The 57671-nt window shown below is 39.0% G+C and carries 42 protein-coding genes, 1 pseudogene, 2 riboswitches and 1 other annotated feature (1 of these 46 running past the window's edge); of the genes and pseudogenes, 31 read left to right on the top strand and 12 right to left on the bottom strand.

The features are described 5' to 3' along the window. The 6 genes from IEO70_RS05320 to IEO70_RS05300 form a co-directional block, all read left to right on the top strand. A protein-coding gene (locus tag IEO70_RS05320; protein WP_190997320.1) for a GIY-YIG nuclease family protein crosses the window boundary here: on the top strand, window positions 1-118 show its end. 809 nt of this gene lie to the left of the window's left edge; only the last 118 of its 927 coding nucleotides appear in the window; its start codon lies beyond the left edge, outside the window; it ends in the stop codon at window positions 116-118. A gap of 81 nt (window positions 119-199) precedes the next feature. Then, entirely contained in the window at window positions 200-1138 is a 939-nt protein-coding gene (locus IEO70_RS05315) for an ADP-ribosylglycohydrolase family protein (RefSeq protein ID WP_190997319.1), read from the top strand. 48 nt (window positions 1139-1186) lie between these two features. Then, window positions 1187-1408, top strand: a binding site (T-box leader). Between the two features lie 143 nt (window positions 1409-1551). Next, window positions 1552-2988, top strand: coding sequence for a proline--tRNA ligase (gene proS / locus IEO70_RS05310; protein WP_190997318.1), 1437 nt, complete (start codon window positions 1552-1554; stop codon window positions 2986-2988). Window positions 2989-3302: 314 nt separating this feature from the next. Then, window positions 3303-3536 carry a hypothetical protein gene (locus IEO70_RS20335; protein ID WP_328820874.1) on the top strand — a complete coding sequence of 78 codons (234 nt, stop codon included), beginning with the start codon at window positions 3303-3305 and terminating at the stop codon, window positions 3534-3536. Further along, a complete protein-coding gene (locus tag IEO70_RS05305) occupies window positions 3533-4309 on the top strand; it encodes a hypothetical protein (protein WP_328820873.1) in 777 nt (258 codons plus the stop codon). The genes IEO70_RS20335 and IEO70_RS05305 overlap by 4 nt, the downstream gene beginning before the upstream one ends. 122 nt (window positions 4310-4431) lie before the next feature. Beyond that, window positions 4432-4794: an AraC family ligand binding domain-containing protein gene (locus IEO70_RS05300; RefSeq protein ID WP_190997317.1), complete on the top strand. Its 363-nt coding sequence runs from the start codon at window positions 4432-4434 to the stop codon at window positions 4792-4794. A 51-nt stretch (window positions 4795-4845) separates the two neighbouring features. Here IEO70_RS05300 and IEO70_RS05295 read toward each other — a convergent pair whose 3' ends face one another. Next, window positions 4846-5628 carry a putative ABC transporter permease gene (locus IEO70_RS05295; RefSeq protein WP_190997316.1) on the bottom strand — a complete coding sequence of 261 codons (783 nt, stop codon included), beginning with the start codon at window positions 5626-5628 and terminating at the stop codon, window positions 4846-4848. A 186-nt stretch (window positions 5629-5814) separates the two neighbouring features. Here IEO70_RS05295 and IEO70_RS05290 point away from each other — a divergent pair, with 186 nt between their 5' ends. Further along, complete coding sequence (locus IEO70_RS05290; RefSeq protein WP_190997315.1) at window positions 5815-10116, top strand: 2-hydroxyacyl-CoA dehydratase; 4302 nt, start codon at window positions 5815-5817, stop codon at window positions 10114-10116. 54 nt (window positions 10117-10170) lie between these two features. Here the strand turns inward: IEO70_RS05290 and ribH are convergent, their stop codons facing one another. The 4 genes from ribH to ribD are packed head-to-tail and all read right to left on the bottom strand — an operon-like array spanning window position 10171 to window position 13625. Then, complete coding sequence (gene ribH, locus IEO70_RS05285; RefSeq protein ID WP_190997314.1) at window positions 10171-10638, bottom strand: 6,7-dimethyl-8-ribityllumazine synthase; 468 nt, start codon at window positions 10636-10638, stop codon at window positions 10171-10173. A gap of 20 nt (window positions 10639-10658) precedes the next feature. After that, a complete protein-coding gene (locus IEO70_RS05280; RefSeq protein ID WP_190997313.1) occupies window positions 10659-11870 on the bottom strand; it encodes a bifunctional 3,4-dihydroxy-2-butanone-4-phosphate synthase/GTP cyclohydrolase II in 1212 nt (403 codons plus the stop codon). Window positions 11871-11897: 27 nt separating this feature from the next. Further along, window positions 11898-12539 (bottom strand): riboflavin synthase, encoded by a 642-nt coding sequence (ribE, locus tag IEO70_RS05275; RefSeq protein ID WP_190997312.1) that lies wholly within the window; start codon window positions 12537-12539, stop codon window positions 11898-11900. Between the two features lie 3 nt (window positions 12540-12542). Continuing rightward, window positions 12543-13625, bottom strand: a complete 1083-nt coding sequence (gene ribD / locus IEO70_RS05270; protein ID WP_190997311.1) for a bifunctional diaminohydroxyphosphoribosylaminopyrimidine deaminase/5-amino-6-(5-phosphoribosylamino)uracil reductase RibD — start codon at window positions 13623-13625, stop codon at window positions 12543-12545. Between the two features lie 154 nt (window positions 13626-13779). Beyond that, a riboswitch (FMN riboswitch) is annotated at window positions 13780-13908 on the bottom strand. Window positions 13909-14036: 128 nt separating this feature from the next. Further along, window positions 14037-14166: riboswitch (FMN riboswitch) on the bottom strand. Between the two features lie 156 nt (window positions 14167-14322). Here ribD and IEO70_RS05265 point away from each other — a divergent pair. From IEO70_RS05265 to IEO70_RS05250, 4 genes are all read left to right on the top strand, one after another. After that, window positions 14323-14475: a hypothetical protein gene (locus tag IEO70_RS05265; RefSeq protein WP_190997310.1), complete on the top strand. Its 153-nt coding sequence runs from the start codon at window positions 14323-14325 to the stop codon at window positions 14473-14475. Between the two features lie 277 nt (window positions 14476-14752). After that, window positions 14753-16813: an elongation factor G gene (locus IEO70_RS05260; protein ID WP_190997309.1), complete on the top strand. Its 2061-nt coding sequence runs from the start codon at window positions 14753-14755 to the stop codon at window positions 16811-16813. 264 nt (window positions 16814-17077) lie between these two features. Further along, complete coding sequence (locus IEO70_RS05255) at window positions 17078-18127, top strand: YeeE/YedE family protein (protein ID WP_206711505.1); 1050 nt, start codon at window positions 17078-17080, stop codon at window positions 18125-18127. Between the two features lie 17 nt (window positions 18128-18144). After that, complete coding sequence (locus IEO70_RS05250) at window positions 18145-18369, top strand: sulfurtransferase TusA family protein (protein ID WP_190997307.1); 225 nt, start codon at window positions 18145-18147, stop codon at window positions 18367-18369. Between the two features lie 324 nt (window positions 18370-18693). Here IEO70_RS05250 and IEO70_RS20330 read toward each other — a convergent pair whose 3' ends face one another. Both IEO70_RS20330 and IEO70_RS20325 read right to left on the bottom strand, forming a co-directional pair. Beyond that, window positions 18694-18903, bottom strand: coding sequence for an AEC family transporter (locus IEO70_RS20330; protein WP_328820872.1), 210 nt, complete (start codon window positions 18901-18903; stop codon window positions 18694-18696). Window positions 18904-18917: 14 nt separating this feature from the next. Beyond that, window positions 18918-19121: an AEC family transporter gene (locus IEO70_RS20325; RefSeq protein WP_328820871.1), complete on the bottom strand. Its 204-nt coding sequence runs from the start codon at window positions 19119-19121 to the stop codon at window positions 18918-18920. Between the two features lie 630 nt (window positions 19122-19751). Between IEO70_RS20325 and IEO70_RS05240 the strand changes: the two genes are divergently transcribed. Both IEO70_RS05240 and IEO70_RS05235 read left to right on the top strand, forming a co-directional pair. Next, a complete protein-coding gene (locus IEO70_RS05240) occupies window positions 19752-20735 on the top strand; it encodes a ring-cleaving dioxygenase (RefSeq protein ID WP_190997306.1) in 984 nt (327 codons plus the stop codon). A gap of 194 nt (window positions 20736-20929) precedes the next feature. Further along, entirely contained in the window at window positions 20930-21586 is a 657-nt protein-coding gene (locus IEO70_RS05235; RefSeq protein ID WP_190997305.1) for an NUDIX hydrolase, read from the top strand. A 4-nt stretch (window positions 21587-21590) separates the two neighbouring features. Here IEO70_RS05235 and IEO70_RS05230 read toward each other — a convergent pair whose 3' ends face one another. Next, window positions 21591-22421 carry an MBL fold metallo-hydrolase gene (locus IEO70_RS05230; RefSeq protein WP_190997304.1) on the bottom strand — a complete coding sequence of 277 codons (831 nt, stop codon included), beginning with the start codon at window positions 22419-22421 and terminating at the stop codon, window positions 21591-21593. A 340-nt stretch (window positions 22422-22761) separates the two neighbouring features. Between IEO70_RS05230 and IEO70_RS05225 the strand changes: the two are divergent. The 7 genes and pseudogenes from IEO70_RS05225 to IEO70_RS05195 form a co-directional block, all read left to right on the top strand. After that, window positions 22762-23409: pseudogene (locus IEO70_RS05225) on the top strand (magnesium transporter CorA family protein); the annotation flags it as partial. Window positions 23410-23668: 259 nt separating this feature from the next. Then, a complete protein-coding gene (locus IEO70_RS05220) occupies window positions 23669-24991 on the top strand; it encodes an MATE family efflux transporter (RefSeq protein WP_190997303.1) in 1323 nt (440 codons plus the stop codon). Continuing rightward, window positions 24981-27275 carry a bifunctional glutamate--cysteine ligase GshA/glutathione synthetase GshB gene (gshAB, locus tag IEO70_RS05215; RefSeq protein WP_190997302.1) on the top strand — a complete coding sequence of 765 codons (2295 nt, stop codon included), beginning with the start codon at window positions 24981-24983 and terminating at the stop codon, window positions 27273-27275. The genes IEO70_RS05220 and gshAB overlap by 11 nt, the downstream gene beginning before the upstream one ends. A 197-nt stretch (window positions 27276-27472) precedes the next feature. Further along, entirely contained in the window at window positions 27473-28297 is an 825-nt protein-coding gene (locus IEO70_RS05210; RefSeq protein ID WP_190997301.1) for an EcsC family protein, read from the top strand. Between the two features lie 152 nt (window positions 28298-28449). After that, window positions 28450-29031 (top strand): beta-class carbonic anhydrase, encoded by a 582-nt coding sequence (locus IEO70_RS05205; protein ID WP_190997300.1) that lies wholly within the window; start codon window positions 28450-28452, stop codon window positions 29029-29031. Between the two features lie 285 nt (window positions 29032-29316). Further along, window positions 29317-29886: a TetR/AcrR family transcriptional regulator gene (locus IEO70_RS05200; RefSeq protein ID WP_190997299.1), complete on the top strand. Its 570-nt coding sequence runs from the start codon at window positions 29317-29319 to the stop codon at window positions 29884-29886. A gap of 96 nt (window positions 29887-29982) precedes the next feature. After that, window positions 29983-33102 carry an MMPL family transporter gene (locus tag IEO70_RS05195; protein WP_190997298.1) on the top strand — a complete coding sequence of 1040 codons (3120 nt, stop codon included), beginning with the start codon at window positions 29983-29985 and terminating at the stop codon, window positions 33100-33102. Window positions 33103-33559: 457 nt separating this feature from the next. Here the strand turns inward: IEO70_RS05195 and IEO70_RS05190 are convergent, their stop codons facing one another. Continuing rightward, window positions 33560-35116 carry a class I adenylate-forming enzyme family protein gene (locus tag IEO70_RS05190; protein WP_190997297.1) on the bottom strand — a complete coding sequence of 519 codons (1557 nt, stop codon included), beginning with the start codon at window positions 35114-35116 and terminating at the stop codon, window positions 33560-33562. Window positions 35117-35289: 173 nt separating this feature from the next. On the opposite strand from IEO70_RS05190, the gene IEO70_RS05185 reads away from it, so the two are divergent. Further along, a complete protein-coding gene (locus IEO70_RS05185) occupies window positions 35290-36489 on the top strand; it encodes an MFS transporter (protein WP_190997296.1) in 1200 nt (399 codons plus the stop codon). An 80-nt stretch (window positions 36490-36569) separates the two neighbouring features. On the opposite strand, the gene IEO70_RS05180 is transcribed toward IEO70_RS05185, so the two are convergent. Further along, the gene (locus IEO70_RS05180; RefSeq protein WP_190997295.1) at window positions 36570-37481 is read right to left on the bottom strand and encodes a LysR family transcriptional regulator; all 912 of its coding nucleotides are present in this window, start codon (window positions 37479-37481) and stop codon (window positions 36570-36572) included. A gap of 244 nt (window positions 37482-37725) precedes the next feature. Between IEO70_RS05180 and IEO70_RS05175 the strand changes: the two genes are divergently transcribed. Next, window positions 37726-39723 carry an NAD(P)/FAD-dependent oxidoreductase gene (locus IEO70_RS05175; protein ID WP_190997294.1) on the top strand — a complete coding sequence of 666 codons (1998 nt, stop codon included), beginning with the start codon at window positions 37726-37728 and terminating at the stop codon, window positions 39721-39723. A gap of 126 nt (window positions 39724-39849) precedes the next feature. Then, a complete protein-coding gene (locus IEO70_RS05170) occupies window positions 39850-41022 on the top strand; it encodes a DHH family phosphoesterase (protein ID WP_190997343.1) in 1173 nt (390 codons plus the stop codon). A 266-nt stretch (window positions 41023-41288) separates the two neighbouring features. Here IEO70_RS05170 and IEO70_RS05165 read toward each other — a convergent pair whose 3' ends face one another. Together IEO70_RS05165 and IEO70_RS05160 are read right to left on the bottom strand one after the other, a co-directional pair. After that, window positions 41289-41672 (bottom strand): transposase, encoded by a 384-nt coding sequence (locus IEO70_RS05165; RefSeq protein ID WP_190997293.1) that lies wholly within the window; start codon window positions 41670-41672, stop codon window positions 41289-41291. A 238-nt stretch (window positions 41673-41910) separates the two neighbouring features. Next, the gene (locus tag IEO70_RS05160) at window positions 41911-42612 is read right to left on the bottom strand and encodes a coiled-coil domain-containing protein (RefSeq protein WP_190997292.1); all 702 of its coding nucleotides are present in this window, start codon (window positions 42610-42612) and stop codon (window positions 41911-41913) included. A 601-nt stretch (window positions 42613-43213) separates the two neighbouring features. Between IEO70_RS05160 and IEO70_RS05155 the strand changes: the two genes are divergently transcribed. The 8 genes from IEO70_RS05155 (at window position 43214) to IEO70_RS05120 (ending at window position 57473) form a co-directional block, all read left to right on the top strand. After that, complete coding sequence (locus IEO70_RS05155) at window positions 43214-44167, top strand: TRM11 family SAM-dependent methyltransferase (RefSeq protein ID WP_235973501.1); 954 nt, start codon at window positions 43214-43216, stop codon at window positions 44165-44167. A gap of 333 nt (window positions 44168-44500) precedes the next feature. Beyond that, window positions 44501-45385: a shikimate dehydrogenase gene (locus IEO70_RS05150; RefSeq protein WP_190997291.1), complete on the top strand. Its 885-nt coding sequence runs from the start codon at window positions 44501-44503 to the stop codon at window positions 45383-45385. A 57-nt stretch (window positions 45386-45442) separates the two neighbouring features. Then, window positions 45443-46204, top strand: coding sequence for a type I 3-dehydroquinate dehydratase (gene aroD, locus IEO70_RS05145; protein WP_190997341.1), 762 nt, complete (start codon window positions 45443-45445; stop codon window positions 46202-46204). A gap of 356 nt (window positions 46205-46560) precedes the next feature. After that, window positions 46561-47439, top strand: a complete 879-nt coding sequence (locus tag IEO70_RS05140; protein WP_190997290.1) for a shikimate dehydrogenase — start codon at window positions 46561-46563, stop codon at window positions 47437-47439. Window positions 47440-47535: 96 nt separating this feature from the next. Then, a complete protein-coding gene (locus IEO70_RS05135; protein WP_190997289.1) occupies window positions 47536-48753 on the top strand; it encodes an MFS transporter in 1218 nt (405 codons plus the stop codon). 128 nt (window positions 48754-48881) lie between these two features. Continuing rightward, complete coding sequence (locus tag IEO70_RS05130; RefSeq protein WP_235973500.1) at window positions 48882-50087, top strand: MFS transporter; 1206 nt, start codon at window positions 48882-48884, stop codon at window positions 50085-50087. A 470-nt stretch (window positions 50088-50557) separates the two neighbouring features. Beyond that, window positions 50558-53104: a bifunctional metallophosphatase/5'-nucleotidase gene (locus tag IEO70_RS05125; protein ID WP_235973499.1), complete on the top strand. Its 2547-nt coding sequence runs from the start codon at window positions 50558-50560 to the stop codon at window positions 53102-53104. A 73-nt stretch (window positions 53105-53177) separates the two neighbouring features. Further along, window positions 53178-57473, top strand: a complete 4296-nt coding sequence (locus tag IEO70_RS05120) for an endonuclease (RefSeq protein ID WP_190997288.1) — start codon at window positions 53178-53180, stop codon at window positions 57471-57473. Window positions 57474-57671 lie beyond the last annotated feature (198 nt).

Raw genomic sequence — 57671 nt, 5'->3', positions numbered from 1 at the left:
AAGTCAGCGTAAGCATTTCTTCAGTATGAACGAAAAAAGTTTCATTGATTACCGGGATATACTATTTGCGGAAATTGATCTTCTGCCGGATGAGAATGTCATCGTCCTAGGTTCTTAATGCTACTTCTTTCCAGAGTATGGCAGTATAATAAATAGTGTAGATAAGTATTTTATACAGGAAAATAAGAGGGGATTAATTATGACGAATGCGATAAATACCAGTATGCTTGGATTTGTGATTGGAGATGCGATTGGTGTGCCGGTTGAATTTCTGAGCAGACGGGAGCTGGCAAATCATCCTGTGAAGTCGATGCGCGGTTATGGCTCTCATAATGTCGAGGCAGGTACGTGGTCGGATGATACATCGATGACTTTAGGAACTATGAAAGCCATTGCCGATACGGGTATGATCGATTATAAAGTAATTATGGATAATTTTTTATCGTGGGCAATGGGAGGCGAGTTCACAGTCGATGGCGATGTGTTCGATATCGGCATCACTTGCCGGACGGCGATTATCGATTATAAAGAGACAGGCTGTCAACCGTTAGAAGCAGGGCTAACGGACATCCGCAGTAATGGAAATGGCTCATTAATGAGAATGCTACCGATTGCTTTGTATTGTCATTACCGCAACATTTCGGATGAAGAGATGAAGGAAATTGTCAATAATACTTCTTCATTGACGCATGCTCATGATATTAGCCGTCTTGGCTGTTATTTATATGTTGTTTTTGTACGTGCTTTATTGGAAGGAAAATCAATAGAAGAAGCATATGAGGCGATGCTTCAATCGGACTTGCTCGGCTACAGTGAGGAAGCGATTAAGCATTATGACCGCATTTTTAGCCGTCAATTGAATGATTTGACGATTGATGAAATTTCTTCATCTGGCTTTGTAGTCGCGAGTCTTGAAGCAAGTCTTTGGGCGTTGTTGAATACTACGAGCTTTGAACAGGCAGTTCTCCATTCGGTTAACTTAGGCAATGATACGGATACAATCGGAGCAATTACTGGCTCAATGGCTGCGCTTGTTTACGGCTTTGAATCCATTCCTTCACAATGGATTGACGCAATTCGCAATAAAGACTATTTATATGGAATTGTAACTAATTTTACAAAAATAGTTGAAGATTAAAACATGCATTGAATAATTTTCTATAATTTGATACAGTATAGAATATATATATGATCAATGATGTGACCAAGTAAATAAGAATTGTGAAACAGAAAATATAGCAGTTGCTGAGAGCTATATCACCGCTTCTTATTGAAACCTATCACGGAGATGTTAGAAAACTAACCGAGTCGTTATCGTTACATAACGCTTAAAGGGTGATTTGCTGTTAAAGGCAATTTGCCGAACTAAGGTGGTACCACGTTTATTCAGCACAAAGACGTCCTTACGATTGGCGTTTTTGTGCTTTTTATTTGCTTTCATTTATGCTTTGCAAATAATATGATGAATAGCCGGACTGCGATAATGAGCGCGGATCCTTAGATAGGAAAAGTCGAAATTGTTATTGTTATAAGTTTTTAGGAGGAAACAAAATGTCACAACAAACGAATGATTTTACGAAATGGTACATTGAAACCATTCAAAAAGCAGGATTGATGGATTATACGCCGGTACGCGGCTGTATCGCTTTCAAGCCAGATGGTTATGAACTATGGGAGCACATCCAACAAGAAATGGACCGCCGTTTCAAAGAAACAGGTCACCGCAACGCTTACTTCCCAATGCTGATTCCGGAAAATTTCTTCCAAAAAGAAAAGGATCATATTGAAGGATTTTCTCCAGAGCTTCCATGGGTAACTGAAGCTGCAGGCGAAAAGCTAGAAGAGCGTCTTGCACTGCGTCCGACTTCTGAAACGATGATTGGTCATCTGTATTCAGATTGGATCAAAAGCTACCGTGATCTGCCAGTGTTAATCAACCAATGGGCAAACGTATTTCGTTGGGAAAAGAAAACACTTCCATTCATCCGTACTTCTGAGTTCTTATGGCAAGAAGGTCACACTGCTCACGTTGATGAAGAAGATGCTCGCAAAGAAACAGAACAAATGCTGAGCATTTATAAGGATGTTGTTGAAAACTTCCTTGCGATTCCTGTATATGATGGACAAAAAACACCATCTGAGCGCTTCGCTGGTGCGGTTGATACTTATTCAATCGAAGCGATGATGAAAGATGGAAAAGCGGTTCAAGCTGGTACTTCTCACTACCTAGGTACGAAGTTTGCTGAAGCATTCGATATTAAATACTTAAATAAAGAGAATAAACACGTTCATGTTCATACAACTTCTTGGGGAACATCAACTCGTCTAATCGGTTCTGTTATCATGGTTCACGGTGACGAGCAAGGTCTTGTTCTTCCTCCTACAATCGCACCTACACAAGTTGTATTGGTGCCGGTTGGACCATGGAAAAAGAATCCGGTTATCATTGAGAAATTGGATGAAATCTTTGCAGCGCTTAAAGCGAAAGGCATCCGCGTTCGCCTTGATGATTCTGACCAATCTCCGGGCTTCAAATTCAATGAATGGGAATTAAAAGGTGTTCCTGTCCGCATTGAACTTGGACCTCGTGACCTTGAAAACAACCAAGTATTAATGAAAGCACGTGACGAAGCGGACAAACAAACAGTTGCATTAGAATCTGTTGTTGAAGCAATCGAAAACGAGCTTCAAGTAATGCAAAAACGTCTATTAGAAAAAGCAAGAGCATTCCGTGATGCAAATTCGCATACACATATTGACTCTTTAGAAGCGTTAAAAGCGCATTTAGCTGAATCTGAGCAAAACGGAACAATTCCTGGCTGGATTTTAGCTGGATGGTGTGGAGACGACGAGTGTGAATCTAACGTGAAAGAAGAAACGAAATTCACATCTCGCAACATTCCATTCAATCCGCCAATGGAAAAACATACTTGCATTAACTGCGGTAAAGAAGCGAAACATACAGTTTGGTTCGGCCGCTCATACTAATCATTAGAGAAATCCATCCTTTTTCGAAAGGTTGGATTTTTTTTGTGTGTTCAAATACAAGGGATACTCCTCTCGACAGGGAATATATGGATATAAATACGCGCTTTGAAGGGGAAAGGTTATGAACGGCATAGTCAAAGATCAACTGGATAAAATGAGAAAGAACTTAATCGATGAGATTGTTTAATTAAATTATGCTCAATTTAATAATTAGAAAGTTAAATGTACAAATCGATTTACCGGTTTCTTTTCGCACCTGATTGTGTAAAAGAATAGGGAACTAATATTCTTTTAGTAGAAAAGAGGGGGAGAGAATGGAACTGATTGATGCGTATATTTCAGAAGTGATACAGAGATTGCCGGAGAAAAAGCGCGATGAAGCGGAGAAGGAACTGCGTGCGACAATAGCGGAAATGCTTCCGGAAGATTATGATGAAGAAGAGGTAAAGGCTGCTCTTGAAAAATTAGGGAACCCGGCAATTGTCGCCGGTCGCTATCATAAGCAACCTATGTATTGTCCGGTCCGCGTTATTTTGATGTTTACGTGACGTATTTGAAAAGGATTGTCCCGATTGCTGTTGCGTTGTCGCTCGTATTTGGATTAATTGATTCATTTACGGATTATTCAAGCGGGCAGGAAACGATTAAATTCATTATTAAAAGTTTTGCGCATAGTCTTGGTAACGCAATAGAAATAGTCTTTCAAGTCGTCTTTTGGATAACTTTAACGTTTGCAATCATGGAAAGAACCGTTAAAGACAAAGATAGCAAAGATAATCAGCCTTTGACGACGAAATTCAAAAAATGGACACCTGATGACCTAAAAGTGACTAAAGCTGTTCCAAAGAAAAAAGCAATCTCAAAATCTGAAGTTTTCTGGGGTTTTTTCTGGACGGCTATTTGGGGTACTTTATATTTTTATGCAAATCGGTTTATCGGTATTTATGAAGACAATGGTGAGGGGATTACATTCGTAACGGCTGTTTTTAATCAAAAAGTATTGCAGCATTATTGGACAAGCATCGTCCTTGTCATCATTTTGGAAGTTTCCTTGAACTTGTGTAAATTCATTACAGGCTATTGGACGAAAAATTTGGCTATATTTAATGCTGTAGTTGAAATTACAACAAGCCTCGTCTTTTTAGTCATACTTGTGAATCCGAATATATTAAATGGAAATTTCGTAACTTATATGAGCCACAAATGGTCTGAAAGCTCAAATGAAATCGCATCAGGATTCGTAATCATCGGTATATTCATCTTTGTCATATCAGCCGCAGTCAATTCGTTTGACGGCTTTCGAAAAGCGAGACTATTGTAAAAAAAACGGGTATTTTCCCGGATTGGTGTCTTTTTTGTGAATACTGTTCTCCTCTAAAGGAATGGCCATGAATTTAGTAGAATTATCAATAATAAAAGGCTGTTTCTTTTGGAGGGATTACAATGAAAATTTATTGTTTTGGAAAAGAACACGGCAAAGAAATCACACACTATGAGTCAAATTTTATCATGTCACAAGTTGTAGAATCGACACAGAACATTAAAATTAGTTGCATGTATTTAGGAAATGATGGTGTAATCGGGTATCATCAAGCTGCAATCCCGCAACTTTTGCTGATCATGCAAGGCCGAGGATATGTGCGTGGTGGCAATAAAGAATATGAAGATGTAAAATCAGGGGATGCGGTTTTTTTCAATAAAGGCGAGTGGCATGAAACGAAATCGATTACGGGCATGACAGCTATAGTCATTGAAGCTGAAGAAATGTATCCTGAGAAGTATATGTCTATGAAAAAGGAAGAATGATTTAAGATAAACTAAAAATAGAAGCTCTCCTTAAATGGAAAGCTTCTATTTTTAGTTCTTGTTTGATTCTTTTATTCTTTCAATTAAAGTATGCAACCTTAACTGGTTTTTCGAGGATTTAATCCGCGGGAATGCCTTTAAAATCCGGTTATACGGAAACTTATAATGATGAAATTTTGAAATTTCCTTTTTAATACGCTCGATTCTCGCTTTCAATTCTTCTGAATACCCCGCTCTTTTCTCATCCCATTCATGCTGCAAATTTTCTCTGTAAGATTCCAATAGTGCGCGTTTCTCCTCAAGTAACGTATAAATTTCCTCGAATTTTGTTTTTAATCTTATAAACATATGAATGGAAGTAAGTGTATCAATAATGAAATAAATAAAGAAACAGATGGTGAGATTATGCAGCCATTTTTCCGGAATATCGCCGATTAACTGAGATATTCCCGGATGAATAAATGTAACTAATAATACTGATAGGATACCGAATAATGTCGAATTTTTAAGGCAGACGCGACCATTTACATTCAATTTATGATGCGAATAATCCCAAAGCTTCAAATTCAACAGTTTTTCAAGAAAATAGCTCGTTATGTACTCAATAATGCTGGCACAAATAGCTCCGCTTAAAAAGATAAAAACAAGATGATTGCTAACGGGAGCCAACAAAATAAGTACAGCCAGTGCTCCGCATCCGTAAATTGGACAAAAGGGACCATTCAGAAAACCGCGATTAACAAAATGACGATCAAGCACCGCGCAATACACGCATTCACATACCCAGCCGAGAAAGCTGTAAACAACAAAATAAGCAAAAATCGTTTCTATCATAACGTCCGTTCCTTTCAATCTGCATAACTTGTCATTTTATACCCTTATTTTGAAAGGATAGATCCTAATTAACAGTAGTCGATAGTTTGTTGATATTTTTTCGTAATCCTTTCAAATTTTTAGTGGAAAATTTTTAATAAAGATATTGATAGTCTCTTGCAATTGTAGAGGAAGGCGGAGGTTTATATGCTATTTCATATCGGTTTAGACGTAGGATCTACAACGTCCAAACTAGTTGTATTAAATGAACAGAATGAAACGGTCTTTCAAAAATATTGCCGTCATTTTTCTGATGTGAAAAATACCACGATACAAATGCTTAAAGAAGTTTATATGAAGTTTCCGAATGCGAGGGCAACGATGAATATTACCGGGTCGGCCGGAATGGCAATGGCAAATTATGTGGACTTGCCTTTCGTCCAAGAGGTAATTTGCTGTACGGAGGCTGTTGAACGCTTCATACCCGAAACGGATGTTGTTGTAGAGCTTGGCGGGGAAGATGCGAAGCTGATCTACCTTCAAAACGGCATTGAACAGCGAATGAATACTGCCTGCGCCGGGGGAACGGGGGCATTTATCGATCAAATTGCAACCTTAATGCAGACCGATGCGGAAGGATTGAATCATTTAGCGGAAAATCATGAGAAAATTTATCCGATAGCTTCACGTTGCGGTGTTTTTGCAAAAACGGATGTGCAGCCATTATTAAATGAAGGGGCGCGCAAAGAAGACATTTCCGCCTCCGTTTTTCAAAGTGTTGTTACGCAGACAATAAGCGGACTGGCATGCGGTCGTCCGATTCGCGGCAAAGTCGCGTTTTTAGGCGGTCCGCTAACATACTTATCCGAACTGCGCCAACGTTTTATTGAGACATTGAATCTGACGGACGAGGAGATTATTTTTCCGGAAAATAGTCAATATTTCGTTGCTTATGGCGCGGCATTCAACAGCGGAAAATGTGAGGTTGTATCGTTAGCGCAATTGTGCGAACGTTTTGAAACTTTTTCTCGTTGTGTTTCCGAGAATGATATTTCGACATTGCCGCGCTTATTTGCCGGTGAGCATGATTTGCAAAGTTTCCGAGAGCGCCATAATCGAGCGAAGATTGAAAGAGGAAATTTAGCCACATATAAAGGTGAAGCTTTCCTTGGAATTGATGCCGGGTCGACAACGACGAAAATCGTTTTGATCGGTGCAGAACATGACGAATTGCTGTTTACTTTTTATGAAAATAACAACGGTCAGCCATTGCAATCAGTTATCAACGGTTTGGAACTGTTATATAAACAAATGCCGAATGACGTTCAAATTGCCCATTCGGCTATTACCGGATATGGAGAAGGCTTGGTTAAGACAGCATTGAAAATTGATATTGGCGAAATTGAGACAGTTGCACATTATAAAGCGGCCAAGAAATTTTCTCCAAACGTCGATTTCATTTTGGATATCGGCGGTCAAGATATGAAATGTATTAAAATCAAAAACGGAGCCATTGACCATTTGATGCTCAATGAAGCGTGCTCAGCCGGTTGCGGATCGTTTTTGGAAAGCTTCGCAAAGTCATTGAACCTGACAATTGAGGAATTTGCGCTAGCCGCATTGACAGCCGACATGCCAGTGGATCTTGGCTCGCGATGTACGGTTTTTATGAATTCTAAAGTGAAGCAAGTACAAAAGGAAGGCGTCACACTTTCGAATCTTTCGGCAGGGCTCTCGTACTCTGTCATCAAAAATGCGATCCAAAAAGTAATGAAGCTGCGTAATACAGATGAGCTTGGCGACAATATCATAGTACAAGGCGGAACGTTTTATAATGAAGCGGTATTGCGAGCATTTGAACTTTTGATTGGCAAAGAAGTTGTTCGTCCCGATATCGCCGGAATGATGGGTGCTTATGGCTGTGCCTTAATTGCCAAAGAGAAATACGAAAACAATGAAAGTGAAATCGTCAACGTCAATGAGCTGCAAAATTTTACATGTAATGTTTCTCATAGTCGCTGCGGTTTGTGCGGCAACAATTGTCCGTTAACAATTAACCGTTTTAAAGATAAACGATTCTTTATCACCGGCAACCGCTGTGAACGCGGCGCTGGAAGAGGACGTAAGAAAAATAAATTGCCGAATTTATATACGTACAAATACGACCGGATCTTCGGTTATCAATCACTCTCTTCTCAGCAAGCGACAAGAGGGCGCGTCGGTCTGCCGAGAGTACTTAATATGTATGAAAACTATCCGTTTTGGCATACGTTCTTTACATACCTTGGTTATGAGGTCGTGCTGTCGCCGAAATCAAGCAAAAAACTGTATGAAAAAGGCATGGATTCAATTCCGTCCGATTCAGCATGTTATCCGGCTAAACTAACGCACGGTCATATTCAAGCTTTAGTTGAACAAGATGTTGATTTTATCTTTTATCCGTCTGTTGTTTTTGAGAAAAAAGAAAATGAAGAGTCAACGAATCATTACAACTGTCCGATTGTGACATCTTATCCGGAAGTCATTCGCGTCAATATGGATATATTGAAGGAAAAACAAATTCCGTTCATACAGCCGTTTTTAACTTTGGATAATGAAAAAGCATTGATTAAAGAACTGTCAGAGCAATTCCTAGAAATTCCTAAAAAAAAGATTGCTGAAGCGGTACACGCCGCATGTCTTGAATCTAATCAAGTAAAGATGGACATTCGTGAAAAAGGTGAAGAAACGCTACGATACTTAAAGGATAATGGCATTAAGGGCATCGTTTTAGCAGGAAGACCGTATCATATTGACCCTGAAATAAATCACGGCATCTCCGAGCTGATCACTGCATACGGTATGGCTGTACTGACTGAGGATAGCATTGCTCACTTAGCGCCATCTGTAAAAGACCCGCGCGTCGTTAATCAATGGACATACCACAGTCGCTTATATCGGGCTGCAAGAGTAGTGGCAAAAACGGAAGAGCTGGAATTGGTGCAGCTGACATCGTTCGGCTGCGGACTTGATGCTGTTACGAGCGATATGGTTCAAGAAATACTTGAAGAAAATCAAAAAATGTACACCGTCATCAAAATTGATGAAATTAATAACTTAGGCGCTGCCCGTATCCGTATCCGCTCATTGAAAGCAGCGATGGAGGAGCGCAACAAAAAAACGATAAAAACGGAAAAACAGGTAAGCAAGCCGAAGCAGAACCGTCTCTTTACGAAGGAAATGAAGAAAGACTATACGATTTTAATACCGCAAATGTCACCAATACATTTTGATTTATATGAAGCTGTATTAAAATCAGAAGGCTACAAAGCAGAGTTGTTGCCGACTGTGCCGCATGGGGCGGTCAATGAGGGATTGCGCTACGTCAATAATGATGCCTGTTATCCGGCGGTATTGACGATCGGGCAAATCGTGCATGCCTTAAAGAGCGGCAATTATGACGTCAACCGTACAGCGGTCATCATGTCGCAAACCGGCGGAGCATGTCGGGCGACAAATTATATTTCGTTGCTGAGAAGAGCATTGAAAGATGCAGGCATGGAGCAAATTCCGGTTATTTCATTAAATGCACTTGGAATGGAAAAGCATCCGGGATTTGAAATAAGCTATAAATTTCTTAGAAAATTAATAGCCGCGACTGTATATGGGGACGCGCTCATGCGCATGACCTATCAAATTCGCCCGTATGAATGCAGGAAAGGCAGAGCAGATTATTTATGTACGAAATGGTCAATCTTATGCAAAAAATCATTGGCCAATTTCCGCTGGAAAGAATATGTACAAAACATAAAGACTATGGTTGAGGAATTTGATAACGTACCGATTCATGTTATGAAAAAGCCGAGAGTCGGCATTGTCGGAGAAATTTTAGTCAAGTTCCATCCAGATGCCAATAACCAAATCGTGCAGCTGATTGAACAGGAGGGCGGGGAAGCTGTTATGCCTGATATTCTTGACTTCTTCCTTTATTGTACATTTGATAGTGTCTATAAAGGCAATCATCTCGGGAAAAGTAAATGGGGCATCCCGGCCGGACATACGATCATTCGCTATTTAGAGCATTTCCGCAAGCCTTTAAAGGCAGCTTATAAAAAAAGCGAAAGATTCACGCCGCCTCATACCATTTATGAGTTGGCTGATCTTTCAAGCAGTTTGATCTCTGTTGCCAATCAGGCTGGAGAAGGCTGGTTCTTAACAGGTGAAATGATGGGGCTTATTGAAGCTGGTGTTCATAATATCGCTTGTGTCCAGCCGTTTGCCTGCTTACCTAACCATGTAACCGGTCGCGGTATGATGAAAGGGCTGAAGCAAATATATCCCCACGCCAATATTGCAGCAATCGATTACGATGCGAGCGAGTCTGCTGTCAATCAAGTTAACCGTCTAAAGTTGATGATGGCAACAGCGTTTAAAAATATGGAGCGTTATGAGATTTACAATGAAATAGACACTGCTCCAAATACCAATCTATTAAATGAATTAGTGAGCGAATCTCCGCTTAGAAATTAGAATGAGGCAGAGCTTCTTGTTTGTTAGAAGAGCTCTGCCTTGTCTAACATACTATCAATCGAACATTCTGCTCAAATTAGCCATTTCAATTGCCGATACGGCAGAATCATAGCCTTTGTTGCCTGATTTCGTTCCAGCGCGTTCGATTGCTTGTTCAATATTTTCCGTTGTGACGACGCCGAAAATAATTGGAACGCCTGTTTCCAATGAAACGGAAGCAATGCCTTTCGCCGCTTCATTACAAACATAATCATAATGTGTTGTGGCTCCTCGGATTACCGTGCCTAAGCAAATGATTGCATCATATTCTTTCGTATAAGCCATCTTTTTAGCTAGAAAAGGAAGCTCGAAGGCGCCTGGAACCCAGGCAATGTCTATATTTGAATCATCGACACCATGTCTTTTCAAACCATCAATGGCGCCTCCCAGCAGTTTGCTCGTGATTAATTCATTAAATCTTCCAACCACAATTCCAACTTTTAAACCTGTACCGATTAATTGCGCTTCAAATTTTTTTCCCATGTTTTAAGTCTCCTATTCCATTAAACGCGAACAGTCGCTTCTAAAGAAAGCATATGTCCCATTTTTTCTTTTTTAGTTAATAAATAATTTTCGTTTTCAGCTTCAGTCTTTACTTCTAGCGGCACTCGCTCGACAACCTCAATACCACAATCCGTCAAAGCGGTGATTTTTTCTGGGTTATTCGTTAGCAATTTAACTTTCTTGATGCCTAAGTCTTTCAAAATATGGGCGCTGATCGCATAATTGCGCATCTCTGCCGGAAAACCTAGCATCTCATTGGCTTCGACTGTATCATATCCTTGCTGCTGCAGCTCGTAGGCACGCAGCTTATTCAATAATCCAATGCCTCGGCCTTCCTGTTGCATATATAAAATCACACCGTTGCCGCTATTCTCAATAATTTCAAGAGACCGTTCAAGCTGTGGTCCGCAATCGCAACGTTTGGAATGAAAAATATCGCCGGTCAAGCAGGCTGAGTGAATTCTTACAAGTACCGGATCATCTTCTTCAATGTTCCCTTTTACTAAAGCGACATTTTCACTTTCATCAAGGAAATTGGAGTAGCCATGCATTTTGAAATCGCCATATCCGGTAGGGAGCTCGATACAGGCTTCTTCTTTAATGATAAGTTCAGTGTTGTAGCGGTAATGGATCAGTTCAGCAATTGTCAATATTTTTAAATCGAATTTTTCGGCTATTTCAAGTAATTGTGGCACTCGTGCCATTGTACCGTCCTCATTCATAATTTCACAGATGACGCCGGCAGGAGAAGAGTCGCACATGTTCGCTAAGTCGACAGCTGCTTCTGTATGCCCCGGACGGGTAAGTACGCCGTTTTCTTTTGCAATCAAAGGGAAGATATGCCCTGGACGTTTGAAATCTTCAGCATTTGAATGCTCATTAATAAGTTGCTGGATTGTCTCTGAACGTTCAGAAGCGCTAATCCCTGTTGTCGTGCTTTTATGATCAATACTTACTGTGAAGGCTGTTTGGAAGTTGTCTTCATTTTGGCTGACCATTGGATGTAAGTTTAATTTCTCTGCAATTGAACGGGCAATAGGAGCGCAAATGAGTCCACGGCCATGTGTAGCCATAAAGTTAATATTTTCAGGTGTTGCATGCTCGGCCAATGTGACAAAATCACCTTCATTCTCGCGATTTTCATCATCAACGACAATGATGATTTTTCCTGATCTTAAATCTTGTAATGCTTCTGGTACAGTAGAAAACATAGATATAGAACCGCCTATCCTTTTAATTTAAAAACCGTGCTGTTGCAAAAATTCCATCGATATACTAGATTTATTGCCGCTATTGCGGTCAAGGTGATGAATGATATATTTACCTATCAAATCATTTTCAATATTGACGAAATCATTTTCTTTTTTAAAGCCGAGGACTGTATGCTCTAAGGTGTGAGGGATAATTGAGATTGTTAGTTGGTTATCTTTTAGTCCAAATATAGTCAGGCTGATGCCGTCAATTGTGATAGAGCCTTTCGGGATGCAATAACGGCTTAATTCTTCCTTAATGGCTATGTCATAGTAAACCGCATTGGAGGATTTTTGTTTTCGGATAATTTTTCCGATCCCATCAACATGACCGGAAACGATATGTCCTCCAAACCGGCCAGCGGCACTCATTGCTCTTTCAAGATTAACAGGACTGCCGATCTGCAATGTTTCAATATTTGTTGCTTTTACCGTTTCCGGCATCACATCAACAGTGAAGCAGCGATCTGTAAAAGAAACAACGGTCAAACAGACACCATTCACAGCAATGCTGTCACCAAGGTTAATATCTTCGAGCATCTTTTGTGATGAAATGGTTAGTACCATACAATTCGGCTGACGTGTAATATTTGTAATTTTCCCAATGTCTTCAATAATGCCCGTAAACATTTGTTACCTCCGTTTAGATGTAATTTTAATGTCCTCTCCAAGTTGCTCAACTTTTTCAAATTGAAGTGGATAAGCTTCCTCCATTGAGCGTACATCGAGCTGAGCAATCATCCCATATGCATCGCTACCTCCAATTAATTTCGGGGCAATATAAGTAATGACACGATTGACATTCCCAGATTTCAGAAAGCTGGCCTGCACTTTTTGTCCACCTTCAACATAAAGAGAAGTAATATTTCTTTCTGCTAAAATATGGAGTACATTATCAATTTGTATATTAGATTCAGATAGCCTAATAATCTCAACATTTTCATGTTGAAATCTTGAGATTTTGGCACTGTCGACTTCTGAACCGGTAAGAATCCATGTCGGAGCTTCTTTGTCATTGATCAACTTGCAATCCAACGGTATGCGCAAATGGGTATCGAGTACGATTCGAATCGGTTGTTTAGAAGGGAAGCCATCTCGATTTGTTAGACTTGGATTATCTGCCAGAACCGTCTCAATACCGACTAATACTGCATCATGGAGACCGCGGTCAGTATGGACGTCTTTTCGAGAAAGTTGACCTGTTATCCATTTGCTATGACCTGTTTTCGTTGCGGTTTTACCGTCTAATGTAATAGCTTGTTTTAAAGTAACAAATGGTTGTTTTGTCTGGGCAAAGTGAAAAAAGGATTCGTTTAATTGGTCAGCTTGCTCTTGAAAGATTCCAGTGCGAACTATAATGCCGGCATTCTGCAGTTGGTTGATGCCAGAACCGGCTACAATCGGGTTACGATCAACGGAAGCGATAACAACTTCCTTAATGCCTGCTTCAATGATGGCCCGAGTGCATGGCGGTGTTTTGCCAAAATGATTGCAAGGCTCAAGCGTCACGTACATCGTTGCACCATTGGCTTGATCGCCAGCCATATTGAGTGCATGAATTTCCGCATGAGCTTCTCCAGCTTTCAAATGGGAGCCGAACCCGACAATCGTATGTTCCTTGACGATAACCGAGCCGACCTGCGGATTAGGCGATGTCTGTCCTTTCACCGCGGATGCTAACCGTAAAGCAAATGCCATATAATATTCATCGTTCATTTCAATCCCTCCTTTTACAAAATAAAAAACTCCATGGGGGAGACCAACGGAGTTTCGGGAGAGTATGAATGGCATAGTGAAATAAACCTTTTGCCTTGTATTTTTCGCAAAAGATTTATTATGAACTGCATGAAGCAGCTTCATTCCAAATTCATACGTCCTTCTCCCATCCAGACTATACTGTCGGCCTTGGAATCGCACCAAGTCCTGCCAAAAGGCTCGCGGGCTTAGATTATAAATCATCACCGCCGATTGGGAATTTCACCCGACCCCGAAGGACAATTATTCAATTGCAAATGAAAAACACTCCTTTATTCTGATAGGAGTGTTTTGGTGATTACAAATAAAATGGCATAGTTAAATAAACCTTCTGTAAGCATCTTTTCAAAAGGGCTTGCTGCCATTGTATTAATAATCCTTCTCCCATCCAGACTATACTGTCGGCCTTGGAATCGCACCAAGTCCTGCCAAAAAGGCTCGCGGGCTTAGATTATAAATCATCACCGCCGATTGGGAATTTCACCCGACCCTGAAGGATAGTTCATTTTATCAGCTAGTATAGCACCCATATAATGGATAAGCAATATGTATTTAGAAAATTCATATTTTAAGATTTATAGTATTTACCATTTTTAGAATATTATATATAATAAAAAAGTAATAGCAACTTAGAACTAATTAAAGGGGATTGATTGAGATGAAAAAAGACGTTACATATTATGATGGACGTGACTTAGAAACAATTACGGCGAAAAGAATGCAGGATCCTGAATATAGAAAACTAGTAGAATATATAAGAAATAATACCCATAAATATAATCCAGCTCCATTTCCTAATATAAAGAAATAGGATAAAAAACGAAGGGAGAAATAATCCTTCGTTTTTTTCTAGTATTTATTAGTTCTAAGATAATTATGTTCCAAATAATCAATAGAAACAAAAACCGAATCTGTAATCAAATCGTTAAAATTTCTAATAATAAAGAATAATCATTATGTTAAAATAATAACGTAGAACAATATTTAAAGAGGGTGTTTTACAAAATACCCCCTTACTGTTATCCAATCGAACTGCACATTCATTATTGCAACAAAAGTTTGTTCACATAATAGGAGGATGATTGAGTATGAGTAAGGAAATTAGAAATATTGCATTATTAGGCCATCAGGGCAGCGGGAAAACGATGACAGCAGAAGCTTTACTGTATGTTTCCCATAACACAGCCAGATTCGGTCATATTATTGAAGGCAATACAGTCAGTGATTATGAAGCGGAAGAGAAGAGCAGACAAATTTCGATTCAAACATCATTGTTGCCGCTATTATACCAAAATTATAAAATCAATATTTTAGATACTCCCGGATATTTGGAATTTGTCGGCGAAAGAATGCAGGCGCTTCAAGCAGCTGACTCGGCATTCATTGAAGTGAGTGCGCGCTCCGGTATTAAAGTTGGAACAGAACGAGCTTATGAGGCAGCAAAACAAAAAGGCGTGCCAATTACTTTTGTCATTAATAAAATCGATAAAGAAAACAGTAGTTTTGAAAAAGTGTATGGTGATTTGAAAGAAAGATTCGGTTCCAATACGGTTGCGCTGCAAATCCCAGTTATCAGAAAACACATCATCGAGGGGATTATTGACGTGTTGCACGGCACTTTTTCAGTGTATGACCTGAAGAAGAATGAAACTGTGTTAAAAGAAATCCCGGCAGATTACGAAGAACAATATAGGGCTTCCTATAATGAGCTTATGGAAATTATCTCTGAATCAAGCGAAGAGTACTTGAGTGCATATTTAGATAATGGAGTGTTAACAAAAGATGAAATGATTACCGGACTGAAAAAAGGTATTTTAGCAGGTGAAATATATCCTGTCTTGTGCATTTCTGCACAATATTGCCGAGGTGTTCAATTGCTGTTGGATTATATTTGTGAATCGATGCCTGCTCCAAAAGAAGAAACATTTCATTATCATGATGAGAAAAATGAGGAGCATGAAGGTTCACTATCCGATTCTGAAGCTGAACATGTAGGGTTTATCTTTAAAACGGTTGCCGATCCTTTTGTTGGTAAGCTATCGTTTGTAAAAGTGCTTCGTGGTACTTTATCTGTGAATTCAACAGTATATAATGCCAATAAAAATAGAGAAGAAAAAATTAATAGTTTGTATACTGTTCGAGGCAAAGAGCAGAAGACGATTGAATCAATTGAGGCAGGTGACATTGGTGTTATCGCCAAACTGCAATTTTCCAATACAAATGATACATTGTGCGATAAAACATCTCCTATTTTTGTCGACCATTTAACATACGAACTGCCGACTTTAGAAAGAGTCGTGGTCGTATCGAAAAAAGCAGATGAAGATAAAGTTTTAAGTGCGCTTACGAAAATTCAAGAGGAAGATCCGTCTATTATCGTCTACCGTGATCCGGAATTTTTGCAGCTGCGCATTGAAACGATGGGGGAAACCCACTTGGAAATCATTAAAAGTAAACTTCTGCAAAAATTCGATATTGAAATCGAGTATGAACTGCCAAAAGTGCCATATCGTGAAACCATCAAGGGAAGAGCGGATGTGCAAGGCAAATATAAAAAACAAAGCGGAGGACATGGCCAATACGGAGATGTGAAAATTATTTTTGAACCGCGAACAGACGGAGAAGACGAATTGCTGTTTATTAATAAAGTCGTCGGCGGCGCTGTTCCAAAACAATACATCCCAGCCGTTGAAAAAGGTCTGGAAGAAGCGATGGAAAAAGGTGTCTTAGCCGGTTTTCCGTTAATACGCTTACAAGCGACTTTATATGATGGAACGTATCATTCAGTCGATAGTTCGGAATTTGCTTTTAAAGCGGCTGCAAGTCTTGCTTATAAACAAGGCATCACTCAAGCTGTTCCGTGTATTTTGGAACCGGTAATGAAAGTGGAAATGGATATTCCGTCTGAATGTATCGGTGACGTTATGGGTGAACTTACAAGAAAACGCGGACGCATTTTAGGAATGGAAGAAGTGAAAAATTCCGAGCACATTACTGCAGAAGTACCGCAATCAGAGATGCTTAATTTCACAACAGAACTGAAATCATTGACCGGGGCAAGAGGACGATTCTCATCTGAATTCGCACGATATGAAGAATTGTCAGAAGAACTCTCTAAAAAGTTGCTCGATCATTTGGAACGGATATAAATTCGAATAATTAATTGATGGAAAAATCGGGTTTGTTTTTACATACGAACCCGATTTTTATTTCACTAAAAGTTATTTGTTAAGCATAAATTAATTGCCTGATTTGATTAGAAAACTACTGAAGCGGAAACCAACATGCTCAATTATATTGAAAATTAAATATTGGTTATTTTAATAAAATACTTGCAATTTAGAAATATAATCATTATTATAAATCTTATTGACTTACTTGGTTTAACGAAGGGGAGAAGAGAAGTGCTTCAAATGATGATTACAGGATTAATTTGCGGGGCATTATTGGGATTCGTTTTGCAACGAGGACGTTTCTGCTTGACCGGCGGGTTCCGTGATATGTATTTAACAAAAGATAATCGTATGTTTTATGCGTTATTAATAGCAATTGCTGTTCAAAGCATTGGCGCATACGGATTAATCAGCGCAGGTGTATTTGAATTTAATGCAGGTACATTGCCATTGGCATCTATTATTATCGGCTCATTCATTTTTGGTATTGGCATCATTCTAGCCGGCGGATGTGCAACAGGCACTTGGTATCGAGCGGGTGAAGGTTTAATCGGCAGCTGGATGGCTTTAGCCGGTTATGTGCTGATGAGTGTCATGATGCGAAACGGTGTGTTTGCTCCATTTACACAAGAAGTGAAATCGCATCAGCTTTCGGACAATTCGATTGCTTCAACACTTGGGGTCGATGTTTGGGTGTTAATTGCTATTTTACTGGCGGTTGTTGCTTGGGTCGTATATAAAGAAGTGACGAAACCAAAAGTATTTATTCCACAATTGAAGCCGAAGCGTACAGGATTGGCGCACGTTTTGTTTGAAAAACGTTGGCATCCATTCGTGACGGCTGTACTGGTCGGCTTGATAGCAGTTCTTGCTTGGCCGTTAAGCGTTGCGTCCGGTCGTATTTTCGGACTGGGTATTACCGTTCCGTCCGGAGATATCTTATTGTATTTAACGACTGGCGATGACACATTCCTGAACTGGGGAGTATTTTTAGTATTAGGTATTTTCCTAGGTTCATTTATTGCAGCGAAGGCAAGCAACGAGTTCCGTTTCAGAATGCCGGATGTCAAAACGGGAATCCGCAGCTTTACAGGCGGTCTTTTAATGGGATGCGGTGCTGTATTAGCGGGAGGCTGTTCGATTGGAAATGCATTGGTCATGACTGGAATGATGACGTGGCAAGGATGGATTTCGCTAGTATTTATGCTTTTAGGTACTTGGACAGCTACTTATTTTGTATTTGTCCGCGGTCGTAAAAAAGCAAGCAAAAGCACATTAAAATCAGCATAAAAAAGGGGTATATAATTATGAAACAAGTTTTAGAAGTAATGGGTATGGTTTGTCCGTTTCCGTTAGTAGAAGCGAAGGAAGCAATGGAAAAATTAAATTCTAACGATGAATTGGAAATCCAGTTTGATTGTACACAAGCAACAGATACAATCCCGCGTTGGGCGGCAGAAGCAGGTCACACAATCTCCAATTTCGAGCAAATTGGGGAAGCCGCTTGGACTATTACAATTATTAAAAAATAATAGAATAGTATAAATGAAATAGGCGATTCTCATGCAAGAAATATTGCATAGAATCGTCTTTTTAAAATTAGAGAGTTAAAAATATACACTTTTAAAATACAAAGTATTATAATATGATTTATAGGAAATTTTTACATACGGAGGATTAGGAATGCCGAACTGGTTAAATAACACACTCTATGTCATTGTCATGATTGTCAGCATGGGCTGTGTTACACAAGGATGGGAATGGAAATCAAATAAGAAAACTGAAGATGCAGCATGAGTTAAAAAAAGAATCGTTCTGAACAGATGAAAACGTTTGTTCTGAACGATTTTTTTATTTTATAGGCCTAATCCAAATAATACTATTGGGATTGTGACGATACTCAATATTGTTGTGACCAGTGTCGTGAAGGAAACAAGATCCGGCTCTGTTCCGAATTGTATCGCTAACATTGTTGTGTTGGCGGCTGCCAGCATTGCCGCTTGAATAATCAATACATTTTTCAGCAATGAACTGATCGGCAAAAATGATACGATAATAATTGCCAATACCGGCGAAACAATCATCCGGATGAAAGTGACAGATGATACGTAGCGATAGCGACTTCCTTTCGTGTAATATCAGCCAGTTGCATACCGAGGACGAGCATAACTGTCGGAATCGACGCATTAGTGATCAAAGAGATTGCTTCCATGAAAGTAACCGGTATATTAACGGAAAGGAGCTGCAAAACAATCCCTAACATTGCACCATGGATGACAGGCATACGGATTACCCGCCCAAAGGAGTCTTTCTATGATGCCGGTTCTTTTCCTCCTAATGAAGCGAAAAATAAACCGATTGTATTCATTAGAAATGAATGGACTACCATCACAATAACAGCATAATCAAAGCCGATTGAACCTAGAGCAAATAAAACAATCGCCCTCCGTAATTGCCGCTGTTCATGAAAGCGCCGCTAAGCATCATTGCTGATAACTGCTGTTTAGTCGCTTTTGTGCAAATGGCAGTGATTCAGACAATGACCATTAGTGCTAAACATAGAATGAGACAGAACAAAATGATATATAAATATTCGTCTGTCAATTCATTCGTATAAAAGGTCCGAAAAGCTAAGAAAGGCGACATTATGTATATAGTTATACTTGAGATTGAACGTATGTTAAAGCCAATCATTTTCTGTCCGACAAATCCGGCAAAGAATATTAAAAAAACCGGTAGTACAATCATTAATAAGTCCAAAGTTTTCATTCCCAACTATTACGTTATAAATCTATGACAATAGTATCAAAATTGCGAATCAATTGACATCGAAATTTGTGCGTGTTATATTTACTTCGAAGTCGAGATATTTTAATTAGTAATAATTTATTTTATGAATAAAGGGGACATATTTATGAACCACTTAAAAGGCATCCATCATGTTACAGCTATTACAAGCAGTGCAGAAAAGAACTATGAATTTTTCACATACGTGTTAGGGATGCGCCTTGTCAAAAAGACAGTCAATCAAGATGACATTCAGACATACCATTTATTTTTTGCGGATGATAAAGGAAATGCAGGGACAGATATGACGTTTTTTGATTTTCCGAACATACCAAAAGGGGTTCACGGCACAAATGAAATTGCTAAGACATCTTTCCGTGTGCCGAAAGATAAAGCATTGGAATATTGGATAAAACGCTTCAACCGTCTGAAAGTTGAACATACAGGCATACAAGAACAATTCGGCAAGAAGACACTCTCATTTGTCGATTTTGATGATCAAAAATATCAATTGATTTCTGACGAGAATAATACAGGGGTAGCTTCTGGCACGCCTTGGCAAAAAGGGCCGATTCCATTGGAGTATGCGATTACCGGCTTAGGGCCAATCTTCATTCGTATAGCAGATTTTAATTACTTCAAACAAGTGTTGGAACGTGTTCTCGAATTTAAGGAAATTGATACTGACGGTGACTTTCATTTGTTCGAAGGTGTAGCAGGAGGTAATGGGGCGCAAATTATTGTTGAGCAAAATACAACTCTTCCGCAGGCAAGACAAGGTTTCGGAACCGTACATCATGTTGCATTCCGTGTCGAGGACAGGGCGGTACTGGATGAATGGACAGAACGTTTGGAGCGCTTCGGTTTTCAAACGTCCGGTTATGTAAACCGACATTTCTTTGAATCGTTATACGCTCGTGTTGCGCCGCAAATATTATTTGAATTTGCGACAGACGGTCCTGGATTTATGGGGGATGAGCCTTATGAGACTGTAGGTGAGAAGCTTTCGTTGCCGCCTTTTTTGGAGCCGCAACGTGAACAAATTGAAAAGCTTGTGCGTCCTATTAATACGGTAAGAAGTACAATTGAATTTAAAAAAGAATATGAATAAATAAATGCGCCGGACAAACTTCTGTTCGGTGCTTTCTTTGTCAAATTAGTGAAATATTACGCAACTTACTAATATATACAAAATCTATTACCTATAAAAAAGGAAAAAGGCCCTCTCATCCGGAATTTTTATTATATGAATGATAATTCAGCGAGATTCATATATTGAAACAATAAGCAAAAGGAGGAGTGCAGATGGCGGCAATTCCAAAACCGGCATCAACAGTTGTATTATTGGACAGAGATAATCGGGTGTACATGACCAAAAGACCTCATACGATGAAATTCTTAGGAGGATACTTTGTCTTTCCAGGCGGCGGAGTAGAGAGGGAAGATGAGCATGCCGATGAACAATTTATAAAAATTGAAGGAGAAAGAGTTGAACTTCCTCTTTCTTATTATGTTGCGGCAGCACGCGAGTTGTTTGAAGAAATAGGTATTTTATTGTGCGAAAAAAACGATCAAACGGAACCGTTACCGAATTATGAGAAGACCATGGTTTATCGAAAACAGTTATTAGACGGGGATCTTTCATTTTGTCAGCTATTAAAGAAGGAAAAAATGCATTTATGTACAAAAAAGTTGAATTATTTCGGTAATTTAATCACACCGGAGCGAAGCCCAATCCGGTTTAATACGAGATTTTTTCTTGCCTATTTGCCTGATGGTCAACAGCCGATGCCTGACACTTATGAAATTGAAGAAGGACTATGGGTTACACCAGAAGAGGCACTTTCAGCGTATAGAGAAAATCGTATGCCAATGGTGCTGCCGACTATCACAACATTAAATGTCATTCAAGATTATTTGCACGGCAATCCGCTGAAAATGCCCGAAATTATATTAGAGTAAATGGTTATGCAATAAAATACATTTCTTCGTTTTGGGAAACAAGCTCTTCTTTTATTAATTTTATGAGGTGTGCTTCAACTGTTTTTTTCGCTACGATAAATATAGACGGATGAATATTATTTTCATAAATGATCTTCGTTAGCTGCTCGCTATTCAAGCTTTTATATTCCGACAGTATGGAAAGAATTTGTTTTTCTCTGAATAATCGCCGTTCCAGCACATAATCAATTTGCTGATACGGATTTTCCACCCAATCTCCATGTCCGGGTCCGATTCTTCTCAGTTTTAAACTTCGCAGTCGCTTTAATGTCTCGAAATAAGCGCCCATATCCCCGTCAGGAGGTCCAATCCACGGTGTTCCGCTTCCTAAAATATTGTCGCCGGCAATTAAAACTTGTTTTGAAGACAAATAAAAATTTAATTGTCCGGCAGTATGGCCGGGGGCATGAATGACTTCAATCTCAGTCGAATCAATTGATAGCATGTCATGATCCTTTAATGTCAAAAGGCTGCTGATAGAAGGAATCAATTTTTCGATATTTGTTCTTTCTTCCAGATGACAATAAATGTCGGCCTTCCAATCTGTCAACTGCAGTAAGCCGGGCGCGTGGTCCGGGTGATAATGAGTCAGCAAAATCTTCTCAGGTACTGCTAACCTGTGCATCTTGCGAGCAGCTTCGATAGATTCCTTCGTTTCAGGCTGATTATATCCTGCATCGACTAAAATCGACTGTCTGCTGTTACCGATTAAATAGCAATTCGTTGTATCGTGAGGCCATAGCGTCGGGGAAGGGACAGGAACTCGGATAATACTAATGTCAGTCGTCTGCGACATGTCAAACATCCTCTCTTTTTCTGGAAATGAAATATTACATAATACTTATTCACTTGCTTACCGCAATAATCCTTCTTTCATAAAGCCTGCCTAATTAGGTGAATATAAATATTTAAATAGTTAAAAATCTGTAAAAGCATTGAAGAAAGGAAATTTAAGGTTTATCATTGATTGTGAAGTTCGTTACAAAGGAGTTGATTTACTTGAGTATATTTAGCAGCAGTGACCCGGATCCCGAAGAGATAAAGGAGGAAGTAAGTATTATCTTTTGTATGGGTTTGGGGAATGTTATCAGTAATTTCAACCCATTAGGAAGCGTGATTATTTCCTCTATATAAATGAGGAGGCTTTCATTACAGTTTCTCTAAAGGAGACATCAATATTAGAGGACTTTAAAAATAATAAAGTAAAAGGATTTTTCACATATAAGAAAACCCGATTTGCTCTTCAAATCCTATTTGTGATTTCCACTTATTACTTACGCTACTTAAAGCAAATTAACCGCAAGACAAATGAAGTAGAGCGGGAACTGCACCAATCAATGAAAAACCAGGAATTATACGCCTTTCTTGCTTTAGAAAAAAGTTTAGTTTATTTCATGACGTCATTGAAGGCGAACAAAGTCGTTTTAAATAAAATGCTTCGTCTTAATTTGCTTAAAATGTACGAAGAAGACAAAGATTTGCTCGAAGATGTCATCATCGAAAATCAGCAGGCGATCGAAATGGCAGAAACGTACAGCAGTATTTTGAGCGGAATGATGGATGCGTTCGCTTCAGTAATCTCTAACAACTTGAATATCGTCATGAAGTTTTTGACATCATTTACAATCATACTATCGCTGCCGACAATGGTCGCAAGTATTTACGGCATGAACGTCGGTTTGCCGTTCCAGGATAAGCCGTATGCCTTTTTGCTAATTATTTCGATTGCCGTACTATTATCAACAATTACAACTATTATCTTTTGGAAGAAAAAATTCTTTTAAATATGACAAATTCATACAAATTTCACATCCATAACAATTTTATAGTTATGGATGTTTTTATGTTATTATAATTCCAAACAAACTATGTTCCAAATACTCAATAGAATTAAAAACCATAATAGTCACCAAGAAGTTAACAGCTTCGGTTGAATTAAGCAAGAACAATCTATACTAAACCTATACAGGCATCAATAATAATGATAAAATCCAATATATAAGCAAATGATTATATATCAAGTTTGAAAAAGGATACTTATTTATGAAAAAAATCGATTTAACCACAGGCAGAGAAATTACGGTTATTTCTTCTCTTGCTCTGCCGCTGGTCGGGACGTCTTTATTGCAGTTTTTATATAGCTTTATAGATATGCTTTTCGTCGGCGGATTAGGTTCAGGAGCAATCGCTGCGGTCGGATCAGCCAGTTTCTTCGTGAACCTCGGCTATAGCATACAAGCGATGATTGTTGTCGGGGGAGGAATTAAACTTGCTCATGCGATGGGAAGCAGAAACGAAAAGCTGCAATCAGCATATATCGGAAGCAGCTTACTGCTAAATACAATCATCGGGTTAATCACAATATTTGTCCTTTTCGCTTTCGGCAATCATATACTGGGATTTCTTGATTTGAATAATGCAGAAGTGCAGAGACAGGCCTATGAATATTTATCTGTATCCGGCATTATGCTGTTCTTTTCCTATTACAATTTGTTTTTCATCCGTATGTTCAGCAGTTTCGGCAATAATAAGCAAAGCTTTTATATTAGCGCATTAGGGATCTTTTTAAACATTGTGCTTGATCCACTCTTTATTTACTATTTCAAATTCGGGGTCATGGGTGCGGCTATTGCCAGTCTTATCGCTCAGATTACCATGTTTTGTTTATTCGTTTATATAAGCAGAAAGTTGTTATTCAATAAAAAGTTAGCGCCGGTAAGTTACAAACACTGTTTGGATATTTTACGTCTTGGTTTGCCGATGACTACCCAAAGAGTGCTGTTTACTGTCATAAATATACTATTGGCAAAAATGATTGCTTCGTATGGGACTGAAGCGATTGCAGCGCAAAAAATTGGTCTCCAAATTGAATCAGTTACATTTATTGTCATGGGCGCGCTGAATGGGGCAGTTGGAAGTTTTATCGGACAAAACTTTGGCGCTGGTCATATTAAAAGAATTAAGAATGGGTACAGTGTAAGTATGATGATGGCAATCGGATATGCGCTACTCATTAGTATTATTTTTATCTTATTCTCGGAACAGTTGCCGCGCCTGTTTATAGATGATCAAAAGACAATTGAGATAACAGCTTCTTATTTAATTATTATTGGAATATCACAAATATTTATGGCAATGGAGATGATCAGCAACGGTGTGTTTTCAGGAATGGGATTGCCAAAAATACCGTCTATCATTTCTATTATTTTTACGGCAATCAGAATACCGTTAGCATATGCGCTCATTCCGGTTCTAGGTTTAGATGGAATTTGGTGGAGCATTGCGATTTCATCAATGATAAAAGGTATCGTTGCTATTATAATTTTTCAAATTATTTTCAGAAGGAGATATAACCATGAACAATAATTTCTTTTCCGATTTTACAGCCAAACAGTGGTTAGATGCGGAATTCGGGATTGAAAGGGAAGGGCTGCGAGTTGATTATGAAGGCAATCTTTCAATGAAATCTCATCCGAGTGTATTCGGCGATAAAAAAGCAAACCCATATATAACTACTGACTTCTCAGAAAGTCAGCTTGAACTTATTACACCGGTTTTCTCTAAGGCAGCCGATGCAATTGCATTTCTCGATTCCCTTTATAACATTGCGATCTTAGAAATGGAAGATGAACTGATTTGGCCTCAGTCAATGCCGGCAATATCTCCTCCTGATGATGAAATCCCGCTTGCAGTATTTTCCGGCCAAGAATATGACAGGACATACCGTGAGTATTTAAGTGCCAAATACGGCGGCAAGAAACAATTAATCTCCGGCATTCACATTAATTTTTCTTTTGGGACTCATCTTCTTGAAAAACTGTATCGTCGTTCAAATAGTAACCAGTCCTTTCAAAATTTTAAAAATGAACTATATTTAAAAATGACACGAAACAGTTTGCGATACAATTGGCTGAATATTTATTTGCTCGGGGCAGCGAATATCATACATAAAACATTTGAAGAAAATTGTGTAGATTCGCTCGAGGAAATTTCCAAGGAGGGGTACTCAAACAAAGAGGCCGTTTCATTCAGAAACAGTAATTGCGGCTATCGAAATAAGCCAATGATTTTGCCTGACTATTCTTCTATTGCAAACTACATTTCATCGATTAATTCGTACATAGAAAAAGGCGAGTTAAAAGATATAAGGGAATTGTACGCCGGTATTCGTTTGAAAAGCGGAGGAGCTTATACAACGGATAACCTACTGAAAAACGGCATCCAATATATTGAACTTCGGACGATTGACTGCAATCCTTTTGCGAAAGCCGGCATGAAGGAGGAAGATTTGCAGTTCATTCATATGTTTTTGCTTTATTGTTTAATGAAGAAGGAAAGTACATATGAAAATTGGCAAACGGAATCTGAGTGGAATGATAAAACGGTAGCGGTGGAAGGGCAAAGGCCCGACACGCTTTTACAAAGAAATGGACAAAACATTTCCTTGCAGGATTGGGGCATGGAAATCCTTAAAGAAATGTTGGACTTAAACGAACAATTGCAGCTTCCGTTCGGATCGATTTTAAAAGATAAAATTGAAGTTATGAAAGATCATGAACAAACATACTCATTTCGTATTTCCGAGCTTTGTCAGCAATCAGATTATATCGAAGCCCATCTGGAATTGGCAAAGCAGTATAAGGAGGAAGCTTTCAATGAAAGGTTCCGCTTAAAGCCATATACAGATATGGAGCTATCGACACAAATTTTATTGAAAGAAAGCATTAAAAGAGGGATTGCCTTTGAGATTTTGGACAGACAGGACAACTTCATTCAGCTGACTAAGAACGGCCGGACAGAATATATAAAGCAAGCGACAAAAACGAGCAAAGACAACTATGTAAGTGTTCTGGCAATGGAAAATAAAACGGTTACAAAAAAGATCTTGCAGCATCACCGGATAAATGTACCGAACGGCGAAGAAGTAACCGGATGGGAGCAGGCGAAGGAAGCAATCGTTCGTTGGGTGAATAAGCCTATCGTCATTAAACCGAAATCAACAAACTTCGGATTAGGTATTTCGATTTTCCCGGACGGTGCTTCTAAAGAAGATTTAATTAAAGCAGTTGAAATCGCTTTTGCCGAAGATACTTTCATTTTGATCGAGGAATATATACGGGGTAAAGAATACCGCTTTTTAGTGATGAACGGTAAAACGGTCGCAGTTTTGCACCGTGTGCCGGCTAATGTTTCAGGCGATGGTCGCTCGACGATCGCTGAGTTAATCGCGAATAAAAATGAAGACCCGCTTCGTGGAAAAGGCTATAAAACCCCATTGGAGAAAATTGAAATTGATGAGAATTTGAAGCTTTTTCTTCAGCAAGAAAACAAAACAGTTAATACAGTATTGCCTGAAGGCGCCATTCAGCACTTACGGGAAAACTCCAATGTCTCAACCGGCGGTGATAGCATCGACGTAACCGATTTGGCTTCAAACTTCCATAAAGATATAGCTGTACAAGCAGCGCAAGCAATTGGAGCCAACATATGCGGCGTCGATATGATGATAGAACAATTCGGGCAAGAGACTTCTCCATATTGCATCATTGAATTGAATTTCAATCCGGCTATTCACATCCATTCTTATCCGTATAAAGGCAAGGAACGAAACATCGGTTATGAGATATTGAAAGTCTTGGGATTTGATTAAAAAGAAAGCGGCATTCGTTTATGAATGCTGCTTTCTACGTTTTAGTCCACTAGTTGAAGCGTTTTTTTAGGCCAAAAAGTAAGTACACAATATAAACGGCTGCATACCGTTGCTAATCAAACAAAATGTATAATAACGAAACCTTTGATACAATATTCCGTATATTAAGGAAACGAATAAAAGAAATGGGATGAAAAATGGAGAATAAGGAATCGTTGCAGGAGCATCTGCAAATTATTGAGGCTTGGGAAAAAGATCAAAAAGGGCTATGGTTTTGGGAAAAGCTTGGCCGTTTGCCGTTTAAATTTTTAGATAAAATGACGCCAAAATTCATTCAAAATAAAATGGGTGTTTTAGTCAATGAGTTAGGAAGCTATATACAAACAGGCGGGCAATATTTAATTAATGAACAGACCGTTCTGAAAAATATAAAAACAAAAACTCCGGAAAGTACAATTGAAACTATTGCAGATGTCGGGGATATTCCTTTGCAAACTATGGTTGAGATGGGGGAAGATTTGCTTCAAAATCGTGTGAAGCTGGCTACAGTACAAGGGGCTTCAACCGGAATCGGTGGTATTTTTACGTTAGCAATTGATATTCCTATTTTGCTCGGCTTGGCTTTGAAGACATTACAGGAAATTGCCATCATACACGGTTATGATCCGCAGGACAAGCAGGAACGTGTCTTTATAGTTAAGTGTCTCCAGTTTGCCTCAGCTGATATCGTCGGGAAAGAGGCAATTCTTAAAGAACTATCAACAATGCATGAAGGAAGCAGAGATTCTGAAAATATGATTTCTCAGCTGCAAGGTTGGAAAGAGGTTGTTTTAACGTACCGCGACCAGTTTGGTTGGAAAAAGCTGTTTCAAATGGTGCCGATTGCAGGAATCATCTTTGGTGCCTTTGCCAATAGAGGTATGATCAATGATATTGCTGAAACAGGCAATATGCTGTACCGGAAACGAAGAATTATGGGAAAAATGAATGAAATTGAATCGTTAAAGGATAACCCACTTTAAAAATTTTAAAAACAGGTGTGAAATGTATCATTTCGTACTTGTTTTTTATTATAAATGATTCCCGGATTCAAAGCAGATTCCTTGTAATAGAGAATAGCGTAGGATATAATCGCACTAATCTTATAGGAATTATGTATAAAGGGGAATCGATTATGAGTGATTTATTGAAAGAAGTGTTAGCTGCAAATGAAAGCTATGCAAATGAATTTGGAGAAAAGGGTCGATTAGCATTACCGCCGCAACGCCGTTTTGCGATTTTAACTTGTATGGATGCCCGTCTTGACCCTGCAAAATTTGCAGGATTAAGCGAGGGAGATGCACACGTTATCCGTAATGCAGGGGGCCGTGCGAGTGATGATGCAATCCGTTCACTTGTCATCTCGTATAAATTGTTAGGCACGAAAGAATGGTTTGTCATTCATCATACAGATTGCGGAATGGAATTGTTCACGAATGAAATTATGGGAGATTTGCTTGCGAACAGCTTAGAAACAGCGCAATTTGACGGACAATGGAAAGATGTCGGCAAGGGTCCAGGTTCTGTTGAAGGGAAATATGTGAACTTCCTGACTATCAGCAATTTAGAACAAAGTGTTATTGATGATGTCGAAAGAATTCGCAATCACTCGTTAGTACCGGGCAATATTCCGATTTACGGATATATTTATGATGTGAAAAGCGGTCGTCTAATTGAAGTTACAAAGGCAACAGAAATCGGTAAAGCGAACGTATAGTTTAAAAACGAAAGACTTAGCGAAGTCACCGACTATTGCTGAGTCTTTCTTGATAGATAAGTCTATAATTTTGGACAAAGATGGCTGTCTAACCTTACACATGTCTCCTTTTTGATTTGCAACATAATTAAGACAGCAATCATCTGAAATTCTGCAAACTTGAGTATGCGCCTCACCAAAATGGATTGGTGCTGTTTTTTATAATTTTTAAAATACTTTGACAATAATGTGTCGAATATTTAGAATGAGAATGAATATTCTTTCGCGAATTGGAGGTGCGCAAAGATGGCTGGCAATAAGCGGGAAGATATATTGAATTCTGCTTTACATCTATTTTCAGAGAGAGGTTATGACGGAACGACTGTACCAATGATAGCCGATCAGGCAAAGGTTGGCACGGGCACTATTTATCGATATTTTGATAATAAGGAGTATCTGGTAAACTGTTTATTTCAGGAATGTGTGCAGAAGTTTTCTGATGCAGTGATTACATATGAATTTTCCTCTCAAAATGATATAAAGCAGCAATTTAATGTATTCTTTTTCAAAATGGTAGAGTATGCAAAGAATAATCCGCAAGCGTTACAGTTTATCGAGTCACATTGGAGAGGGCATTATTTAGATAACAAAAGCGAGGAAATGTTTGAGCAGTTTTTAAATTTCTTTCGTTCATTTGCCGAAAACGGGAAAAGAGCCGGGATACTCAGACCGTTGCCGGAAGATGCCTTTATTGCCATTGTGTATGGTGCCTTTACACATCTATTCAAGCTGGTTCGCATAGGAATGTTAAGGGATGACCAACATTTATATGAAGAAGTGGCGGACTGCTGCTGGAATGCTATTAGAATTCTTTAATTCTATAGTGGACCAAAATCGGAATGAATATTCATTCTATTATAATTATTTTTCGGAATGAACGTTCATTCCATAAAACAGCAAAGGGGAGATAGGATGAAAAGAGTGATGAATTGGCGAATCGCATCATTTGTCATTTGGCTGATCATTTCAGCAGTTATGATTATAGCGATGCCGAATTTAGACCAATTGGTAAGAGAAAAGGGACAAATTTCGATCCCCGATACGGAACAAAGCGAAATGGCAAAAGATTTGCTGCATAAGATGGATGGGGAGGACAGCAAATCATATTCAATTATCGCGGTTTTCAATAGCGGAAACGATAAAAAATTGACAGATGAACAATTAGTTCTAATAGAAAATAAGATTGATCAATTAAAAGATCAACAGTCAGGACTGGGCATTAAAAGCATCCTTACGCATCTTGATAACGAAGAGCTGAAAGGCCAGCTTGTTTCCGAGGATGGAACGACTATTTTAACGCAAATTGAAGTTGATTCCTCACAAGGGGAAATAACTGAAGTGGCAGAGGAGCTCTATTCCTATGTTGAAATTAGCGATATAGATAGCTATTTAACAGGAACGGATCTCGTTATTGAAGATTTTGTGCAATCAACTCAGGACGGAATTAAGAAAACAGAAATAATCGCTATTGTATTTATATTGGTTGTCTTGATCTTAGTGTTCCGTTCACCTGTTGTGCCGTTAGTATCTTTGCTGCTTGTCGGCATCTCCTACATTGTTTCAATGGGAATTGTTACGCAGTTGGTTGATCATTTCAACTATCCGTTTTCGAATTTCACGCAAGTATTTTTAGTCGTCATATTATTCGGAATCGGGACAGACTATAATATTTTATTATTTACTCGTTTTAAAGAAGAGCTCGGGAAAAGTGACAATATATTAGATGCGATAAAAATAACATATAAAACAGCAGGGAAAACAGTTCTATACAGTGGACTCGCTGTATTTATCGGTTTTATGGCGTTAATATTGGCAGATTTCCAATTATATCGTTCAAGTTCGGCCGTTGCGGTCGGCGTCGCTGTATTAATCGCGGTATTGATGACAGTCAATCCATTTTTTATGGCTTTGTTGGGCAAAAAACTATTTTGGCCGAGCAAAAAGTTTGAAGGTCATGCAAATAATAAAACGTGGGCATTGCTTTCAAAAGTATCTGTATTCAGACCGTTTTTAGCAATAATTTTCGTTGTGATTATAAGCATTCCGTTTATTTATAAATATAGTAATGTCTTAAGCTATGATGACTTAATAGAAGTGAATGACGGTTATGCGTCAAAGCAAGGCGTCAACGTAATTGGCGAACACTTCTCTTCAGGTTTCTCTGCACCTTTGACATTCGTTTTAAAAGCGGAAGATGCACTTGACAATGAAAAATCATTGCAGGTGATTGACCAATTAACAGAAACCATTGCTGAACATGAAGGGGTTGCGAAAGTTTTCTCAGCGACAAGACCGGCAAATGACAAAATCGATGACTTATATGTCAGAAGCCAATCTGATACGTTGAACAGCGGATTAGGTGAGGCGAAAGATGGGGTCAATCAAATTAACGATGGGTTAACGGATGCGGAACAACAGCTAAATCAGCAAGATGAGGACGGTGTGGAAAGCGTCCAAACATTGATTGATGGAACCGCAGAAGTGAAGAGCGGTGTCGATACATTAGCAAACGCTCTTGATCAGCTGGCAGTAGGGCTTGTTTCCGGAGTAAGCGGAGCCGAAGAGATTGAAAACGGGTTAGCAGCGGTGAATAGCAATATGACCGAGTTAACAAGCGCAATGAGCCAATTGCAGCAAGGGTATGTGGAGCTTGAAAAAGGGATGAGCTCATTCAGCAGTTTCTTTAAGAATGTTTCACAAGCAATTGATGGTGCCTCTCAAGCTTTTTCTGCTATTGAATCAGCACTGGCAAATGCGATAAAGACTAGCCCTGAATTAGGCAATAACAAGGATATCCAAACATCTATAGCAGTTGCCAAAACAGGTAAGCAACAAATGAACGTGCTTTCTCAGAAGCTTATTGAGCTGACTCCTCAATATGAATCAGCAATTATTTCATTTCAAAAAGCGAACAGCGCTTTTGATCAAGCAAACAATGGTTTGTCGCAACTGCAAACGGGCGTGAGCCAATTGCAAGCCGGTTCAACTGAATTAGCTGATGGACTGCAGGAAGCGGCTGCCGGATCAACGCAAATAGCTGATAAAACACCTGCTCTTTCTAATGGTTTAACAGCTATTAATGACGGACAAAAGCAGCTTTATTCAGGATTGACAGAGCTATCAGCAAAAATGAAGGAACTGCAGTCCGGTTTATCAGAGACAACGGACGGATTGACTGAAATCAGCGATGGCTTGACTAATGCGCAAAGTTATCTGTCGGGATTAAGTGAATCTAAATCAGCAGAACAACTGCATATACCGGAAGATGTGCTGACCGGAGAAGATTTCCAAAAGGCATTGGATATGTACATGTCAGAAGATCGCACAATTACTTCTATGCGTATCATTTTGGACGTCAATCCGTATTCAAAAGAAGCAATGGCCGTTGTGAAAGATTTAAAAGAAGATATTGCTTCAGCAATGGATGTCAATTATTTGAATGGAGCACAATATGCGCTCGGAGGGGAAACATCGCAAAACATTGATCTTGAAGAGCTTGCCAGCGGTGATTTTATCCGTACAGCGACAATCATGCTGATCGGTATCGGCATTGTGCTTATCTTCATCACACGATCGCTGCTAAAATCATTATTTATCATCGGTTCACTTGTGTTAGCTTATTATACATCAGTAGGTATGAGCGAATGGTTCAGCACTAGTGTATTAGGTGTAAATGAACTGGGCTGGAATGTTCCGTTCTTTAGCTTCATCATGATTATTGCGCTCGGAGTAGATTATAGCATTTTCTTGATGATGCGCTATAACGAGTTGGAAGGGAATTCTACTAAAGCGATTGTCGAAGCAGCGGGCAATATTGGCGGAGTTGTCATTTCGGCTGCTATCATTTTAGGAGGTACTTTTGCAGCATTAATTCCATCAGGAGTTCTTACGCTGATTGAAATTGCCATTACGGTGATTATCGGTTTGTTGCTGTTAAGTTTCGTCATGCTGCCGATTTTGCTTCCGGCATTGCTGGGTGTAGTTGACCGAATTAAACGTTTCAGCCAAACGCAAAAAAAGAAGCAAGATTAAAGAGAGTAAGCGGCCGCGCAATATATAGTTGCGCGGCCGTCTTTGTTTCTTTTTACTGGTGCCGGTTTTTCTAAGAGATAAGAAGCATATATTTCTGGACATGGATAGCTGTCTAACCTTATACCTGACATGCTCGGGCCTAAGCTGCCTCCCTCAAGAAACCAAAGGCGGGTTTCTTGTGTGGAGCTCTCACGATGAGAGTCACTGCGACGAAGATATGCGGACGTAGTGTTCTTAGTCGCTGTTCCTTCTTAGTCCTTGTCTAGCTGCAGCGGCCAGCCCATCGAGGTCATAAGCCAAATCACTCCGGAAATTTTACAATTTCCTACGTGATTCGTCTTATGCAGGTCGGGGCTGATTGGGCCGCTTCCGCATCTCGGTTCTCGCTTGTCTTCTTTTTCATTGAAGTAGTAGCAAGTAGTGAACTCATTAATGAAGGACCGGTACCGGTTTTTCTTTATTTTGTCAGATTAGCATTCTCATATAAATCGCGCAGTTTGCGTTTCAATATTTTTCCGACACTTGTGCGCGGCAATTCATCTAAGAAAAACACATGTTTCGGTGTTTTGTATTTTGCGAATCTTTGCTGGGTATAGGCAATAAGCTCAGCTTCTGTGACAGCAGCTCCCGGCTTTTTTATAACGCAGGCGATAATTTCTTCGCCCATTTTCTCATCAGGCACACCGATGACAGCTGCTTCAGAAACATCTTCGTGCGCGGCAATTACTTCTTCCAAATCACGAGGATACACATTAAAGCCGCCACGGATAATGAGATCTTTCTTCCGGTCTACGATGTAAAGATAGCCGTCTTCGTCCATTTTCACAAGATCGCCGGTATATAGCCAGCCGTCTTTGATAGCTTTTTTCGTTTCTTCTTCTAAGCCGTAGTATCCCGGCGTAATATTGTCACCTTTTACAATTAATTCACCTACTTCTCCACGATCAACATCATTGCCGTTGTTATCTATGACCCGTACTTCTATTCCAGGAATCGGAATGCCGACAGAGCCATATTTAATCGAGATGCCGTCACGATGTGAAGATACTACAGGGGCAGCTTCGGAAAGACCGTAACCTTCACGGATCTCAGCGTTGAATTTCTTTTTGAATGCCTGTATTAAGGCGACTTGAAGAGAGGCTGAACCGCTGATGACAGATTCAAGACTGGATAAATCGTATTGGTCGCTTTGTGGCGCGTGTACCATCGCATGAATCATAGCCGGAACTAAGCCGATGCTTTTAACCTTATATTTTTCAATGCATCGGAATAATTGATCGAGATCAAAAGTAGGGAAAACAACAACGGAATTCCCTAACAGAAAGTTTGTATTCATCGTTGTGAATCCGTATATGTGGGCAAGCGGCAAAACACCGATTGTTGTATTTGGCTCATGATCACCGTTTTCAATTGTCATTTCATAGGCAGTTCGCGCACTGGAATATAGATTTTTATGGGTAAGCATCACACCTTTTGGTCTGCCTGTCGTACCTGATGTATAAAGGATAACCGCAACATCTGATTCCGAAGCATCTATAAGCTCTTCTTTGTTTTCGTCACATTCTTCTATTGCTTTATGCAGTTCAATAATATCAATATTTTCAGAGTCATTTTTGTTTTGGATTTCATCTGCAACGATAAAGGTCGGTTTATATGGAAGGTTTTTAGCAGCTTCTACTAATTTAGGCAGCACGAGGGATGAAGTAATAATTGCTTTAGCTTTGCAATCATTAAGAATGAAGTGGATCTCAGAGGGGTGCAATAGGAACATGACAGGTACAACAATATTTTTGGCTCTTAAAATACCTTGGTAGGAGAAAATCACCTCAGGACAGTTCGGAAGACTGACAACGACGCGCTCTCCGTCACAAATTCCGAGACTTCTCAGCAAAACAGATATCTTTTTTGAATAAACGATGGTGTCTTCATTTGTGTAGGCAATGTCATTGAAGTAGAGAAAAGGGTATTCTCCATATTGCTCCAGCGAAAAATCTAATAGATTCGTTAAAAGCATAATTTACCTCCCTTAATAATAGTGTACCTAGCTAGAAAGTGTAGCAGATTATTTTTATTTTTGGAAGCGTTTTCAACATTTGTCGAATGATTGATGAAGGGATAAAAATTTGCTTAGAGAATATATTTCTTAATACGAAATAATCTTGATTTACGAAACGGGGAGAAACTGAAATGAACCGGAAGGCATTTATCATATTGGCTTTTGTTATGTTTTTGACTATGACCGGCTACGGCATAGTGTTTCCGAGTTTGCCGTACGTTGCAGAACGACTTGGTTTATCGGCCTTTGAAATGGGAAGCCTGGTAACAGGATGGGCTGTTGCACAGCTTGTTGCAACCCCGATTTGGGGTCGCTTCATTGATCGTTTTGGCCGAAAAAAAGTATTGTTTATCGGTTTGGCAGGATTTGCTGTTGCCTTCCTGGCCGTTATATTTGTTAAATCATACATACAGTTGCTGCTTGCACGTGTTATTGGGGCCGTTCTTTCTTCCGGTTCAATTCCGGCTGCTTTAACGATTGTCGCGGATTCAACCAATGATGAACAAAGGGGTATTTCTATGGCAAAGATGGGAGCAGTTAATAGCCTTGGATTTTTATGCGGTCCTGCGATTGGCGGTATTTTTTCACCGTTTGGTATGAACGCGCCGTTTATCGTTGCAGGCTGCTTATCGTTAATTTCTTTGCCGTTCGTTTTTATTTTCATTAAAGAGCCGGAGAAACAGCAAGTGAAGAAATCTGAAGAAAATGTCAGCTTCCTTGGTTCATTATCATATGTAACAAAGACCGGTTATCGCGAACTTTATATGCTGACGCTCGGGAAAGCATTGGCGGCATCCAGTTTATTTGCGATTCTTGGCTATTTTATGATCGAGAAGTTTGCCGCTGATCCTTGGCAAGTCAGTTTATGCTTCAGTTTGTTTGCCGGCGGTTCCGCATTTGTGCAATTCTTCTTATTAAATTACTTGTACGAATGGAATTCAGATTATTGGATTATAAAATGGGGCTTTATATTATGTACAGCCGGCTACTTATGTATCGCATTTTCAGGTTATATATGGCTTATTGCCGCAGGTTCCGTTGCTGTAGGTGTCGGCATGGCGTTTGTCCGGCCGACTGTGATGGCATTATTGTCGAAACAAGAGCAAATAGGAAGAGGAATCACGATGGGGCTTGATCAAACGATGGACAGTTTAGGAAGGGTACTTGGCCCGTTATTTGGCGGATTTATCTTTTCGATACATATTATTTTGCCGTTTATTGGCTCGGCGTTAATTTGCATTGTTATGCTAATTGGACTCTTCATTATACGTGGAAATAATCAAGGAATGTGGAATGCTTCAAATAAGGAAAAGGTGTATAAGGAAGCGTAGGTTTATTTTAATGCTGTCGCTCTGAAGGATCTTTCGGTCGCAGCAGAGCGAACAGTTAAAACCAATATGCCCGGACTGATTTAAAGCAAATACTTAGAATGTGCTTGGTTCTCAGCGGCAAATGTAATGACAAAATCGCGAAAATTACAGACAGCAGGTGCTAAATAGTGATTTTTAAGACTGGCAAGATAAATGCTTCGCTTGTAAGCAGGCTCTTCAATAGATAATATTTTCACATCATATTGATCGAGAGCAGCTATTCGCGGCATAACCGCTATTCCATAATTGACCGATACAAGTCCGGCGATAGCACTGTCTTCCTCGACTTCGCATACAATTTTCGGTTTGATATTCGCTTCGGCAAATAAACTGTTTATGGTCGGTCGAATACCGCTTTCGCGATTAAAGAAAACTATCGGGTATGGGGCAGTCTCCTTTAAATGAATACTGTCTTTATCCGCTAACGGATGGTCTTTCGGTACAATAACAACAAGCTCTTGTTCAGCGATCGGAATAAAATCGATATCTGGCTCATTTTCCACATAGGAGCAGAAAGCCAAGTCGTACTTTTCATCTTTTAGTCCTTGAATAATATTTTTTGTTACACCTTGGCTGAAAGAGAAGCTGATGTTTTTATTGGCCTCAATTTTAGAAAAGTCCTGAATGACTTTCGGAATGAAGCGAGCACCAAGCGTATATATAAATGCTAAGTCTATCACGCCATGAGTCGGGCTTGATAACTTCTGCATCTTTTTTTCGCCTTTTTCCAGCACATCCAAGGCAGTTTCTACATATTCAAGAAAAGAACGTCCGTATTTTGTCAGTCTGACATTTCTCCCTTGTTTCTCAAATAAATAAACGCCCAGTTCTTTTTCAAGCTCTGAAATCGCATGACTTAAGCTAGGCTGCGTAATTGAAAGATCAGCAGCTGCTTGAGTATAATGTTCTACTTTAGCCAGAGAGCGGAAATAGTAAAGTTGTCTTAAATTCATCAATTTCTATCCTTTCTATAGAAAAAACCTATCAATAATACGGCAAAAACCAATTAGATTATTTATATATCATCGCCGTATAATTTTATGTAGTGATACAACAAACATATACATAACGTAAATGAGATTAATATTGTAACGAAATGTGAAAACAATCACAATAGGTATTTTTACGTTATAGATGGTTGCAAGGAAATAGTGAATAGAATTCTACTTTTAGAATTAATAGAAAGGAAAAATATAAATGACTTATCAACATATTTTTGAACCTTTACAAGTAAAAATGATGACACTTAAAAACCGTATTGTTATGCCTCCTATGGGTACTAACTTTGGAGGACAGCACGGTGAATTCAATGAAGATCACATCAGCTACTATGAACAAAGAGCAAAAGGCGGCACTGGTCTAATTATCGTTGAGAATGCCAACGTTGACTTTCCATTAGGATCTAACGGTACAACACAAATCCGTATCGACCATGATAAATATATCCCAGGTCTATATAACTTAACAGAAACATTACACAAATATGGTACTTGCGTATCAATCCAAATTAACCATGCCGGTGCATCAGCAGTACCTGACCGCATCGAAGGCCTTCAACCGGTTTCAGCTTCTAACATTCCTTCTAAAACTGGCGGAGCAACTCCAAGACCATTGTCTAAGGAAGAAATTTTAGAAATCGTTGAGAAGTACGGTAAAGCTGCTAAACGCGCACAAGCTGCTGGTTTTGACGCTGTTGAAATTCATGCGGGTCACTCGTATTTAATTTGCCAATTCTTATCCCCATTATACAACGATCGTACAGACGAGTTTGGCGGAAGCTATGAAAACCGTGCTCGTTTTGCTCGTATGGTCATCGATCGTGTTCGTGCTGAAGTAGGACCATTCTTCCCGATTATGCTTCGTTTCAGCGCTGATGACTTATTAGCTGGAGGTAACACTTTAGAAGATACTCTACAAATACTTGAATACTTGAACGATGAAGTAGATATTTTCAACGTATCTGCAGCTGTAAATGACTCAGTTCATTACCAAATCGACCAAATGAACCTTCCAGATGGCTGGCGTTCATACATGGCGAAAGCTGTTAAAGAGAAATTCGGCAAAGTGACAATGACAACAGGTAATATCCGTAATCCGCAAGTAGCAGATCAAATCATTGCTGATGGACATGCAGATCTAATTGGTATGGGTCGCGGTCTGATTGCTGATCCAAACTGGGTAAATAAAGTTCAATCTGCAAACGAAGAAATGATCCGTAAATGTATTTCATGTAACATCGGTTGTGCCGGACACCGAATCGGTTTAAACCGTCCGATCCGATGCACAATCAACCCGAACCTTTATGTGGAAGATGCGCATAAAGAAAGCCGTGTTGCAGAAACAACAAACGTTGTTGTAATCGGTGGTGGTACGGCAGGTCTTGAGGCAGCATGTACTGCAGCTGAAGTAGGATGCACAACATACTTATTTGAGCAAAAGCCATACTTAGGCGGTCTTGCTCGTGAAATCGCAACATTACCGGCGAAAAACCGTATTGCCGATTTCCCTAACTATTTAGTCCGTCGTGCGGAAAGCTTGAAAAACCTGATTACATTCACTAACACAAGAGCAGATATCGAAACTATCGAGAAATTTAAGCCAGATGTTGTTGTCAATGCGACAGGTTCTCAACCATTATTACCGCCAATCAAAGGTTTATTAGAGCGTATCGATAAAGAAAACGAAAATATTTTCTCAATCATGGGCTTATTAGGTAACCTTGATGAGTTTAACAACACAGATGTTGAAGGCAAAAACATTGCTGTAATCGGTGGTGGAGCAGTAGGTCTTGACGTTGTTGAATATTTCTCTGAAAGAGGAGCAAATGTAACAATCGTAGAAAGACTTCCAATGCTTGGACGTGACTTAGACCACATCACTCGCATCTCAATGATGAGCATGATCAAAGAAAAAAACGTAACAGTTCACACAAACACTTCATTAATGGAAGTAGCTTCTGATCACTTTAAATTACAATATGAAGGCGAAGACATGAACCTTGAATTCGATTATGGATTCGTATGTCTTGGTATGAAACCGGTAAACGAAAATGTTCAATTGCTTCAGAAACATTTCGCTAAACAAGGCATTGAATTCGTAAACATCGGTGACAGCCAACGCGCTCGTAAAATCATGGACGGTGTTCGTGAAGGAAGAAACATTACAGATACATTGAAAAAAATTGGTGTAATGTAATTTCAATAGATCTACAAATGGCTATCCCTTTTCTAAGGGATAGCTTTTTTGCATTTAAAGTCAGAGGAGGCTGCCGGCAATAATTTTCACGATTCAGAACCATACTACGGTCATGAGGTGGAATATATGTATCAATTATTGAGCCATAATGACTTAGATGGAGTAGGATGCGGCATTTTAGCGAGACTTGCTTTTCGTGAGAAAGTGAATGTGCGCTACAATTCCATTGCGTCGCTGAATAAAGAAATAGAGCAATTTTTGGATGAGGACAGAAAAGGAATATGTTTGTTAATTACAGATTTATCTCCCAACGAAGAGAATGAAGAGAAATTAAACGAGTTTTATCAAGTAAATGGTCGTGTACAACTGATTGATCACCATAAAACTGCACTGCATCTTAATGAATATGAGTGGGGTTCTGTCGTTGTAGAAGATGAGGAGGGGCGTCTGGCATCGGCAACATCTTTGTTTTACGATTACTTAATTTCAAAAGGCTTTTTGGAGAAAATGGACGCTGTCACAGAATTTGTAGAACTTGTCAGACAATATGACACATGGGAATGGGAGCAGAATGAAAATCATCAAGCGCATCGACTCAATACACTTTTCTTTTTAGTGTCCATTGAGGAATTCGAAGATAAAATGCTTGAACGTTTGCAGACAGCAGAGCATTTTGATTTCGACGATCTCGAGAAGCAGCTGTTAAAAGTAGAAGAAAATAAGATTGACCGTTATATTCGCAGAAAAAAAAGAGAGCTTGTTCAGAAAGAGACGGACGGAAAATTAGCCGGTGTTGTTTATGCGGAATCCTATCATTCGGAGTTAGGGAATGAACTAGGCAAGGCTTTTCCGCATCTAGACTTTATTGTAATGCTCAATATAGGATCTAAAAGAATTGCCCTCCGCACGATTCATGATCATATCGATGTCTCTGAAATTGCGGATTATTATGGCGGCGGAGGACATCAGAAGGCGTCTGGCTGCTCTTTATCTAATGAAGCGTATAAGCGATTTGTAGAGGATACTTTCCACCTCGAGCCAATACGGGAAGATGCGAAGTGGAATCGCTATAACGTAAAAGAATCCTCGTTCGGTTCGTTATATAAAAATTCGCAGGGAGAAGTATTTTTTTTATACCCGAATGACCAGTTGTGGGAAATCGAAAAAAATAAAAAGAAGCTGGAGCAAAGCTTCAACAGCTTTCAAGAAGGAGAATTGTTTTTAAAAAGGAATGAAGGAGCATGGCTGCTAAGAGATGAGCAGTTCGTTGCTTATCTAATGGATGAGGTGAAACGATAAAACGGTTATTTGTGGGTATTTTACTGTTTCAAAAAAAGAAGAGCGGTGAACCCGCTCTTATATTTCGTTTCTAAAGAATATATATAAGGTACTTAACCAGGAAGGCCCGGTAACGGCTTTTTCTGTGAAAATAAAAAACTAAACGAAGCAAGTAGCGAAGAAAAGTAAGGAGAAAACAAGGCGATCGTCAAAAAATGCCCAATCTTAAGAGAGGTATGCTTGTTTGTTTTAAAAAAAACATACCCTAATCAATATGTTTTAAAAGGTTAAGCTATTATACCTGGTTCCTGATAGAGTTGATGGTTTGTAAACAATTTATAAATGATTCTAACGAGCTTGTGTGCAATCGCTGTGATTGCTTTTTTTCTTCCTCTTCGCGCTGATAAAGACCAAAAGGTAGCTGCCATCTGCGTTTTTCTCGATCGTGAAATGCTCCAAGCGACTTGGCAGAGGGCAGCCTGTATGTGCGGATTGCCTTTAATTTTTTGTTTCCTTTTTTTACCTACAGTTTCATTGTTACCCGGTGAAACGCCGGCCCAAGAAGCTAAATGTTTAGAAGAAGGAAATTGTGTCATATCGGTTCCGATTTCAGCAATAATGGAAGCTGCGGATTGGATTTGAATACTAGGTACACTCAGAAGAATATCCACTTCTCCCCTTTTTTGACTCTTTGATTTTTAAGGATGATCACGGACAGAAAAATGCTTTTTGTTCAAGCTCTACACAAGCAAATTCCATACAGTTTCTTATCCAGGGATAAAACTACCATTAAAACCGTCGTATATGTTACACACCATAGCATTACCATTATGGGTAGCTTGGTGGAAAACAAAACCCCGGGAATATATTTTCATCCCCGGGGTGTGAGTGTAAAATCATGAATGTTTCTTATTGAATGATCCCGTCAAAAATAGATTCATCTAATGTTTCGTCAAGGTTGTTTTTAAAATCATCTACAGCCTTATTCGCTTTTTCGATTTCATCGTTCGCTTTTTGGATTTCGCTGTTAGCTTCATCCATTTGGCTGTTTGCTTTTTCTACTTCTCCTTCAAGACGTTGGATTTCCCAGCCTCGTTCTACAGAAGTTTTAGTCGTTTGTTCGTAAATATCATATAAAACATCATAATCTGCCTGAAGGTTTTCTAAGTTAGCTTGAGCAGAAGAAAGTGCCTCGCTTGCTTCTGCTGTTTCAGCTTGAGCAGTTTCTAACTCTTTACTGAGACGATCTAGATTTGCGTTTACTTCATTTAATCTATTTTGAAGCTCTTCTTTTTCAGCTTCTGTTGCTTCAGAAGATTGGAGCAGTGCTTGATAAGCAGCATCTAAGTTATCATAGTTCTTTTGCAAGTTTGCTAATTCATTCTCTAAATTTGTATTGGTAATTCCTGCAGCTTCAAGGTTAGCTTTCATTTGTTCTATTTCTTGTTTTTGGGCTTTGTACAATTGAACAACTTGCTCCGCTTTAGCAACATAGGATTTAATTTCGTTATCAGCTGTATTAAGTGTGTCTTCTCCGTTAAAGGTTAATGCTGACAATACAATACCTCCGCCTAATACAATTCCTGCTCCGACTTTTAATAAAGAGTTCATTGAATTTCACCTTTCTATTAAATTATTTTTGTTGACCTGTCTTCTCAGTACCAGGTGGTCTAAACTGATAAAAAGAGCCATTTTACTTTGTTTCCACTTAGTCATCTGTGAAAAGTGGAAAGGAGATGATAAGTGAACTGTAAATGGTTAGATTTGTGCTGTTATATATAAAATGAATAAAAATTGTATAAAAAGTGGCTGATAATTTCTAGAGACACTCGATGATTATAAAGTACAAAAGAGGAAAAAAGTTAAAAAACATTAATTTAACAGCATTTACCTCAAGTGAAATTCAGCAGATTCATAATGTTATCTAATTATAGAAAAGGGTGTTGAGTACATAAATATTCAAAATTATAATTAGGAGACGGTCTCAAAGAGTGCTTAGACTACAAGAGAGCCTCTGTTGGTTTGCTATTCGCTCTCTACTTTAATTTCGTAAGGGTTGTTTTTTTGTAAAACCTACTATGATTTTGCAGTCTTTCTTTAAGCTCCACCATACGATAGTCAAAACGTTTTATTATAACCTTGCCACTTTTTCAGATATGATATAGATAGAATGATAGACCGTTAAACTATCAGGGAGAGGCTGGGGTCGAGTTTGAACAATAGTAAAAAGCAACAGGAATATATTTATACATATGCATGTGAGAGGGGAGAACGCTCCTTATGTGAAATGGAGATGTTCTATCTTTTTGGTATCAAACCGGAGACGCGTATTCTAAAAAGCAATATTGAAATAGAACCGAGCAGGAGCCCGTTTTTTAGAGAACGGATTGATGTTATTTTTGAGGGAAATGAGGTATCGGATATTATAGCGCAGGTACAGCAGCTTCCTATGCTTGATTCGACGTTTAAAGTGATTTTCGTAAAAACAAACGATCTTAATGAGTCAGAGAAAATAAGACATGCAGAGCGAAAGCGCATTGAGAGAGAAATCGGATGGCATTTAAAAGGTGAAGCAGATTTGATGGAGGCAGAGGTTGAATTCGGCATTGTTCCATTTGAGGGAAGATGGTACTTCGGTAAATATCGCAAGAGCGAACCGGTATGGCTTCGTCATCAGAAGAAACCACGTGAATATTCAACTGCACTTAATACACGAGTTGCAAGGGCAGTCGCAAACATTGCCGTTCCAAATCCGGATGGCATAAAGGCTATTGATCCGTGCTGCGGCATCGGAACGGTTCTTGTGGAAGCTTTGTCGATGGGAATTGATATAGTAGGCAGAGATATCAATTATTTGGCTGCAAGCGGTGCGCGTGAAAATATTGCTTACTTCAATCTCGAAGCTGATGTGAAAACGGGCCCAATCTCAGCAATCACTAATAGCTATGATGTAGCGATTATCGATTTACCTTATAATTTATATACATCAATTACACCTGAAGAACAGGCGGCAATCATTCAGCAAACCCGTCGTATCGCTGATAAAGCGGTAATTATAACGATTGAAACTATTGATCGGGTAATTGAAGAAGCGGGATTCGAAATTGAGGCTCGCTGTGAAGCAAATAAAGGACATTTTTCAAGACAAATTCTTGTTTGCGGATAGTTTGGAGATCAGCTAATGAGCTGGTCTTTTTTTATTGGTGAATGAAAGCCTATTCATAGATAGAATCTATAAATAAAGCAGCATTTTTCAATTAGATTTGTGTCATTTTGTCTTTTATAATCAAGAAGTAAACCAATTGCGATTGATAGCACATTTAGTAACTTATGAAATATTAGTGAAGTGTTGTTTTGGGTTTGTGAAATTAATTTCACAATAAAAACTGGCTGAGATTATTTTTTAAGGTTGAATGTGAATGATTTCACAATACGGTGATTAATAAGCTTTTTGTAAAAGACAATACTATAACAAATAGGCGCTTCTGGAGGGAAGAAAATGACTGAAATCGGTCTTATTAATGGGAGAACTAAATTACTAGGACTTTTGGCAACACCAATTGGTCATTCATTGTCGCCGGCGATGCACAATATGTCTTTGAAAAAGCTTGGTTTAGATTATGTGTATATGGCATTTGAAGTAGGCAATAAAGAGCTTGCTGATGTTGTTACAGGTATGAGGGCAATGAATATTCGAGGATTCAATGTATCAATGCCAAATAAAACGAAGATTCTGCCATTATTAGACGAGCTATCACCGGCTGCGAAATTTGCCGGAGCTGTAAATACGGTCGTCAATGAAGGCGGCAAACTAATTGGTCATAATACCGATGGAATAGGGTATATGCAATCCTTGAAGGAAGCTGGAGTTGATATAGCCGGTAAAAAAATAACAATTATCGGTGCCGGTGGAGCAGCAACAGCTATTGCCATTCAAGCAGCATTAGACGGTGCTGTCGAGATTTCTATTTTTAATCACAAAGATGAGTTTTATCCAAGAGCTGAAAAAAATGCTCACACCATCAATCATGAAATAGAAGGAATCAATTGTAAAGCAGCTGCCTATGATCTGGAAGATACTGAGCAATTAAAAGCTGAAATTGCTTGTAGTAACATCTTGACGAATGCTAGTGGTGTCGGGATGAAACCGCTCGAAAATGAAAGTGTCATACCGGATGTAACTTGGTTGCGACCTGATATAGTCGTATCGGATGTTGTATATATTCCCTCTAAAACAAAAATGCTTCAAATTGCCGAAGATGCCGGCTGCAAAACCATTAACGGGCTCGGTATGATGCTATGGCAAGGAGCGAAAGCCTTTGAAATATGGACAGGCCAACCAATGCCTGTCGAATATGTGAAAACTAAGTTGTTTAATGATTAGTAAAAAATAGATGATATATCTATTTATATAAACAAGCTTTATTTAAGGAGAAAAATGATGAGCACTTTAAAAATCAAAGATGTAGTAATCGGAGAAGGCGCTTCTAAAATCATCGTTCCTCTAGTAGGAAAAACAGAAGCGGAAATTTTAACAGAAGCAGAAATGGTTAAATCACTTAAGCCGGATGTAGTAGAATGGCGAGTTGATATTTACGAAAAAGTAGAAGATTTAGAAGCTGTTACTGCATTAATCGCTAAACTTCGTGAAGTATTTGCTGACGAATTGTTATTATTCACTTTCAGAAGCCATAAAGAAGGCGGAAACAAAGAAATCAGCGATGCTTTCTATGTGGAATTAAACCAAACAGCAATCCGCACAAAAAACATCGATCTAGTAGATGTAGAGCTATTTAACGATGAAGAAAACGTAAATACTTTAGTGGCAACAGCGAAAGAAAATGGTGTTTATGTAATCATGTCTAACCATGACTTCTTTAAAACACCTTCTAAAGAAGAAATCATCAGCCGTCTTTGCAAAATGCAAGAATATGGCGCGGATATTCCGAAAATCGCTGTAATGCCAACAAACGTTGCAGATGTTATTACTTTATTAGATGCTACAAACACAATGAAAACAGAACATGCAGATCGTCCGCTAATCACAATGTCTATGGGCGGAACCGGCGTTATCAGCCGTCTGGCAGGTGAAGTATTTGGCTCAGCATTCACTTTTGGAGCCGGTAAAGAAGCATCTGCACCAGGACAAATTCCTGTAGAAGAGTTACGTACTGTATTAAACATCTTACACAAAAGCTTATAATACTATTTTTAATTTTTGATAATAGATTGACTTAATATGTTCACACAGCCGTCAAATTAAAGTTGCTGTGTGAATGTAATCTATCAGACTTATTTGTCGCATAAAAGCTAAAGTAATTACCAGTTAATTATAGAAAAAAACTATAGAAATACCGTTTTATTTCAATTAGACTTGTGCATAGCTGACTTTTATAATCGAAGAGTCAGGAGCTAAAGCAATTATGTAACTTAATTAATCTATTTAAATTTAAGTAATAATGTGAAAAACTGAACAGTTTAATGTGAAAGATTTCACAATAAACCAGTATATTATCTTTCTGGCAAAAACTCATAAAAGAGAATTTTGGAGGTATTACAATGGCAGATCAAGGAAGAATCGACGGCAGAACAAAATTACTAGGACTATTGGCAACACCAATCGGGCATTCATTATCACCTGCAATGCACAATATGTCTTTAAGAAAATTAGGCCTTAACTACGCTTACATGGCATTTGAAGTTGGTAACCAACAACTTGCTGACGTAGTAACAGGTATGCGTGCATTAGAAGTTAGAGGCTTCAACGTTTCTATGCCGAACAAAACAAAAATCCTTCCTTTATTGGATGAATTATCACCAGCTGCACAATTTGCTGGCGCAGTTAACACTGTAGTAAATGAAAACGGCAAATTAGTTGGTCATATTACAGATGGTACTGGCTACATGCGCGGACTTAAAGAAGCCGGCATTGATGTAGTTGGTAAGAAAATGGTACTTATGGGTGCAGGCGGAGCAGCAACTGCAATCGCTATTCAAGCAGCGCTAGATGGCGTAGCGGAAATTGCAATCTTCAACCGTGACGATGAGTTCTATGCTCGCGCTGAAAAAAATGTACAAATCATTAATGAAGAAATGAAAGACGTTAACTGCAAAGCGACAGTTCACAGACTTGAAGATGAAGAAGCTTTAAAAGCTGCGATCGCAGAAGCAGATATTTTAACAAACGGTACTGGAGTTGGCATGAAGCCGCTTCAAGACGAATGCTTAATCCCGGACGCTTCTTGGTTACGTCCTGAATTAATCGTTACTGACGTAGTTTATATTCCACGTAAAACAAAACTTCTTGAAATGGCTGAAGGTGTTGGCTGTAAAACACTTAACGGCTTAGGCATGATGCTATGGCAAGGTGCTCGTGCATTCGAAATGTGGACAGGTGAAGAAATGCCTGTTGAATATGTAAAAGAGCAAATGTTTTAATCGAAACACTTAATTCTTTAGTAAGCACGCTCTATTCGCTAATGTAGCCACAGAGCGTGTCCATAATAAAAACAACAGTTGAAATGGAGTTCAAAAATGAAAAACAAGTATTTTCCAACGGCAATCGCCATGTATATCAACTACTTTATACATGGTATGGGTGCTATCATTTTAGCACAAAACATGACTTTCTTAACGGAGCAATTGCATACTGACAAAGCAGGTGTTGCTTACGTTATTTCTGCATTAGGTTTCGGTCGTCTGATTGCTTTAGCAATCTCAGGGGTGCTATCTGATAAATTCGGAAGAAAACCGACGATCTTTGTTGGTATGTTAATTTACTCAGCATTCTTTATTTCTATTCTTTTTGCACCAAATGTACAAATCGCATTTATCTTTGCTTTGTTAGCAGGTATCGCAAACTCAGTTTTAGATTCAGGTACTTACCCGGCATTAATGGAATCATTCCCGAATGCAGCAGGTACTGCGAACATTATCATTAAAGCGTTTATCTCAGCAGGTCAATTCACTTTACCAGTTATTATCGGTCTTATTATCACAAACAATTGGTACTGGGGAGTTTCATTCATCATTCCGGTTGTTATTTTTGCGCTAAATGCAATCTTTATGATCAAATTGCCATTCCCGGCTGTTTCAGCTCCTGAAACTTCAAAAGGTGAAGCAAAAGAAGAAACTACTGTATTTGCTCAAAAACCAAAGTTCTGGGTGGAAGGTCTTGCAATGCTGATGATTGCTTTCACGGCAACAGCAACTTTCCTAGTTGTTCAAACTTGGTTACCGACTTTCGGTGAAGAAGTTGTTGGTATGACAAACACTTCTTCATTAAAATTGATTTCTTATTACAGCACAGGTTCTTTATGCTCTGTATTCTTAACTTCATTCTTAGTTAAAGACTTAATCAAACCAATCTACGTGGTTGTAGTTTACCCATTAATGTCTCTATTAGTTTTACTAGGTGTGGCATTCATTCAAACACCATTTATGGTAATCGCAGGTTCATTCTTAATCGGATTCTTCGCAGCAGGTGGCGTTCTTCAATTAGCGTTAGTTGTTATGACTGAATTCTTCAAAGGTAAAAAAGGTACTATGACTGGTATTTTCATGACAATGTCAAGTGTAGCTAGTGCCGTAATCCCTGTAGTTACTGGTGTAATCGCTAAAACAAGCGTATTAAACATCATCCTTTTCGATGCTGGAGTTGCAGCAGTAGGTGTGGTATTATCACTTCTTGTATTAGTTCGTTATTTCAAAGTAATGAATGTAGGAAGCAAAAAAACTACTATAGCTGCTTAATAAATAATAAAAGATGTAAGGCTATCTCATTGAAAGCCGAATATAGTGTTCCGGCACTATATTCGGTTTAATTATGCAGATAGCCCGTTTTTACGAACAGATTTGTAATGAAACGAGCGGAGGTTTAAATGATGAAAAGCAAATTTGCGGCAATTGGCTGTTATATTAACTATTTCGCATTTGGAATGGCATATATTATGATTGCTCAAAATATGTCGTTTCTAACAGAGAAATTCAATACAGATAACGCGGGCGTTTCTTTTCTTGTCTCAGCTTACGGAATAGGACGCTTAGCTTCACTGTATCTTTCAGGAGCAGCATCAGATAAATTCGGCAGAAAGCCTTTTGTCGTTTTAGGGGCGATTTTCTGCGCACTATTTTTAATCGGAATTCCGTTAAGTCCTAACTATGGTACCGCACTTGCCTTTGCAGTATTAGGGGGATTGGCGAATGCTTTCTTGGATGCAGGAACGTATCCGACGTTAATGGAATCATTCCCGAATGCTCCGGGTGCAGCGACTGTTATCAATAAAGCCTTCATTTCAGTAGGGTCGTTAATTCTGCCATTTATGATTTCATTCTTTATTAATCATGATATATTTTTCGGATGGTCATTCTTTGTACCGGCGATTGTTTTACTTGCTAGTGCAGCTTTTTTATTCACTGTTAAGTTTCCTTCTTCTTCTGCAACTAAAACAAAAGGTGAAGTTACAGTTGTCAAGTTCAATGGAAAACCAAAGTTTCATATTGAAGGTCTGGCTCTTGTAGGAATTGGTTTTACAGCGCCGGCATTATTATATTTAATGAATATTTGGCTGCCGGTCTATGCCCAAGAAGTTTTGGATATGCAATTAACAAGCTCATTGAAGCTGCTTAGCTACTATAATATCGGTGCATTCATTTCTGTTATCGCAGTAGCAATCGCCTTGAAATCTTGGTTAAAGCCAGTTCATGTTCTGCTTGGCTACCCAATTATTTCAACTGTCGCAACTATCGCGTTTATGAATGCATCCAGCACTCCAATGACGATCCTTTGTGCATTTATAATCGGTTTTTCACTTGCAGGAGTAATGCAGTTAGCGCTTAGTGTTATATGTGAATTTTTCTGGAAAAACAAAGGACGAATGACAGGGATTTTATGTACGGCGACTAGTTCCGCATCTGCAGGTATACCATTTGTAACAGGTATGATTACTCGTGTTACGGATGTTAGCGGCGTATTTATGTTTTCATTATTCATCAACGTCCTCGGTATTTTGTTTGCCATCATCGTATATTTCCGTTACAACAAGCTGACAAAGCCGGTTCAAAATATTGTTGAACAAGCAGCATAATTAAGAAAACCCATTTTTCTAATCGTGAAAAATGGGCTTTTTTATTTTCAAAATATGTATAAAGGACTTTGATGGTTTTACGAGGAAAATAGTTCCATGTAATCATTCTTATTTTAAAGGTACAAGGTAGGATGCTGATCGTCATGAATAGTATTATTTTACCTTTTTTTTCAAAATTAGTCGCATATTGTCAGTTAACGGAAAAATCGTGTGTTATATTTTCTTTAGCGATACTTTAAATCCATTCCATAAACCCTTTCCTCTTCTCTTATCCGCAATTTTTAAACTTTGAATATTATTTACAATAAAACCCAAACGGATTTGCAAACATTGTGTACTATTTGTGATGGCACACTATAGATAAAGTGCTACTTTGACCAGGTTCAAGCAAATTGAAGGAGGTGTTGCAACGCTATAAATGAAAATAAAGCCGTAATAACTTTAAACTTTGAAGGAGGAGATTTTAAAAAATGAAGAAGTATCAAAAATTGCAAAAACAATTCGTTGCGACAGCTGTAACAGCTACTTTAGTTGCATCTGTTTATGGGCCAGCTGTATCAGCCCATGGTAAAGATCATAACCCGGGAAACTCTAAGTCATGGTCCATCACCAGTGTCAAACCTCTTTCAAATACAACTGTGGAGATTGTACTGTCTAATGAAGTAGATAGTGTGAAAGTAAGTAACTTCTCGATAAAAGGTGCAAAAATCACTTCTGCAAAACTGGCAGCCGATAAAAAAACTGTTACCATTGAAACCTCGGAATTAGATTATGATAAGCGCTATACGCTGCAAGCGAGCGGATTGAAAATAAAAGGAAAAGAACAAAAAAATATCTCCATCGCTTTTAAATCAGCTGCAGTAACTGATTTGTGGTCACTTTCTATAAAACCGGCCAAGGAATCTCTTCAAGCGAATGGAAAAGACGAAACCGAATTGACAATGCATTTAATAAATAAAAAGACGGGAGAAATTGATACGACTGCCGACGGTCTTCAGCTTCAGATTAATACTACATACGGCACCGTTACTCCAAAAACAATTACGATGCAAGACGGCACAGCAAAAGTTAGTTTACGTTCAAGCGACAGCAAAAAAGATCTAACAGCTAAAATTACCGCCCGAATAACAAAAGCTCCGAAAGAAAAGAGAGATTTAATCGGCAAAATGACAGGCACCGCAACTGTCAAGTTCATGGCAAAGCCATTCACGCTGTCCTTAATGCATACAAATGATACACATGCAAACCTCGATAATGTTGCAAAACGTGTCACAGCGGTCAAAGAAGTTCGCGCTAAAAAACCGGACTCTTTATTGCTCGATGCCGGCGATGTATTTTCCGGCACTTTGTATTTTAACGAATTTAAAGGACAAGCAGATCTTCAATTTATGAATTTAATGAAATATGACTTAATGACAATGGGCAATCATGAATTTGACTTAGGTTCAAGTCCGGAGGGGCATACGGCACTTGCTGACTTTGTGAAAAAAAGCAAATTCTCATTTGTTAGCACGAATGTGAACTACAGCAAAGACCCTCATCTGAAAAAGTTGTTCTCTAATGAGATCACCAGTAAACCAAAGTCTGGGAAAATTTATAATGGCGTCATTAAAACGATTAACGGGGAAAAAGTCGGTTTTTTCGGCTTAACGACTGAAGAAACGAAAGATATATCAAGTCCTGTTAATATTACATTTTCCAACTATATTGATGAAGCGAATGAAGCAGTTAAGGCGTTCGAAAAGCTTGGAGTTAATAAAATTGTCGCGATCACCCATATCGGTTATGACGATAATCCGGCATATGATAATGATTTGACGTTAGCAAAAGAAGTAGACGGTATCGATATTATAGTCGGCGGGCATAGCCATACACAATTGGATCAGCCGGTTGTTATCGATGAAGATGAAAACGGGGCTACAAAAGATCCGACTGTCATAGTGCAGGCTTATCAGTACAATGAATTCCTTGGCACGCTTGATGTTGAATTCGATAAAAAAGGGAAAATTGTCGGACATGCCGGCGAACTGATTAAGATTGCCGATAAAACGGCAGACCCTGAAGCAGAAGCATTATTAAAACCGTATAAAGATAAAATAGACGAAATTAAAAATACACCAACAGAAGGAGTAGCTGCAAAACCATTAACATCACCTCGAGATGGCGGCGATGTCACAAAACCGAGTGTACGCAAAAATGAAACAGAACTAGGTAATTTAATAACAGACGGCATGCTTGATAAAGCGAAGGACTTTAATCCGAATACCGTAATGGCCTTCCAAAATGGCGGCGGTATCCGGGCTGATATTAATGAAGGACCGATTACGCTTGGAGAAATTTTAACTGTTTTACCGTTTGGCAATACATTGGCAACGATGGAATTGACTGGCGCAGAAATTAAAGAAGCACTTGAACACAGCGTCCGACTGGCACCGGCAGAAAACGGCGGATTCCTTCACGTATCCGGAATGAAATTTATTTATGATAGTACAAAACCTGCCGGAAATAGAGTGCAAACAATGGAAGTGAAAAATGCAGATGGATCTTATTCAGCAATTCTGCCAGAACAAAAATATGTTATCGCGACAAATGCCTTTACAGCTAAAGGTGGAGATGGCTTTACTGTTTTCCAAAAGGCATATAATGAAGGTCGAGTAACTGATATTGGTTTAGCTGATTGGGAAAATCTTCGCGATTATGTTAACAAATTGAAGGATGTTAATCCGCAAATTGAAGGACGAATTAAAGATGCAGCATCTAAAACAGTTGATGCATCTGATTTTAGCGGAACAGAAGAGGCACCTAAAATGTATAACGGCAATATTGTTGTAGATGTATCTAACATTACGGCTTTGAAGCATGCTGTCATTAAAGGTGATTTAAAGCTGACGGGTACAGTAACAGATGCTTTCACGTTTTCTAATTTGAAAATTGAAGGAGATTTCGATATTTCCGAGGTTAATGGCTCTATTTTTAATTTTACCGGTATTGAAGTAGGCGGAGAAACGATTTTTTAAACGATAAACATCATGAAACGACACACTTTAAACCAAACTCAAAGCATGAGAATAACGAGATGGAGAGTGTGAAATGAAAAATTTTTGGAAACGTACCGGTAAAATATTTGTCGTCTTAATTTTGCTTCTCGGTTTTAGTTTGCCTAATTTTAATGGCTTATTTGCAAAGGCGGAAACAGTGATTTCTGTAGCTGATGCCATCGCTAATAATTCAGGAACAGCAACCGTAGAAGGTTATATTGTCGCATATACATTGGGAACAAAAAACTATACGAGAGACCCTGCGCGCTTTAATGGGGATACAAATATCGCAATTGCTGATTCTCCATCAGAAACAGATCCGTCAAAAATTATGCCGGTTCAAATTACGAATACGGGCAATTGGCGGACAACATTCGGTTTGCAATCCAATCCTTCTAACATTGGCAAGAAAGTACGTGTTACCGGAACGCTAGAAGCTTACTTCACAGTCCCAGGTCTAAGAACACCAACAGCAATGAGTTTCGTCGACGGTTCTACACCAGACCCTGAACCTGAACCAGAGAATCCAGAACTAAAAACAATAGCGGAAATCAGAGGGACAAGCCTTGATACAAAGGTAGCAACAACAGGAATTGTCACAGCTGTGTTCGGCGGTTCAAATGATACTGTATATATCCAAGACGATACAGCTGGAATTGTCTTATATGGTCCTAATTTAGGACTTGAAGTCGGTGACCAAGTAGAGGCGCAAGGTAACTTAACCGAATATTCATCGCTTTTGGAAATTGTTTTGACTAAAAATGATATTAAGGTAATCGGGAAAACGGATGTTCCAGAAGCGACTATCGTAAAGGCAAGTGAGCTGCGAGAAGAGATTGAAGGCATGCTTTTGTCAGTTGAGAATGTCAAAATTGTATCGGTGAGCGGAGCAAATTATACGGCAGAAGATAGTGAAGGTACAAGGTTTATCATTCGTACAACAAACCCAAGTCTGTTTGTAGCAGGGAAAACATACGATTCCATTACTGGGGCATTAGGTGCCTTCAACAATGTCTATCAATTACTGCCTAGAGGTGCAGAAGATGTAATTGAAAATGCCAATAAAGTACAGGCTGTCACAGCTAATCCTCCTGCCGGCTTTATTAAACCGGGCACAGAAGTTACTTTGTCTACTGCAACAGATGGGGCAACTATCCATTACACGTTAAATGATGATACACCAACTGCTGAGAGTGCAACTTTTGAAGAACCAATTGTTATTGATGAAAATGTTGTCATTAAAGCAATTGCTTTAAAAGATGGCATGGAAAACAGTGATGTAGCAACATTTAATTATATGTTGCAAGAAGGAGAAGTTCGAATCCATGATATTCAAGGTATATCGCATTATTCTTTGTACGACGGGCAAAACGTCAGTGATATTGAAGGGATTGTTACGCATGTAGCAAGTAACAGCGAGTTTTATATGCAAGATTTGCAGCCGGATGATGATGATCAAACGTCAGAAGGTATTTTAGTGTATCGCTCCGGCCATGGTAAAAAAGTCGGTGATATTGTTAAAGTTACCGGCGAAGTAAAAGAGTATTACCGCGGAAGCAGCCAAGGCACTGATTTGCCGATTACTGAAATAGCTGCTTCTTCAATTACAACCGTTTCAAGCAATAACGAACTTCCAGAACCGATTGTTATCGGTAAGGACCGTATCCCTCCAACTGTGGAAATTGACAGCGACAGCTTAACTGTTTTCAATCCGGAGGTTGATGGGATTGATTTTTATGAAAGCATTGAAGGTATGCTAATTGAAATCGAGGACCCTAAAATCGTTGCGCCTGTTTATTCTGGTGAGCTGGTCGTTGTTGCTAAGCAAACGGAAACGAATACAAATGCCGGCGGATTAAAGCTGACTGCTGAGGACGGCAATCCGGAAAGGCTGCACATCGTGACAAATTCTTCTAATCTTGTGGCGAAAGCCGGTGATTATTTTAACGAACCGATCAAAGGCATCATGAGCTACTCCAATAGCAACTTTAAAGTACTGCTATCAGGAAACTTGCCGCAAATTCAAGAAGGTGCGACAAAGCAAGAGATTACTTCTATTGAAAAAGTAGATGATCAATTAACAATTGCAACATACAACATTGAGAACTTCTCGGCAACGACATCAGCAGCTAAAGTCACAAAAATCGCACAATCAATTATTACGAATTTAAAGTCGCCGGATATTATCGGCTTGACGGAAGTTCAGGATAATAACGGCGCGACTAACAATGGGGAAACGAGCGCTGATCAAACAGCTCAAGTATTAATCAATAAAATCAAGGAATTGGGCGGATCAACCTATGTATACACGGATGTAGCGCCGGTAAATAACCAAGACGGAGGTCAGCCGGGCGGGAATATTCGACCAGGATTCCTATATAATCCGGAGCGTGTAACGTTAGCGGAGGGCTCAAAAGGCAAAGCAACTGAAGCGGTGGCATATGCTGATGGTAAATTGTCCGTCAATCCGGGTGTCATTGACCCAACGAATGCCGCGTTTGAATCAAGCAGAAAACCGCTTGTTGCTCAATTTGAATTTCAAGATGAAAGTGTCATCGTAATCGCTAATCACTTTAATTCCAAAAGTGGCGATCAGCCCTTGTTCGGCAGCAATCAACCTCCTGTATTATCAAGCGAAGTGCAAAGAAATAAAATTGCCGCAGTAGTGAATGGCTTTGTAAAAAGTGTTCAAGCGGATAATCCGGAAGCAAATGTTGTCGTAGTCGGCGACTTTAATGATTTTGAGTTTTCGAATCCTATGAATATTTTAAAAGGAAATGAGTTAACAAATATGATTGATGCAGTTCCTTTTGAAAAACGATATACGTATTCATATCAAGGAAACTCTCAGGTGCTCGATCACATTCTTGTCTCTAACAATCTGGCAAGTTCAACCATTGTCGACATTCCGCATTTGAATTCTTCATTGATGGAGGAGCATGGACGAGCAAGCGACCACGATCCGGTATTGATACAAACAAAACTGAAAAATATACCGGTTAAGACATATGCCAAAACTTTTAACCTCACTGGCTTTAAAACTAACAAACTGTCAGTAAATACACCTGACTCACTAGTTGATTTAGATCAAACCTCAATCATTGCAGACGCGATTTATTTAAAATATACAGCTACTCTTAAAGGTGACGGTCTGAGAAATACAAAGGTAGTAATCAGTTCAGCTTCTGCTGAAACAATCATTGATATTACTGGAGCAGAAGTGAAAGAGGTTGTCATTGAAAATGCTGATATTAAAGAAATCCATGGAGCGGAAAATGTTCAGAAATGGACAGTGGCTGATGGAGTCGATACTTCTAAAATTAAGTTTTTCGATTCGAAAGGGAAAGCGATCGCTTCTCCTTTCGTACCGGAGAGTGCCATTGATATCATTCTTAAAAAGCAATTTCCAAATGTGAGTGTTCAAAAAGGGACGTCGCACACAATAAATTTAAATGAGTATTTTCAAAGTTTGACTGGCTTGAAATTGAACTATTCTACAACGATTGGCTTTATTGAGGAAGATATTCTTACCCTTCCGGTTGATGAAGAAGGCAATTACATCATTGCTGTAACAGCTTCAAATGGAAGCTCAGAATTTACTACAACTTTCTCGTTAATAGTTAGCAGTAATTCAGAGATAGATTCATATTACCGAACAGCAGTAAATAAAACTGGTTCGGAACTAAAAGCTGCATTGCACAATATCATTAAAGAACATACAAAATTAACGTATAGTCAAGTTTGGGATGCTCTGAAAGAGACGGATGAAGATCCAGCGAATTCTAATAATGTCATCTTGTTGTATGCAAATAAATCTATCTCTAAATCCAGCAATGGCGGAAATGTTGGTCAATGGAATAGAGAGCATGTATGGCCGCAGTCACATGGTAATTTTGGAACGAATGCGGGACCCGGAACGGACCTTCACAATCTGAAACCGGAGGATGTGCAAGCTAATAGTTCAAGAGGAAACAAGGATTTTGATAATGGCGGCCAAAAAAACCGTTTCTGTGAGTGTTATACTGATTCCGATTCTTGGGAACCGCCAGACCATGTAAAAGGTGATGTGGCACGAATGATGTTTTATATGGCGGTTCGCTATGAGGGGGCAGGGGAGTTGGATCTCGAATTAGTGGACTATACAGGGACCGGTTCTAATCCGATATTAGGAAAACTTTCTACATTAATAGAATGGAATGAATTAGATCCTGTAGACGATTTTGAAAGAAACCGTAACAATATTATCTACTCGAAATGGCAGCATAACCGAAATCCATTTATTGATTATCCAGAATGGGCAGAGGAAATCTGGGGAGCAGCAATCAATAAAGCAAACGCAGCGAGTTAAAAAAAGTGCTGGAGCTGTACTGCACTATCTGAATTCAAAATATATACTTTCTGAAATAAGCGTGGGCAATGCTCACGCTTATTTTTCTTAAGTGCGCCCGGCATGGGTGCAATCTATAGGGTGAAAGTCCCGAGCTGTGAAGGCAGAAGTAACAGTTAGCTTAACGCAAGGGTGTCCGTGGTGACGCGGAATCTGAAG

The sequence above is a fragment of the Peribacillus faecalis genome, from assembly GCF_014712675.1.
GTDB classification, from domain to species: Bacteria; Bacillota; Bacilli; order Bacillales; family DSM-1321; genus Bacillus_AD; species Bacillus_AD faecalis.
Note: the sequence above shows the minus strand (reverse complement) of the source record. Positions and strands in the feature narration are given on the sequence as shown.

Bases quoted from the DNA above. Each gene is read 5' to 3' on its own strand.
- IEO70_RS05125 (WP_235973499.1), top strand. From the start codon at position 50,558: ATGAAGAAGTATCAAAAATTGCAAAAACAATTCGTTGCGACAGCTGTA.
- IEO70_RS05175 (WP_190997294.1), top strand. From the start codon at position 37,726: ATGACTTATCAACATATTTTTGAACCTTTACAAGTAAAAATGATGACA.
- IEO70_RS05255 (WP_206711505.1), top strand. From the start codon at position 17,078: ATGATGATTACAGGATTAATTTGCGGGGCATTATTGGGATTCGTTTTG.
- IEO70_RS05315 (WP_190997319.1), top strand. From the start codon at position 200: ATGACGAATGCGATAAATACCAGTATGCTTGGATTTGTGATTGGAGAT.
- IEO70_RS05135 (WP_190997289.1), top strand. From the start codon at position 47,536: ATGAAAAACAAGTATTTTCCAACGGCAATCGCCATGTATATCAACTAC.
- IEO70_RS05220 (WP_190997303.1), top strand. From the start codon at position 23,669: ATGAAAAAAATCGATTTAACCACAGGCAGAGAAATTACGGTTATTTCT.
- IEO70_RS05250 (WP_190997307.1), top strand. From the start codon at position 18,145: ATGAAACAAGTTTTAGAAGTAATGGGTATGGTTTGTCCGTTTCCGTTA.
- IEO70_RS05200 (WP_190997299.1), top strand. From the start codon at position 29,317: ATGGCTGGCAATAAGCGGGAAGATATATTGAATTCTGCTTTACATCTA.
- ribE (WP_190997312.1), bottom strand. From the start codon at position 12,539: ATGTTTACGGGCATTATTGAAGACATTGGGAAAATTACAAATATTACA.
- IEO70_RS05130 (WP_235973500.1), top strand. From the start codon at position 48,882: ATGATGAAAAGCAAATTTGCGGCAATTGGCTGTTATATTAACTATTTC.
- IEO70_RS05160 (WP_190997292.1), bottom strand. From the start codon at position 42,612: ATGAACTCTTTATTAAAAGTCGGAGCAGGAATTGTATTAGGCGGAGGT.
- IEO70_RS05185 (WP_190997296.1), top strand. From the start codon at position 35,290: ATGAACCGGAAGGCATTTATCATATTGGCTTTTGTTATGTTTTTGACT.
- IEO70_RS05260 (WP_190997309.1), top strand. From the start codon at position 14,753: ATGAGTAAGGAAATTAGAAATATTGCATTATTAGGCCATCAGGGCAGC.
- IEO70_RS05190 (WP_190997297.1), bottom strand. From the start codon at position 35,116: ATGCTTTTAACGAATCTATTAGATTTTTCGCTGGAGCAATATGGAGAA.
- IEO70_RS05195 (WP_190997298.1), top strand. From the start codon at position 29,983: ATGAAAAGAGTGATGAATTGGCGAATCGCATCATTTGTCATTTGGCTG.
- IEO70_RS05140 (WP_190997290.1), top strand. From the start codon at position 46,561: ATGGCAGATCAAGGAAGAATCGACGGCAGAACAAAATTACTAGGACTA.
- IEO70_RS05290 (WP_190997315.1), top strand. From the start codon at position 5,815: ATGCTATTTCATATCGGTTTAGACGTAGGATCTACAACGTCCAAACTA.
- IEO70_RS20325 (WP_328820871.1), bottom strand. From the start codon at position 19,121: ATGCCTGTCATCCATGGTGCAATGTTAGGGATTGTTTTGCAGCTCCTT.
- IEO70_RS05120 (WP_190997288.1), top strand. From the start codon at position 53,178: ATGAAAAATTTTTGGAAACGTACCGGTAAAATATTTGTCGTCTTAATT.
- IEO70_RS05210 (WP_190997301.1), top strand. From the start codon at position 27,473: ATGGAGAATAAGGAATCGTTGCAGGAGCATCTGCAAATTATTGAGGCT.
- IEO70_RS05280 (WP_190997313.1), bottom strand. From the start codon at position 11,870: ATGTTTTCTACTGTACCAGAAGCATTACAAGATTTAAGATCAGGAAAA.
- IEO70_RS05295 (WP_190997316.1), bottom strand. From the start codon at position 5,628: ATGATAGAAACGATTTTTGCTTATTTTGTTGTTTACAGCTTTCTCGGC.
- IEO70_RS05205 (WP_190997300.1), top strand. From the start codon at position 28,450: ATGAGTGATTTATTGAAAGAAGTGTTAGCTGCAAATGAAAGCTATGCA.
- IEO70_RS05240 (WP_190997306.1), top strand. From the start codon at position 19,752: ATGAACCACTTAAAAGGCATCCATCATGTTACAGCTATTACAAGCAGT.
- IEO70_RS05230 (WP_190997304.1), bottom strand. From the start codon at position 22,421: ATGTCGCAGACGACTGACATTAGTATTATCCGAGTTCCTGTCCCTTCC.
- gshAB (WP_190997302.1), top strand. From the start codon at position 24,981: ATGAACAATAATTTCTTTTCCGATTTTACAGCCAAACAGTGGTTAGAT.
- IEO70_RS05180 (WP_190997295.1), bottom strand. From the start codon at position 37,481: ATGAATTTAAGACAACTTTACTATTTCCGCTCTCTGGCTAAAGTAGAA.
- ribH (WP_190997314.1), bottom strand. From the start codon at position 10,638: ATGGGAAAAAAATTTGAAGCGCAATTAATCGGTACAGGTTTAAAAGTT.
- IEO70_RS05300 (WP_190997317.1), top strand. From the start codon at position 4,432: ATGAAAATTTATTGTTTTGGAAAAGAACACGGCAAAGAAATCACACAC.
- proS (WP_190997318.1), top strand. From the start codon at position 1,552: ATGTCACAACAAACGAATGATTTTACGAAATGGTACATTGAAACCATT.
- IEO70_RS05235 (WP_190997305.1), top strand. From the start codon at position 20,930: ATGGCGGCAATTCCAAAACCGGCATCAACAGTTGTATTATTGGACAGA.
- IEO70_RS05170 (WP_190997343.1), top strand. From the start codon at position 39,850: ATGTATCAATTATTGAGCCATAATGACTTAGATGGAGTAGGATGCGGC.
- IEO70_RS05265 (WP_190997310.1), top strand. From the start codon at position 14,323: ATGAAAAAAGACGTTACATATTATGATGGACGTGACTTAGAAACAATT.
- IEO70_RS20335 (WP_328820874.1), top strand. From the start codon at position 3,303: ATGGAACTGATTGATGCGTATATTTCAGAAGTGATACAGAGATTGCCG.
- aroD (WP_190997341.1), top strand. From the start codon at position 45,443: ATGAGCACTTTAAAAATCAAAGATGTAGTAATCGGAGAAGGCGCTTCT.
- ribD (WP_190997311.1), bottom strand. From the start codon at position 13,625: ATGAACGATGAATATTATATGGCATTTGCTTTACGGTTAGCATCCGCG.
- IEO70_RS05150 (WP_190997291.1), top strand. From the start codon at position 44,501: ATGACTGAAATCGGTCTTATTAATGGGAGAACTAAATTACTAGGACTT.